This is a genomic window from Arthrobacter sp. Y3221048 (assembly GCF_059092685.1).
Genome location: NZ_JBNHHX010000002.1, coordinates 448,124 through 503,626 on the forward strand (window position 1 = coordinate 448,124; position 55,503 = coordinate 503,626).

Here is a 55,503-nt window from a genome sequence, read left to right on the forward strand (position 1 = left end):
CTTGGCGTGCATGCGGCGCTCGGGGATGACCTCGCGGTCGAAGTGGGCCATCTTCTCCAGGAACCACACGTCCTGCAGCAGCATCGGTCCGCGGGGACCCGCGGTCAGGCTGTCCTGGTTATCGGCTACGGGCGCGCCCGCAACGGTTGTCAACGGCATGGTGTTATCAGCCATCTAGTTATCGCTCCTTGTCGGATCTTCCAATTGAAGGTCTTTCGTGGCAGTGCAGGCGGGGCAGGTACCCCAAAAGGTGACCTCGGCTTCGTCGATCGCGAAACCGTGGTTGTCGGCCGCCGTCAGGCACGGTGCCTCGCCCACGGTGCAGTCGACGTCGGCAATATTGCCGCACGACCGGCACACCACGTGGTGGTGGTTGTCGCCAACCCGGGCCTCATAGCGCGCCGGGGACCCCGAGGGCTCGATCCGGCGCAGCAGCCGGGCGTCCGTCAGCGCCGCAAGCACGTCGTAGACGGCCTGCTTGGAGACGCCGCCCAGTTCGTCCCGCACCACACCGGTGATGGTGTCGGCGTCGGCATGCGGGTGCGCGCGGACTGCTTCCAGCACCGCCGCCCGCGGACGGGTTACGCGCAGCGACGCCTCGCGCAACAAGTCCTCCGGATCCCTCATCTCGGCCATGAAACGATTCTCTCACCTTTTTTGGACTGAGTCCAGAAAATGATCTGGACTCGGTCCAGACAGCACGACGGCGGTGCCCGCCGCCAGCGGGTACCCCGCCCGCCGCCCGCTGCCACCCGCCGCCCCCTGCTGCCCGCCGCCCCGCCGCCAGCGAGTACCTCGCCCGTCGCCCGCCGCCAGCGGGTACGTCGCCATACCCGCCCGGCGCCCGTCCAGCGGCTACGTCGCCCCGCGTGGCGTGCCGGGGCGCCACGCCGACTGCCGAGGCCCCACCCGCCCGAGAAAGGTGCTGCGGGCAACTAGAATCTCCGCCATGCCCAAGTTGTTCGCCGATACGGCGCCGCTCAAGGAGAGCCCGGATTTCCGCCGGTTGTGGATCGGGACGTCGCTCTCCGCGATCGGTGCACAACTGACGGCAGTGGCGGTCAGCCTGGAGGTCTACCAGCTCACCGGGTCGACCCTGGCCGTGGGCGGCGTCGGCGTCGTCGGGCTGATCCCGCTGGTGCTGGCCGGACTCTATGGCGGTTCCGTGGTGGATGCGTACGACCGCCGCAAGGTGGCGCTCTATTCCGGCCTGGTGTTGTGGGCTTGCACTGCCGTGTTCGCTCTGCAGGCGTGGTTCCGGTTGGAACAGGTGTGGCTGCTGTACCTGGTGATCGCGGTGCATTCGGCCGCGGCCGGGCTCAACCAGCCGGCCCGCAGCGCCATCGTGCCGCGGCTGGTCCGGCGCGAGATGCTGCCGGCGGCCAATGCCCTGACCATGATGACGTTCGGACTGGGCATGACCATCGGTCCGCTGGCGGCCGGGGTGCTGGTGGCCGGGGTCGGCTTCGGCTGGACCTACACCCTGGACGTCCTCACGTTCACCGCGGCCATCTGGGCGGTGGTCAAGCTGCCGCCGATCCCGCCGGAAGGCGACGTCCGGAAGGCCGGCCTGCGGTCGGTGGCCGAAGGCTTCCGGTTCCTGCGCACGCGTCCCAACATCCGCATGACGTTCCTGGTGGACATGGCCGCGATGGTCCTGGCCCAGCCGCGCGCCCTGATGCCCGCCATCGGTGCGGTCATCATCGGCGGCGGCGAGGCGACGGCAGGCATCTTGCTGGCCGCGGTCGCTGCCGGGTCGTTCATCGCGGCCGTGCTGTCGGGGCCGCTGGGAGGCGTCCGCCGTCAGGGCCTGGCGGTGCTGTGGTGCGTGGTGGCGTGGGGGATCGCCGTCGCAGGGTTCGGCGCCGTCGTCGTCATGGCAGGGCGTACAAACGCCGCGGCCGCCGGAGACGTGAGCGGATGGCTCCTGCCCGCGGCTCTCTGCCTCGCCGCTGCTGGTGCGGCCGATACAGTGAGTGGCGTCTTCCGCAACACCATCCTGCAGTCGGCGACGCCGGACGCCATGCGCGGTCGGCTGCAGGGAATCTTCATAGTGGTGGTGGCCGGCGGCCCGCGGCTCGGCGATGCCGTCGCCGGCGGTGGCGGCCAATGGCTGGGCGAAGGTTTTGCCGCGCTCGCCGGCGGTGTCGCCTGTGTGTGCGCCGTCGGGCTGCTGCACAGGTTCCAGCCGCGGTTCTCCCGCTACAACGACAGGCACCCCGAGCCCTAGGGGCTGCCGTGAGGAGGCTGGGAGCCTGCCGGGAGCCGGGGTGGGAGCCCGCCGGGAGGCGCCCCCGCCGCCGCCTCCTGCCGTTCGGGTCCGTCCAAACCGGGCCGCGGAACATGGCGCCGGACTCCGGCGTTGGAATAAGTGAGCGGTGGATACACTGACATACGGAGCTCCGCGCCTGGACCGGCACGGAGCGGATCGGCGCGGGAGAGGACTCATACGCGGTGCACAACCACTTCAATGGACTGAAAACGGCCGGCCTGCTCGGCGGACTCTTCGCCCTCCTGCTGGCAATCGGCGCGCTGTTGGCCAGCGGGACCGGCAGCGCCAACTGGATCTGGATCATGGCCCTGATCGGCGTGGGCACAACCGCCTACAGCTACTGGAACAGCGACAAGCTCGCCATCCGCAGCATGCAGGCCTACCCCGTGACCGAAGCCGACCAGCCGGGCATGTACCGGATCGTTCGTGAACTGTCCGCGCGGGCCAACCAGCCGATGCCCCGGCTCTACGTGTCCCCGACGATGGCCCCCAACGCCTTCGCCACCGGCCGCAATCCCCAGAACTCGGCCGTCTGCTGCACCGAGGGCATCCTGCGCCTGCTGGATGAGCGCGAACTGCGCGGTGTGCTGGGCCACGAACTGATGCACGTCTACAACCGCGACATCCTGACCTCCTCCGTCGCCGCCGCGGTGGCGGGCGTGATCACCTCGGTCGCGCAGTTCCTGCTGTTCTTTGGCGGCCGCGACCGCAACGCCAACCCGCTTGCGTTGATCGCCATGTCGCTGCTGGCCCCGATTGCGGCCATGTTGATCCAGATGGCAGTCAGCCGCACCCGCGAATACGACGCGGACGAGGACGGCGCCTCGCTGACCAACGATCCGCTGGCCCTGGCGTCGGCGCTTCGCAAACTGCAGTACGGCACGCAGCAGGCGCCGCTGCCGCAGGACCAGAAGCTGGTCAACACCAGCCACCTCATGATTGCCAACCCGTTCAAGGGCGGCGGCGCGAAGAAGCTGTTCAGCACCCACCCTCCGATGGACGACCGTGTGGCGCGGCTGGAACGGATGGCCGGACGCCCGCTGGGCTACTGAGGCCGGCATGCGGCTGCTGCTGATCCGGCACGGGCAGACCCACTCCAACGTCCGCGGGCTGCTGGACACGGGTGCCCCCGGGGCTGAGCTGACCGACCTGGGACACGCACAGGCACGGGCGCTGCCGAAGGCCCTCGACGGCGAGCCGATCGACGCCCTGCTCGCATCCACCCTCGTGCGCACGCAGCTCACGGCGTCCCCGCTGGCTGCCGCCCGAAAGCTTGAGACGGACGTGCGCGACGGGCTGCGCGAGATCTCGGCCGGCGAGCTGGAAATGCGCGGCGACCGGGATTCCATCATTGCCTACATGACCACGGTCTTCGCCTGGGCGGCGGGAGACCTGGAGCGCCGGATGCCCGGCGGCCCGGACGGCCACGAAACCTTCGGGCGCTTCGATGCCGTTATCGAAGAAGCCCGAACCTCCGGCATCGGCACCCTGGCGGTGGTCAGCCACGGCGCCATGATCCGCAGCTGGGCCGGCGCGCGCGCGTTCAACCTGACGGTCCCCTTCGTGGCCCGGAACCAGTTGAGCAACACCGGGGTGGTCGTGCTCGACGGCGGTCCCGACGGTTGGGAGGCGCTCACCTGGATGGGCCAGGCCGTTGGCGGACCCGAACTGGCCGACCCGCTCACCGACGGTCCCACCGCCGATCCGATCAGCCCCGGGAGCGTCCCCTCCGACTCCCGGGACTGACGAGCAAAAAACCGCGAGGACCCGCAGCGGCCGACCGCCCATGTCACACATGTGCCCGCGGCGGTGTCCTATCTCTGTAACCACACAACAGAGGGAGTTCGCGGTGACCGCACAGCATCGGATCGTCATCATTGGGGCGGGCTACGCCGGAGTCATGGCCGCAAACCGGCTGGCCGGCAGCAAGGAGCTGACGGGCAGGATCGGCGTGAGCGTCCTCAACCCTTCGGCCGGCTTCGTGGAGCGGATACGGCTGCACGAGGTCGCGGCGGGCGGCCGGGAATCGGCCTCCGTTCCCATGGAATCGCTGCTGCACCCGGATGCCACCCTGGTGGTCGGCCGGGCTTCCCGGATCGATCCTCGGATGCGCACCGTCCACTTCGACGACGGCCGGCCCGCGCTGGACTATGACTTCCTGGTCTACGCTCCCGGCAGCACCAGCCAGCCCGCACCTTCGGGATCCGGCGGCTACACGCTGCAGGACGCCCGGTCCGCCGAGCGGCTGCGGCGCGCATTGAAGCAGCTGGCTCCGGGCGCCGTCGTCACCGTTATCGGCGGTGGCCTGACCGGCATCGAGGCAGCTGCCGAAATTGCCGCGGCACTTCCGCGGTTGAAGGTGCGGCTGGTCTCGCGCGGGCAGGTCGGGGCGGACCTGTCCGACGGCGGCCGCCGGGCCTTGCTGGCACAGCTGGCGGACATCGGCGTCGAGGTCATGGACGGCACCGGCGTGGACCGGGTGGACGGGCAGCGCTTGATGCTCTCGGACGGCACAGCCTTGGTTTCGGACTGCACCGTTTGGGCTGCCGGTTTCACGGCTTCCACCCTCGCAGAAGCCAGCGGCCTGGCCACCGATGCCCACGGCAGGCTGCTCGTAGACTCGACGCTGTCCTGCCCCGGCTATCCGGAGATTGTCGGTGCCGGAGACGCCGTTCGCGCGCAGGCCACGGTTGCCTCGCACCTGCGGATGGGGTGTGCGGTAGCCCTGCCGATGGGCGCCCATGCCGCTGAGAACGTGATCGCCCAAATCCGGCAGCGGGCCCCTCAGGAGTTGTCCGTCGGGTTTTTGGTGCGTTGCATCAGTCTGGGCCGGCGGTCCGGGCTGGTCCAGCCGGTGCATGCGGACGACACCCCGCGACGTTTTGCCCTGAGCCGCAGGGGAGGGGCGTTCGTCAAGGAACAAGTGTGCCGCATGACGCTGTCGTGGATCCGGGGCGAACTGCGACGCAGCGGTTCATACAGCTGGCCCCGCGGCCCGCGCAGGGCCGCGGCACAGTAACGGCTGCACCGTCCGAACGGGGTTTCAAGGGGAGGGCGCGCTACTCGGTATTCCGGCGCTTTACCGGTGCGTGCGGGGGCAATTACCTGCTCTGCGCGGGGCAATTACCGGTTTGTCTTCAGCACACCACTCGAACTCCTCGGATCCGCCTCGATTTCGTTGCCCGCGGTTTAGTCGGCCTGTTAGTGTCACCGGATCCGCGCCGGCGCGGGGTTCGTTTGGGGGAAGAGAGTTCATCATGCGTTTTTCGTCATTGGTGGCCGCGACGGCGTTGGGGCTCGTCGTCGCATTGGCACCAGCCGGTCCGGCGCTCGCCGGTCCCGCCGAACGGCAGGCCAACTGCGCAGCGCTGGGCGGAACGCTCAGCGGCAACGGCAATAATCAGATCTGCACTGTGACAACTGTCGTCGTCGGCCCTGATGTTCCATCAGGAACCCCGACCACCACGTTCAGCGCGGACCGCCCCGTGGGCGATCCGGTCACCGTGGACACGTCGCTTCCAGCCCGCCAGCCGGATCCCACGGTGACAACCGAGGAACGCAATGTCGGCGATGCGACTGTCGTAAGGACCGAGCGCGCCGGCACCCCGGTGGTGACCGAGGAAGAGCGCAATGCCGGCGAGGCTGTCAGCGAGGATGTCGTCGTTCCCGGCACGCCAACGTCGACAACCCGGACGGAGCGGGGCACGCCGACGAGCACCGAGACGCCCACGACCACCAACTGCCGCAGGGTAAACAACGAGCGGGCAGCAAAGCCCGTGGAGCGATGCGAGCGGGCCGTCCTGACCACGACGACGACGCCCACAACGATCGTCACCACGACGACCACCCCGCAGGAACGGGTCACCACGACGACCCAGCCGCGGGAAACGCTGATCACCACGACGACGCCGTTCACCGAGGTCTTCACCAGCACCCAGCAGCGTGAAATGTGCACCACGACGACCTACCAGACGGTGATCGCCACGGCGACGACGCAGCAGACGGAGCGCACGGCGACCACCTCGCAGCCGACTACGCGGACGACCACCACGACGACCACCACGTTCAACTTCCCCCGCGGCACCGACGTTCCCACCCCTACAGGCGCACCGGTGGTGACGCAGTCAACGGCTCCGGGGACTCCGGTGGTGACCGAAGCAGTGGTTCCAGGCACGCCGATCGTGACGACCGGGACCCGGCCCGGCGATGAGGAATCGGACACCGAGTGCGCGCCGATCGCCCCGGTGGTAACGGTCACCGAAGGTGAAACGCGGCAGGAAGTCACGACGGCGACCGTGCCCGCAGAGCCGATTGTCACGGTGGCCCGTGAGGACATCGAGCCGCTTGTCGTCGAGACCGAAGCCCCGGGAGCGCCGATCGTGACGACCGACGTCCGAAGCACTGGGCAGACCTGCTACAACAACCCCTCTAACGCAGAGCAGCGGGGCAACCGCTGCTCAGCGTAGCCCCGGACCGGCTTCACTGACGCTGCCGCCTTCCCTCCGGGAGGGCGGCAGTCGTCATGCGGTGGTGCCGAAGCCGGACGGCTACTTTAGGCGGCTAGAGTCCGTGCACCAGGAGGTTCCGGTGCGGTTGCAGCCAGCCCTTGGCCAGCGCTGTTTTCGCGTCATATCCATCGGCGATCAGCTTGGCCTTGATTCCGGAGGCTTCGAGTCCAAGTAGGCCCGTATTCTCGAGTCGGCCGCACCCGGCGGCGTGAACACCGAATGCCGGGTTATCCATGATTAAGCACATTTCGCGGGGGTCGGGGGTGTCCATCAAGGCGGCGTAGAACGCGTAGCCGTCCTTTTCCGTCAGGAAACGTACGCTGTCCGGGACTACGCCCAAATGTTCCAAGCGCTCCGCCGGTATGTCGTCCTCGGTACTGGACGGGGCTGACAGTGCCGACACCCGGGGAGCCTGGTGGCTGGTGCAGCCTGCCAGCGCCAGCAGTACCGCGGCTGCAGCGCTCAGTTTGGTCAGCGTGTGCATCGTCTCCCCGTCTCTGCCGTAACAACGTTTGCCTCACGCTAGCCGGGAAACGATAAGCATAGGAGGAAATGAACATTGCGAAGCAGTAACTAAAGCTAACAACACAAACCGGATTTCACCGGTGTCGGGAGCCTCATGCCAAGGAAGGAACAATGGGCGGAATTGAGGAACTTATGGCTGAGTCCAACGACCGTTGGACTCGGGCGGCCAAGAGAGCCCAGGGGTTGGCGGACAACGGACTGGGCGCCGCCGTGAAGGTCTACTACACGCGATTCTGGCTAATGGGCTTGATCGTCCTGGTCGCGGTTGGTTCCGTGGCGGCGGCTCTGGCATTTGGGGCTTCTTATAGCGACTGGCCATCGTACCTAACGTTTGGCTTCATGCTCGCGGGGCTAGGCACCTTGATCGGAGGTCTGATCTTCAACTCAAAGAAGGTCGTACCGGCAGCCGAATATGGAAACGTCGACGTGACCCTTTCGCTGACGAGCGAGGAACGAAAGCAAGTCCGCCGGCAGGTAGCAGGAAAGGCGGCAGTCGTTCCGGAGCATCTCACGGTAACGCGCGGCGCGGCTGTGCAGATGCGAAAGGCTCTTGCGACGCAGCTGTTGATAATGCCGTTCTACCCTTTGGTTTTTATTGCTCAAGCTATCAACGATGCCGGACGGAATGATCCATTCGGCTGGCTCTTTGCAGGCATGGTATTCCTCTTGCTGATCGGGAGCCTATTTCTCATAAGAGATTTCCGCCGCTCGGGTCAATTCCTCGCACGCACTGCTGATCAGCCTTGGGGGGTGCGATAGCGGGAACCTCATACGGCTCTTGCCTAACCAATTCGAGGACGTGGGCATAGTTTTGTTCGAGGTGGACTCCGGAAGGGTCTCCAGCTTCCGCGCATCAGGAAGCCTGAGGCTGCCATGGCCATTCCGTCAACAGGGGAAGTCGCTGCGGTGCGGGTGGCGGCAGGGCCGATGATAAGACAAGGACCGCAGCCGCTGGTGTTATGGCTGCGGTCCTTGGCACTCCTACGGACCCTCTGCGGACTAACGACTAGTAATCATGCTCTGACTAAGCGTTATGTCCCGGGCTACCGGTAGTTGATGAACTGCAGGTCGACGTCCAGGTCGGAGCCCTTGAGCAGCGAAATGACTTCCTGCAGGTCGTCCCGGGACTTCGAGGTGACGCGGAGTTCGTCACCTTGGATCTGGGCCTTCACTCCCTTGGGGCCTTCGTCGCGGATGATTTTCGAGATCTTCTTGGCCTGGTCCTGGGCGATGCCCTCCTTGACGCCGGCCTCGATCCGGTACTCCTTGCCCGAAGCGAACGGCTCGCCGGCGTCCAGCGACTTCAACGAAATGCCGCGCTTGACCAGCTTCGACTGAAGCACGTCCAGAACAGCCTTGACCCGTTCCTCGGAGTTGGCCTTCATCAGGATTTTCTCGCCACTGAAATCAACCTCGGCGCCGACTCCCTTGAAGTCATAGCGCTGTGCGATTTCCTTCTGCGCCTGGTTCAACGCGTTGGCGACTTCCTGCTTGTCCACCTTGCTGACGATGTCGAACGAAGAATCGCTGGCCATGGTTCCTCCTGGGTCGGGGCGTATGTGTCTTGGCACCAGCCTACTGAATCGCACCCGAACGCGCGGCTTTCCCAGCTGGGACGCAGGTTCCGTCCATCGTTCCTTCATCCCGATCCGCGAGAATCACAAAGCCGTATCAATCACCAATCTTCAGGAGAAGCACGCATGGGAGCACGCCCGCGGTACATAGTCACGTCGATGAGGGTTGCCGCGGGTTCGGTCCTGACCGTAACGGCCGTCGCCACCGTGGTTGTGATGGGCTCCGCGCCGGCCTCGGCGGGCACTGCCTCCCTGGCGTCCGTCCAGGCGCCCGCCGCGGCGGCCGGCGCGGCTTCTTTGCTCCGTCGGGACACCCAAGAGCTGGGGCGCGAACTTCGGCAAGACGTCACGAGCGGAACCCTCTTCGAGGGCGCCGGCGGCTATGGCCCCACCGGCGGTGGCGGGTCGGCAGGCTTGGGCGGACCCTCCGGCGCCGCGGGCGAGGCGTCCGGTTCCGGGCGGGCCGCCCGGTTGGACGGCATCCGCCGCGAGATGGATCAGGCGGTACGGCTGCAGTTGGTCACCGCGGAGCAGGCAGAGCGGTTCGTCGGGCAGATGCAGGAGCGGATTTCCCGGGGTTTGTAGGCCCTGCGGGGCCCGATTCGATTCTTGGGCCGATCTTTGTGTAAAGTTGTCTTGCTTCCTCACGGGGAAGCGGTCTTCTTCTGAAGAAGGCGTTCGGCAGATTACCCGAGCGGCCAAAGGGGGCTGACTGTAAATCAGCTGGCATTGCCTACGGGGGTTCGAATCCCTCATCTGCCACCGAACGGGAAACCCCGTCTGACCAGGTGAATTACTGGTGGGACGGGGTTTTTCCATACCTGCCGGCCATGCCGGCCGCCGCTGGTTCACTCCCCGGCACAGGGTCGGGGACCGGCGTCGATAGACTTGACCGCGGATGTGACCGGCGGCGACCAGCTGCCACGACGAGGAGTTCTCTTGCGACAATTCACCGCCCGCTTCGCGACGCCGGAGGAAATCGAGGCATGGGACAGCCATATCACGGCCAATCCCAACGGCGGCAACATGCTGCAAGCCAAGGCCTACGCCCTGGTCAAGGCGGACCACGGGTGGAAGCCGCTGTACCTCGCGTATGAGACAGAGGACTACACCAGCTACAACCTGGTGCTGGAAAAGCAGGTCCCGCTGCTGGGCAAATACTGGTACATGATCAAGGGCCCGGACGTTGCCTCGCCCGAGGACCTGCCCGGCATCTTCGAGGCCAACCGTAACTTCTGCCGGGAGCATGCACGCGGCGTCTTCGCGATCCGGATCGAGCCGGACGTCGAGGCTACCGACGGCACGCGCGCGCTGCTGGCGGGCGAAGGCCTGGTCAAAATGCCAGACCTGCAGCCGAACGACCACACCGCGATCGTCGACATCTCCCCGGAGCCGGACGTCGTCCTCAAGAGCTTCTCGTCGCGCGGGCGCAACGCCGTACGCCGCGCCATCCGCGAGGGCGCCGAAGTGGTGACGGCCGAACCGACGGAAGAGAACTTCAGGGCGATGTTCAACCTGATGGGGCAGGTGCAGCAGGGCCAGAAGAACGTACAGGTCCGCTCCTTTGAGTACTTCAAGGCGTTCTGGGGCAACTTCATTGCCGCGGGGCAGGGCCGGCTGCTGTTCACCTACGAAGACGGCAAGCCGTCGGTGGGCGCTTTCGTGGTCAACTACGGACGCAAGGGCACCTACAAAGACGGCGGATCGCTGCCGCGCCGCAAGCAGTACGGGGACTCCCACCTGATTCAGTGGACGGCCATGAACCAGCTCAAGGAGCTGGGCATTACTACTTACGACCTGTGCGGAACTCCGCCGTCGTCCGAACTCAAAAACACCGAACACGAGTACTACGGGCTGGGCCTGTTCAAGACCAGCTTCACCAAGACCATCACCGATTTCGTCGGCTGCTATGACCAGGTGATCTCCCCGTTGAAGTACAAGCTGTGGTCCGCTGCCGGAGAGAAGATTGCCCGCGGCCTCTACGTGCGCCGCCGCCACCAGCCCTTCTACTGAGCGGCGCCGTCGGCCTCGGCGGATGCCCCGGGCATAGGCCCGGGCAGCCCGTGCTCAGGCCGCTTCGGCCAGCGGCAGCGGGTGGATGTCCCAGAGGAAGCAGTACGTTTTCCGGCCGGAATTGTGCATGACGTTGTAGTACAGCCACTGCCAGGCCGTTGCGTCGTTATGGTCCGCCGGAGCGGGCGGGCAGTCGGCCGGCGTGTACCACTTTCCATCGCTCCAGATGCAGTGCAGGTCGCCCACATAGGTGGCCGCCGGGCCGGCGCCGGGCCTGCCGTGCGGCAGACCGATCCTGTCCTTCAGCGAGGCGCCCTCACCCACGGCGTACAGCTCGTTCCGTGACGGGTCATGGGCAAACGGCAGATGCTCCTGAAGCTCGTCCATCACGGCGATGCTCTTGGAAATGGCGGCGTCCAGTTCCAGTCCGTCGGTGACAATCAGCACGGTGCAGCGGTTCATGGCATTTCCTCCGGTCGCAGTCTCTGGTGGGATCGACCTTAGGGATCCGGCCACCGCAGCCGGTAGCCCCGGCAGCGGATTGTGGATAACGGTCCGGGCGGAAGCTCATGCGCTGAGCGAACAGGGGCGACAGGCCGCAACCTGGCGCGTTAGCGTGGAGGTATGGCAACCATCGATCTCACCGAGGCCCAGTTTCCGCAAACCATCGAAGAAAACGACATTGTGTTCGTTGACTTCTGGGCCGACTGGTGCGGCCCGTGCAAGCAGTTTGCCCCCGTCTACGATGCCGCGTCCGAGGAACACGGCGACATCGTCTTCGCCAAGGTGGACACCGAAGCCGAGCAGGGCCTGGCCGCCGCGGCCGGCATCACCTCGATTCCGACCCTCATGGCATTCCGCGAAAAGGTGCTGGTGTTCTCCCAGCCCGGCGCCCTGAACTCCAGCCAGTTCGGGCAGTTGGTGGACGCAGTCAAGGGCCTGGACATGCAGGAAGTCCACGCCCAGGTGGCTGCCCAGCAGCAGGCGGCGCAGGACGGCCAGGCTTCCGAATAACCGCACGGCGGTCAGGACTCCTGGGGGAGCGGGGCGCATGCCCTGCTCCCTCGGTCTTTAAGCTGAAAGTCGCTTTTCGGCGTTAGTGCCGGCGGTGGTCCTGCGGCGCCAGCCGCGGTCCGAACGCGGGCTTGCGGAAACCGCTCAGCACCAGCATCCGCACCACCCGCTGGCGGTGGCCCCTCCACGGTTCCAGGAGCTCGAGCATGCCGGCGTCGTCCGTCTTGCGGCCGGTGAGGGCGTAGCCGACGAACGCAGGCAGATGGAAGTCGCCCACCGACACCGAGTCCGGGTCCCCGTGCGTGCGCTGCGCGGTCTCGGCCGCGGTCCACGGGCCAATCCCCGGAACGGTGCACAGCCGGCCGGCCAGTTCTTCGCCGGCCGGCAACGACGCCAGCCGTTCCAGGGCACCGGCCGAGGAACAGGCCCGCATGATGGTGGCCGAGCGCTTCGAGTCCACCCCCGCCCGGTGCCAGTCCCAGGACGGGATGCGCCGCCACCCCTGCGCCGTCGGCGGGACCATGAGCCCGCTCGGTGCGGGCCCCGGGGCCGGCGTCCCGTGCCGGCGGACGAGGTATTTGTAGGAGTAGCGCGCCTCGATCGTGGTGATCTTCTGCTCCAGGATCACCGGCACCAGCGCATCAATCATCCGCCCGGTTGCCGGCAGCCGCAGCCCGGGATGCCGCCGGCGCGGCTCACGCACCAGGCGGGGCAGGCCCGCGTGGAAATCCGGGGTGTCAAACCCCGACCAGTCATCGTCCGCCCCCAGCAGCGCGGGGAGCCCGGCGAGTGCTTCCTCGGCACCCGGCCCCCACGCCTGTCCCATGACGACGGCGGTGCCCCGGCTGCCGTCGTGCCCTCCCGCACCGTGGGTGAGGCGCAGGGTAGCCGCGCCGGCGGAGGTGTTCAGCGTCAGCCAGGCACCGGCGTCGTCAATCCGGGCGGTGGGATCCTGCGTGCCGCGGGACAGGATGGACAGCGTTCCGCGCAGGTCATACGGCTCCGGAAACTCCACCAGTGCAGTGAGCCCGGTGCCGGGCGCGGTGGCGGTGGACAGCATGGATTAATCGTCCCACGCGCTCCGGACAGTTCCTTCCCCCTGGACCGGTTCATGCAAGGCGCGCGTCGCTCAGGCGCGGGCCACGGCAGCCGCACGCGGGCCCGGGCATGAACCCGTCTTACGCCGGATGTGCCCCCGGATACGCTGGCGGGTAGATTTGGGCCCATGAAATATGCCAATTCTGTTCTGGACCTGATCGGCAACACCCCGTTGGTCAAGCTGAACAAAGTGACCGAAGGTCTTGCCGCCACCGTTCTGGCGAAGGTGGAGTATTTCAACCCGGGCGGTTCGATCAAGGACCGCATCGCGGTGAAGATGATCGAAGAAGCCGAGAAGGACGGGCGGCTGAAGCCCGGCGGCACGGTCATCGAACCCACCAGCGGCAACACCGGGGTGGGTTTGGCCCTGGTGGCCCAGCAGAAGGGCTACAAGTCCATCTTCGTGACCCCGGACAAGGTGGGCCTGGAAAAGCGCGACGTGCTCAAGGCCTACGGCGCGGACGTCGTCGTCACCCCGACCTCCGTGGCCCCGGACAGCCCGGAGTCCTACTACGGCGTCTCCGACCGGCTGGTGACCGAGGTGGACGGCGGCTTCAAGCCGGACCAGTTCAACAACCCGGCGGCGCCGGCCAGCCATTACGAGTCGACCGGCCCGGAGATCTGGCGCGACACGGACGGCCGGGTCACCCATGTGGTGATCGGCGCCGGCACCGGCGGAACCATCACGGGAACCGGCCGCTACCTGAAGGAAATTTCCGCCGACCGCCCCGGCGGTCCCGTGAAAATCATCGGCGCCGACCCTGAGGGCTCGGTCTATTCCGGTGGCAGCGGACGGCCGTACTTCGTCGAGGGCGTCGGCGAGGACATGTGGCCGGACAACTACGACAAGTCGGTTCCGGACGAGGTGCTGGCCGTCAACGACGCCGAGGCATTCGCGATGACCCGGCGGCTGGCCCAGGAGGAGGGACTGCTGGTCGGCGGTTCCTCCGGCATGGCCGTGGTGGCCGCGCTGAAGGTGGCCGAAGGGCTGGGGCCGGACGACATCGTGGTCGTGATCCTGCCCGACTCCGGCCGCGGCTACCTGGGCAAGATCTTCAACGACGACTGGATGAAGTCCTACGGCTTTATCGCCGGCGCGGACGAAGCGACCGTGGGCGAGGTACTGCGGGGCAAGAGCGGCGTGCTGCCGGACCTGGTCCACACCCATCCCTACGAGACGGTGCGCGACGTCATCGGGATCATGAACGAGTTCGGCGTCTCGACCCTGCCCGTGCTCTCCCAGGAGCCGCCGGTGGTCATGGGCGAGGTGGTCGGAGCCGTGAACGAACGCGAACTGACGGCCAAGCTGTTCAAGAACGAGGCGAAGCTGACAGACAAGGTCGGCGACCACCTGGGTGCGGCGATGCCGCTGGTCGGTGCGCTGGAGCCGGTTTCTGCCGCCCGCGAGAAGCTGCAGGCGGTCGACGGCGTGCTGGTGACGCTGGCCGGTGCCCCGGTGGGCGTGCTGACCCGCCACGACCTGCTGTCCTACCTGACGAGCTGAAGGAGAGAAGAATGAGCGCAGAGAACAACCAGGGGTTTAACACCCGCGCCGTGCATGCCGGCCAGATGCCGGACCAGGCCACCGGCGCGGTGGTGCCCGCGATCTACCAGTCTTCGACCTACGCCCAGGACGGCATCGGCGGGCTGCGGAACGGCTACGAGTACGGCCGCGGCACCAACCCGACCCGGGACTCGCTGCAGGTGCAGTTGGCGGCGGTGGAAGGCGGCAAGCACGCCTTCTCCTTCGCCTCCGGGCTGGCCGCCGAGGATGCGCTGATTCGTGCCCTGCTCTCCCCGGGCGACCACATCGTGCTGGGCAACGACGCCTATGGCGGGACCTACCGGCTGATCAGCCGCGTGCTCGGTGCCTGGGGGATCGGCCACACCGTGGTGGACATGTCCGACGAGTCGGCCGTGGCCGCCGCGGTCAGCGAGCACAAGGCCCGGTTCCTCTGGGTGGAAACCCCCTCCAACCCGATGATGAAGGTCACCGACATTGCCGCGCTGGCCGAGCTGGCCCACGCCGCCGGCGCGCTGCTGGTCGTGGACAACACCTTCGCCTCTCCGTACCTGCAGAACCCGCTGGCCTTCGGCGCCGACGTCGTGGTGCATTCGACCACCAAGTACATCGGCGGACATTCGGACGTGATCGGGGGCGCCGTGGTGCTCAACGACGACGCGCTCGCCGAGAAGGTCGGTTTCGTGCAGTTCGCGGTGGGTGCGGTCTCCGCCCCGCTGGACGCTTTCCTGACCACCCGCGGCCTGAAGACGCTGGGCGTGCGGATGGACCGGCACTCGGCCAATGCCCAGGCCGTGGCCGAATGGCTGCAGGGCAGGGCCGAAGTCGAGGCCGTCTACTACCCGGGCCTGCCCGAGCACCCCGGCCACGAGCTGGCCAAGAAACAGATGCGCGGCTTCGGCGGCATGGTCTCCGTTTCGTTCACAGGCGGCGAGGCGGCGGCCCGCAAGGTGGCCGAGTCCACCGAGGTGTTCACGCTGGCGGAATCGCTCGGCGGCATCGAGTCGCTGGTCAACTACCCGTCGGAGATGACCCATGCCTCGGTGAAAGGCACCGAATTGGCGGTGCCGGAGAACCTGATCCGGCTGTCGGTGGGCATCGAGGACATCGACGACTTGATCGCGGACCTGGAAAAGGCGTTCGGCCAGCTCTAGGCGCGCAAGAGGCGGCGGTACCGGCAGGCCGGGCCGCCGCCTCTGGCGCGTCCGGGGCCGGAAGAGAATACTGTGTCCATGGATGCGAACAAGCAGTACCCTCCGGCCAGCGTTGTCGCCGGTCTGCAGTCGCGCAGGGCGCACGAACTGATCGAGTTCCTGACCGAAACCATGGGATTCACCGAGCACGCACGGTTCGAGGAACACGGCCTGGTGGTGCACGCCGAGCTGCTCTGGCCCGAAGGCGGCATGGTGATGGTTTCCAGCCACGCGGAGGGGACCCTGTGGGCCAGGGAACCCGGCTCGGCCCAGCTTAACGTCTACACCCGGGACCCGGACGGCGCGTACGCGCGCATGAAGGCAGCCGGGGCGTCGATCATCCGGGACCTGCAGGACACCGACTACGGCGACCGCGGCTTCGGCATCAACGACCCGGACGGAAATCTCTGGGCCATCGGAAAATACCGCGGCCAACCGCTGCCGGCCGACGGGGCCAAGGAACAGGACATCAGCTACGAGGGGCACGCCTGAGCAAGTATCCGGCCGAACATATGATTGCCCCATGAATTCCGGATCCCTGCTGGCCCTCTGTCGGCTGCACGCCCTGAAGCCCGATGCCAGCAAGGTGGGAATCACCGGGATCGATAAGCGCCCGGTGGACGAACGGGTGCCGGTCCACCCGACGGGGCTGCGCGCCGATGTCCAGGCGGACCGCAAAAACCACGGCGGAGAGCTCAAGGCCCTCTACGCCTATGCCCAGGAAGATGCCGACGCGTGGTCGGCCGAGCTCGGGCGCGACATCCCGCCGGGGCTGTTCGGCGAAAACCTGCGGACCACGGGCCTGGAAGTCAGCGGCGCGCTGGTGGGGGAGCGGTGGCAGGTCGGCCCCGACGTCGTCGTCGAAGTGACGATGCCGCGGATACCCTGCGCCACCTTCGCCCGCCACATGGGCGAGCCCCAGTGGGTCAAGCGCTTCCGGCGCAAGGGGCTGCCCGGTGCCTATCTCAAGGTCGTCACCCCCGGCTCCCTCGCCGCCGGTGACAGCATCCGCGTCCTTTTCCGCCCCGCGCACGGCGTCAGCGTGGCGGCATCATCGCTGGGGCTCAGCCCTGAGCAGGCGCAGGCGCTGCGGGCTTCCGAGGCAACCGGCGAGATTTCGCTGCACGGCAACGTCGGCAAAGCAGTCCGGAGGGTGCTGGACCGGGGCCGCGTCCACGCCTGAGGACAGCGACTGTACCCCTCGCGGCCGGGGTTGTCCGCCGAACCATCGCACCGTAGGCTTTATGCAACTTGTTGTGCAAAGGAGTGCATCGTGGCCGTGGCCTACCCGAAGTTGTTTGAACCGCTGGACCTCGGCTTCACGGTCCTGCCCAACCGGGTGCTGATGGGGTCCATGCACGTTGGGCTCGAGGAACTGCCCGGCGGCTTCGAGCGCATGGCGGCCTTCTACGCCGAACGCGCGCGCGGCGGCGTCGGGCTGATCGTGACCGGCGGCTTCGCCCCCAACGCCGACGGCAGGCTGCAGCCCGGCGGTGCCATGATGACGACGGCGGAGGACGCCGCCCGCCACACGATCATCACCGGCGCGGTCCATGCCGCGGGAGGGCGGATTGCGCTTCAATTGCTGCACGCCGGACGTTACGCCGCGCATCCCGCACCGGTAGCGCCCAGCCCGCTGCAGGCTCCGATCAGCCCGTTTACGCCCCGCGGGCTCAGCGAGCCGGAGATCGGGCAAACCATCGAGGACTTCGCGAACGCGGCCGCGCTGGCCCGCGAAGCAGGCTACGACGGCGTGGAGATCATGGGGTCCGAGGGATACCTGATCAACGAGTTCATCGCCGCCCGCACCAACCAGCGGACCGACGGCTGGGGCGGCAGCTACCGCAACCGGATCCGCTTCCCGCTGGAGGTTGTCCGCCGGACCCGCGAGCGGGTGGGGGAGGATTTCATCATCATCTACCGCCTGTCCATGCTGGACCTGGTGGAAGGCGGGTCCAGCTTCGAGGAAGTCGCCGAACTGGCCCGCGGAGTCGAAGCCGCAGGGGCCACCATCATCAATACCGGCATCGGTTGGCACGAATCCCGGGTGCCCACCATCGCCACCTCGGTCCCACGTGCCGGTTTCTCCTGGGTCACCCGCCGGCTGATGGGCGCCGTCGGAATTCCGTTGGTAACCACCAACCGGATCAACAACCCGGATACCGCCGAACAGCTGCTGGCCGGCGGATACGCCGACATGGTGTCCATGGCCCGCCCGTTGCTCGCCGATCCGGCATTCGTGCTCAAGGCCTCGCGCGGACGGGCTGACGAGATCAATACCTGCATCGCCTGCAACCAGGCCTGCCTGGACCACACTTTCGTCGGCAAAACCACCTCCTGCCTGGTCAATCCGCAGGCCTGCCACGAGACAGAACTGCTGATCGCTCCCGCCCCCGAGCCCAAATCGCTGGCCGTGGTCGGGGCGGGGCCGGCGGGGCTGGCCTGTGCCGTCACCGCGGCCAGGCGCGGCCACCGGGTCACGCTCTTTGAAGCGGCGGACGGCATCGGCGGCCAGTTCAACCTGGCCAAGCAGATCCCGGGCAAGGAAGAGTTCCACGAGACCATCCGCTACTTCAGCCGCCAACTGGAGCTGCTCGGGGTCGAGGTGCGGCTGAACACCCGGGCCACGGCGGCCGCCCTGGCCGAGGGCGGGTTTGACGAGGTCGTCCTCGCCACCGGCGTGGTGCCCCGGCTTCCGGACCTGGACGGCGTGGACCACCCGAGCGTGCTCGGCTACCTGGACGTGCTGCGCGACCACCGGCAGCTGGGTGAAACTGTCGCAGTGCTGGGAGCCGGCGGCATCGGCTTCGACGTGAGCACGTACATCACCCAGGCCGGCCCCAGCGCCACCCTGGATCCGGACCGGTTCCGCGAGCACTGGGGAGTCGACGACGACCCGGAAGTGCGCGGCGGCCTGGCGGCGCCCCGGCCCGAACGCCCCGCCCGGAGCGTCTATCTGCTGCAGCGCAAGGAATTCAAGCTCGGAGCGGGACTGGGCAAGACGACCGGATGGATCCACCGGGCCGAGCTCAAGAGCCGCGGCGTGCAGATGATCCCTGCCGTTACCTACCGCAAGATCGACGACGACGGACTGCACCTGACCGTCGACGGCACCGACACGGTGCTCGCCGTCGACAACGTGGTGCTCTGCACCGGCCAGGAACCCCAGCGGGAGTTGCAGCAGGCGCTGGAAGCCGCGGGGCTGCCGGTCCACCTGGTCGGAGGCGCCGACGTGGCGGCCGAACTCGACGCCAAACGCGCCATCAACCAGGCGACCCGGCTGGCTGCGGCACTGTAACGGAACGAGCTGCCATGTCCTTGCCGCACGCCATCCTCACTGCCTTGCTGGAACGCCCCGGATCCGGGGCAGAACTGGCCCGCCGGTTCGACAAGTCGTTCGGTTTCTTCTGGCCGGCGACACACCAGCAGATTTACCGCGAGCTCGCCAAGCTGGAACAGCACGGCCTGGTCGAGTCGACCGGCCGCGACTCCAGCCGCGGGCGTGCCAAGGAGTACCAGGTCCTTGCCGTGGGCCGGGAGGAATTGCGGCGCTGGACCGACGAACAGCAGAACCCCCGCCCGGTCCGGGAGGAACTGATGATCCGCCTCCGCGCCTCCTCGGTGCTCGGAGACGTCCCGATCGCCGGCGAGATCGAGCGGCATCTGGGCCTGCACCGCACGCAGCTCGAGGCCTATCGCCAACTCGACCAGCGGGGCACCTGGACCGACGCCAACCGGCTGCAGCGGGCCGTGCTGCGGGCGGGCATCATGTTCGAGGAGGCCTGGATCGAGTGGGCCGAGCAGACCCTGCAAGGGGAGTAGGAACACGAACCGTCACACGGCGCCGGGCGCCGCTGTGCCAAAGGTCACCGCCCGTCGTCGTGCTCTCTGTCCTTGGCCAGCCGGAGCGTGCCGTACACTGGATACATCCCCCACTGTCGGTATTCCCTTAGTTCTGCGCGATAATGCCGTTTACGGTCTTGTCGAAGCGTCTGATTGTGTGTGGGCCCGCCTCTAAGCGGCGGGCAGTTTCATGTTTGGGAGCGCCGGCTAAAGAAAACGCCGCCAGGTCTCTCCGCAGCTTGCGGGTGGCCAGCGAAGCGGCGGAAAGCCCTGCCACGGGATTGGAATAGCGCCGGGCTTTGAGTCAGAGGACCGCGGACATTAATGTGCCGCGGCCACCGGTCCCCAGCTGAATACGAGGAACTGCCCCGTGTCCGAAAACACTGTTAATACCCTGCCCGAAAACACCGACGCCGCCCCGGCCGTCGAAGACGAGAACACCGTACTCTTTACCGACTTCGGCCTTGACGGCCGTGTCCTGGCAGCACTGACCGACGTCGGCTACGAGAAGCCGTCGCCCATCCAGGCCGCCACCATCCCCGTGCTGCTCGAAGGGCGCGACGTCGTCGGCCTGGCCCAGACCGGCACGGGCAAGACCGCGGCGTTTGCGGTTCCCGCCCTCTCCCGGATGGCCGAACTGCCGCCGACCAAGAACACCCAGATCCTGGTGCTGGCCCCCACCCGTGAACTGGCCCTGCAGGTGGCCGAGGCCTTCTCCTCCTATGCCGCACACATGGACGACTTCACCGTGCTGCCCGTCTACGGCGGCTCCGCGTACGGCCCCCAGCTGGCCGGCCTGCGCCGCGGCGCCCAAGTGGTTGTCGGTACCCCCGGCCGCGTGATCGACCACATCGAGAAGGGCTCGCTGGACCTGTCCGAACTCCAGTACCTGGTGCTGGACGAGGCCGACGAGATGCTGCGCATGGGCTTCGCCGAAGAGGTCGACCAGATCCTCTCCAAGACCCCGGAAAGCAAGCAGGTTGCCCTGTTCTCGGCGACCATGCCGACCGCCATCCGCCGGATCGCGAAGAAGTACCTGAAGGACCCGGCCGAGATCACGGTCAAGGCCAAGACCACCACGGGCACCAACACCCGCCAGCGCTACCTGCAGGTCATGGGCCCGCACAAGCTGGATGCCATGACCCGGATCCTGGAAGCCGAAGATTTCGACGGCGTCATCGCCTTCGTGCGCACCAAGATGGCTACCGAGGACCTCGCCGACAAGCTCAAGGCCCGCGGCTACCGGGCCGCCGCCATCAACGGCGACATCCCGCAGCAGCAGCGTGAGCGCACCGTCGAGGCCCTGCGCGACGGCAAGATCGACATCCTGGTCGCCACGGACGTTGCCGCCCGCGGGCTGGACGTCGAACGCATCACCCTCGTGGTCAACTACGACATCCCGCACGACACCGAGTCCTACGTGCACCGCATCGGCCGCACCGGCCGTGCGGGCCGCTCGGGCGACGCCATCCTGTTCATGACCCCGCGCGAGAAGTACCTGCTGCGGGCGATTGAGAAGGCCACCCGCCAGCCCGTCGAGCAGATGAACCTGCCCTCGGCCGAGACCATCAACAACCTGCGCATGAGCAAGTTCGCGGAACAGATCACCGAGACCCTGGCTTCCGAGGACGTCTCGATGTTCCGCGACCTGATCGCGAACTACGAGACCGAGCACGACGTGCCGGCCGCCGAAATTGCGGCCGCGCTGGCCGTCATGGCCCAGGGCGGACGTCCGCTGCTGGTCCAGGACCTGCCCGAAGCACCGAAGGGCCAGCGCGAGCGTGCCGGCGGCGGGCGCGACAGCATGAATTCGCGCGGCCCGTCCCGCACCCTGACCGAGGGCAACGCGACCTACCGGATCGCCGTGGGGCGCCGGAACCGCGTGATGCCCGGATCCATCGTCGGCGCCATCGCGAACGAGGGCGGCCTGTCCGCCGCGCAGATCGGCGGCATCGACATCCGCTCGGACCACTCGCTGGTTGAGCTGCCCGCGGACCTGAGCAAGGACCAGTTGCGCGCGCTGTCCAAGACCCGCATCGGCGGCGAGCTGATCCACCTGGAGCTGGATGGCGGCCGCAAGCCGCGCCGGGACCGCGACGACGTCGCCAGCGGACACCGCGGCGGCTTCCGCAGCGACCGGAGCGACCGGCCGTTCAAGAAGAAGTTCGACGGCGAGCGCCCCTACAAGAAGAAGTTTGAAGGGGACCGTCCGTACAAGAGCGACGGCGAACGCAGCTTCAGCGGCGACCGCAGCGACCGTGGATTCGGCGGGGAGCGCAGCGACCGTGGGTTTGGCGCCGCGCGCAAGCCGCGCCACACGCGCGACTGACCTGGGACCGGCTTCCAGCTAGTCATCCCCCTTCCGGGGCATCTGTCATGGACAGGTGCCCCGGAGGCATTTAACGGCCCCGCCCCTTCAAGCAGCGGGCCCGGACCCTTTCAACCAGTGGGCCGGGTGCCGGAGACCACCGTGGAGGCGTACTCCTCGGAACGGGCGATGGCCGGCACCAGTCCGCGTGCTTCGAAAACCCCGGCCGCTGCCTCCGCCTGCCGCTCGCTCGTTTCCACCAGGACGGATCCGCCCGGCGCGAGCCAGTCCGGTGCCCCCTCCGCGACCCGCCGCATGACCGCCAGGCCGTCGGAACCGCCGTCGAGCGCCCGCCATGCCTCATGGAGGCGGGCTTCGGGCGGCAGCAACGTGATCTCCTCCGTGGGCACGTAGGGGACGTTCGCGGTCAGCACGTCGACGCGGCCCCGCAAGGCCACGGGCAGCGCCGCGTACAGGTCGCCCGTGTGCACCTGTGCCGCCGGCAGGTTTGTCCGCGCGCACGCCACCGCCGCCGGATCCACATCTGCGGCGTGTAGTTCGGCGGGCCCGAGCAATCCACCCAGCGCCGCCCCCACGGCGCCCGAGCCACAGCACAAATCGACGACGACGCCGGTGGGCGCCGCGGCTAAAGCCGCAGCCTGCCGGACCAGGAACTCCGTCCTCCGCCGGGGGACGAAAACCCCGGGGGCCACGTAGATACGCAAGCCACAGAACCCGGCCCAACCCAGGACATGTTCCAGGGGCGCCCCGGCTTCCCGCTGTTCCACCCTGGCGGTAATGGCTTCCCGGGGACCGCCCTCGGCCAGCAGCAGGTCGGCCTCTTCCTCGGCAAAGACGCAGCCTGCGGCACGCAGCCGGGAGGCGATGTCGTCCCGGGCCAATGGCGGGGAAACCTGCACTGGGGGAAGTCCTTTCGAATGACGCCAGAGTACCCTCTCGTCCGCGTTCTCGTGGCCGCCTCGGTGTGATCTTGGCTGCAGTTTGTGCACCCGAAACGCCGCCGGAGACAAGCTGCCCGGCACGGTCCGCGGAGGAGACCGGCGTCGGGTGTGTGGCCTTCACCACGAGGCACGATTCCGATTTCATCCAGGGGCAAATTGCTGGTAATGTATTTCTCCGTTGCCCCCCTAGCTCAGTGGTAGAGCGCGTTCTTGGTAAGAACGAGGTCACCGGATCGATTCCGGTGGGGGGCTCTGAATGGCAAAGCCCGCGTCTGCGTCGCGAGACGCAGCGCGGGCGCTCCCATTCGTGGCGGTGTAGCTCAGCTGGTTAGAGCGCACGACTCATAATCGTGAGGTCCCCGGATCGAGTCCGGGCACCGCTACCAAGACCCTGAGGGGCCCGATCGGAACACCAGTTCCGGCCGGGCCCCTCGGCTGTTAAGACGCCCGCCGCTTACCCGAAACGCCGCCGGCGGCCGCAGCGGGTCAGGGGAGCTCTCACTTCCTTCACTAGAGTGGACGCCATGCCTGCCCTGTATCTCGCACACGGCATCGCCTGGACCTCCGCGGGCCCCCGGCTGCGCCTGGCAGCTCCGGACGGCACACCGGAAGACCTGCCCGTGACGCAGGGGTCGAGGCTGGGCTTCCGGGTGATGGACCCCCGGCGCTACTGCCTGGGCAGCCATCGGGTACTTTCTGCCGATGAGCGCACGCACGTGCCGTGCCGCCTGCAGGCTCCGGCGGAGCGGGGTCACCAATGTGTGAATTGCTTCCTCAACGACGACCTGCGCTTCATGCATGACAGCCACCGCAGCGGCCGGGCACCCGAGGGGCTGCTGGCCTACCTCGCCCAACCCCATTGGCTGTATGTGGCGACGTTCGCGAACGGCGCCAGCAAGGTGGGAACGGCGGCCCAGGTGCGGAAATCGTTACGGCTTGCTGAACAAGGCGCAGTGGTGGCCCGGTACGTCGCCCGGGCGCGCGACGGACGGGTGGTCCGGGTACTCGAGGACGCGGTCTCGGGAAATACCGCCCTGACGCAAGCCGTCCGCGGCGCCGCCAAGTTCGCCGGGCTGCTGACCCCGCTGCCGGTGGCCGAGGTGGACCGGCTCAACTCCGGCCACGCAGCGACGGTGCGCGAACTGCTGCCTGCCGTTCAGCTGGAGGGCTTCGACGTCGTCGACGAGCAATGGCAGGTTCCGGCGCTGGCGGCGCCGGTCTTGGCGCATGGCGTCAAAAGGGGCTACCCCGGCGGTTTTGCCTCGGGTGACCACGGGTTCATCGTGGAGGGCCTCCTGGGCAGTGTCGCGGCCGCGCGGCTTCAAGACGACGGGCCGCTCTTCCTGGTGGACCTGGGCGGGGTGAAGGGCCGCCGGATCGCAGTCGGCGACTATGTCTCCGAGCAGCCCCTCCTGCAGGAACAGTTGTTCTAGGCGAACGGGGCCAGGCGTTGCCCGCGCTTGGGCCCTGGGCCAGGGGCCCGGGCCTGGGCGCGCGCGGCTCCGCGGTTCGGCCGGTAGGGGGCGTGGCCGGTAACCTTGAGGTATGAATCCTTGGGACCTCGGCTCGCCGCTTTACCGCAAGCTGGTCATCTCTGCCATGGTGCTGATCGGCGTCGGGATCCTCCTGTCCGTCGTCGCCGCCTCGGCAAGCATCCAATGGCTGATCTGGACTGCACTGGCCGCCATCATCACGGGCCTGCTGACCCATCTGGCCGGGCTGCTGGTCCGGTTCCGTGACGCCCGGGCCCGGCAGGCAGCCGCCGGCCCACGGGGCACACCTCCAGCGAAGCGTCGATAGTCCCATCCACTCCATCTGAAGGAGATCCATGTCCGAGCATGCCGGGGTCAACCCCGACCTCGCCGGCCGCACCTACCCGGCCGGCCCCGCCTATACCGTAGGCCGCGAGAAGATCCGGGAGTTCGCTTCGGCGGTCAAGGCCACGCATCCAGCGCACTTCAACGTCGAAGCCGCACAGGAACTGGGCTACGGCGACCTGGTGGCTCCTCCCACCTTCGCGATCATCGTGGCCCAGCGCGCGGATGCCCGGCTGATCGAGGACCCTGACTCCGGCATCGATTTCTCCCGGGTGGTCCATGCGGACCAGCGGTTCGTGCACCACCGGCCGATCGTCGCCGGCGACGAACTGGTGGCCGAGCTGCACGTCGACCAGGTGCGCGCCATGGGCGGCGGGGCCATGATTACCACCCGTGCGGAAATCAGCACCCTCGCCGGCGAGAAAACGGCCACCACCACATCGTCGATCCTGGTGAGAGGGGAAGGCCAGTGAGCGTTGAACTGAACGAACTGACTGTTGGCCAGGACATCGGCTCGCGGAGCATTCAGGTTTCCCGCGCGGACCTCGTCAGGTACGCCGGAGCGTCCGGCGACTTCAATCCAATTCACTGGAACGGACGCTTCGCCGAGCAGGTGGGCCTCCCCGGCGTCATCGCCCACGGCATGTTCACCATGGGCGCCGCGGTGCAGCTGGTGACGGACTGGATCGGCAACCCGGCCGCCGTCGTCGACTACCAGACACGCTTCACCAAGCCGGTCCTCGTGGAGGACCTTGACGGACCCGGCGCCACGATCGAGGTCAGCGGTGCCATCGGGGCCGTCGACCAGGACAACGGCACGGCGCGCGTCGACCTGACCGTGACCGCTGCAGGCGTGAAAGTACTGGTCAAAGCCCAGGCGGTCGTCAGGATTTGGTAATCCACACCGCGCATACGGCGCATACCACCGCGCACACGGCGCTGGAGAGGCCCACACCGTGACCGAAACGATTCTTGCGCCGCTGACTACGGTCGGTGTGGGCGGACCCGCCCGGCGATTCATCGAGGCCGGCACAGAGTCCGAGATCATCGAGGCTATTCGCACCGCCGACGAGTCCGGAGACGACCTGCTCGTTATTGGCGGCGGATCCAATCTCGTGATTTCCGACGACGGTTACCCCGGCACCGTGGTGGGCATCGCCAACCGCGGCTACAGCGTCCGGGAGCATGATGGCGCCGTCGGACTGACGGTACAGGCGGGCCAGCCCTGGGACGAACTGGTAGCGCTGACGGTCGACAACGGATGGGCCGGGCTGGAAGCCCTCTCCGGCATCCCCGGGCTAACCGGGGCAACGCCGGTTCAGAACGTCGGCGCTTACGGGTCCGAGGTCTCGCAGACCATCGTTCGGGTCCGCACCTGGGATCGGAAGACTGGGTCTGTCCAGGAATTCGCGAACCGTGACCTCAAATTCGGCTACCGGGATTCGATCCTGAAACAGAGCACGTCCAATGGATCTCCGCGCTTCGTCGTGCTGGAAGTCGAGTTCCGCTTAGCCCTCAGCCGCCAGAGCCATCCCGTCCGTTACGCCGAGTTGGCACGCGTGCTTGGCGTTGATGTCGGAGGCGTGGCCAAAGCCGCCGACGTTCGCCGTGAGGTGCTTCGGCTCCGCGCTTCCAAGGGCATGGTCCACGATTTAGCCGACCGGGATACGTTCAGCACCGGCTCGTTCTTCACGAACCCCATAGTCGACATGGATATAGCGGAGAAACTGCCGGCGAACGCGCCACGCTGGCCCGCCGAGGACAAGGCCAAGCTGAGTGCTGCCTGGCTGATTGACCAAGCAGGCTTCTCGAAGGGCTTTGGACTTTCCGGAACGTCGAACGGTTCCCTCAGCGGCTACGACGTGGCGGGCGGCCGCGCCTCCCTATCGACCAAACACACGCTGGCGATTACCAATCGCGGGGGCGCCAGCGCCGAGGATATTCTGGCGATTGCACGGGCTGTCCGTGATGGAGTTGAACGGTCCTTCGGGATCCGGCTTCAGCCGGAGCCGCTTCTGATTGGCTGCAGTCTGTAGCTGCAGGCCTCCTGTTTGCCTGGCCTCCTGTTGGCCTGGTTTATGGTCCACGGCGGGTTGTGAGCGCTCGGGGGGCCGGACCGCGTGCCCGGTGCCGGCAGGAGGCGCGCGTCCTATGACTGCCCGAGCATCTCGGACATGAGGTTGTGGTTGGCTGCCGCAGGTTCCTGCCGCGTGAGGTGGGTAAAGTAGGCCGCTTTGCCTGCCAAGGCCATCAGGCCTCCGCGTTCGAAGGCTTCGCGCTGCAGCTGGGAGCCCGTGCCCCGGGTCAGGACCTGCTGGGACAGGAGCTTGATGCTGGTCTCGTCCCCCGCGTCGGCGAGGGCCTCCCGGGTGTGCTCGACGAGCATCGCGATCACAGTGCCGGCCGGGCAAGGAACGCCGGTGAGGGGATGCAGGAGATTACCGGCGACGCCCCAGCGGCTGGCTTGCCAAGCGGCCAGCCGGAGTATGGACGCCGGAACCGGTGCAGGGGGCAGCCCGGACCTCCACTCTCTCGCTGCCGTCTCCACCAGGGCCCTCGACAAACCGGCGATCAACACGGTATCGCCGGCCTGAAGGCAGACATCGGCGACCCGGATCTCGACCGTCGGGTGCTTGTGGGACAGCCGTGCGTCGAGATAAAGCATCGCGTGATCGAGTACGACGCCGCTGTCCAGGGCCTGCCTGAGCGAGCGGTGATAGGCGGCCGCCGAGCCGAATATTTCCGTTGGCCCGGTGCCCGGCCAGCGCAGCCAGGCCTGGGTCCTGTAACCGGCGTACCCCGTGTCGCGGCCGTGCCAGAACGGGGAGTTGCTGCTGAGGGCGGCGAGGACGGGAAGCCAAATCCGGATGCGGTCCAGCACAGCCACCCCTTCCTCCTCAGAATCCACACTGACGTGGACGTGGCAGCTGGAAGTCAAGGATTCTTCGGCGGTCAGCCCGAACTGTGCCCTCAGCGCCTGGACGCGGGCATCAGGCGCTGGATGCGGTGTGGCCGGGGACGGCGATGTGGCAAGCGCGACGGCCCTGGCTCCGGAGGCGCGGGCACAGGCGTCGGCCAAAGCTCTTCCGGCCAAAATTTCGGCTGCCAGATCGGACAAGGTGGAGCGCGGCGGGCCGATAACCTCGATCTGCTCCTGTTGGAGTTCGGTCGCGAGCGTCGGGCCGGTGGAGGGTGCGGCAGCGGCCGAGCCCGTCTGCCCGGGTTCCCGGCCTTCTGCCGCTGTGCGGCGGTACCGGTCCATCACGGCGGCCGCGCGCGGCACGGACAGTCCGGTGCCGGGGTCGACCAGCAGTAATTCCTCTTCGACACCGAATGTGCGCATGCAACCACCTTTCGCAGGGTCTTTGCCGATGACAACGGCCGGGATGTCTCTGCAAAGCCCGGCCCACCAAAAGAGTACGGGCGGGAACCATGGTGGTCCACAGCGGCAACTGTCACCGCCCCACAGTCCTATCGACCATCAACAGCGACAACCCCGCGCCGGGCGTCCAGGCCACGCCGTGGGGGAGGGCCTCGAACATTCGGAGTTGCGGTCCGGCGCGGCTGCCCCTATGGCAGGTCTTCCCGGGTGATCGCCGCACCAGTCTGCCGGGCGTCGACTTCCGGTGCTCCTGCTGGCCTTGGAGTGCGCTGTTGTTCAACGCGGCCCTTGGAACGTGCGGCGAGTTCGTCATGCCGGATCATGAACCGGATGATGCTCGGGCGAAGCGCACGGAGATTGACCAGACCGCTGCCGCAAAGCCAGCAGACCAGGCGGTAGCTGTGGTTCACCTGAACCAAACGGTCCGTACCGTGGTCCATCAGCCAATCGGGCGACAAGAACTCATGCATCGGTGGCAGCAGATATTCGGCGGGCAGTAGCCGTGCGAAGGCACCTTGCGGCTCAAAGCACTGTTCCAACTGGAGCATCATCCACCATTCTTCGGAGAGGTAGGCAGGACCGCAGGTTTCCAGAAAGCGCCGCAAGTGAGCCTCCAACCTGAGTGAACGGTCGGCTCGAATTGGTCTTATCTGACGTTGTTGGGCGAAGAAATCCTGGAGCGCATCGTCGATTCTTGCCTTGGGCCTCGCGTACCTTGTCACTATCGAATCCTTTTGATGTGGGTTTCGCTTCCGATCGCTTGGATCGATAGCGGGGTTTCTAGAACGGCGGTGCGCCGTCGTCCCACGGACCGTCCGTGACTCCGTCGCCGCCCGTGTCGCTTCCGGGACTGTTGGCTCCGTCGCTCGGGCTTTCTGTGGCATCTCCCTCGCCGCGGGTGTCGCCTCGGGGACTGTTGGCTCCGTCGTCCGGGCTTTCCGTGGCATTTCCTTCGCTGGGGGTCGAGGGGAGCGTGATTGTCCAGCCGTCGTCGGGGGTGGTGGCGTGGGTGTGGCCGGAGCGGGTGGTGAAGTGGAGGGTGCCGTCGGGGTCCTGGGTGACGGTGGTGCCGGGGTGGTGTTTGGTTTTGTGGTCGGGTTTGCATCTGGCGCTGAGGTTTTCGGGGACGGTTTTGCCGCCGTCTTCCCAGGCGATGGTGTGGTCGAGGTCGCAGTGCTCGGCGGGGACGGTGCAGCCGTAGTCGCGGCAGTGGCGGTCGCGCAGCCGGACGAGGCGTTTGAGCCATTCGGGCGGGTGGCGCAGGTCTTTGGCGGCGGCGATGGCTTGGCCGTGGTCGTCGGTGAGCACGGTCAGCCAGGATTTGGCCAGCGCGGCGAGGTCGCGGGTCATGTCGGGTGGGATCGGCCCGTATCCGGTGAGGTCGCCGGGTGCTTCGGCGAGCCGGAGCAACGTTTGCAGGGGCGCGGTGACGGCGACGGAGGCGGTCACGTTCCCGCCCCCGCAGGTACAGGGCCCTTGCCTTGCCATCCCGGTGGCTGCTGCTGCGGCTCCCGTCCCGGACCCGGCTCCCGTCCCGGACCCGGCCACCGTTCCGGAGTCGGTCGCCAATCCCGGGCCGGTTGTCGCTTGGTTGGCGGCCGTTTCGCCAGCGGCGGTTCCGGTGGTTGCGGCCGTGTCTGTGCCGGGCTGGTAGGCGCGGTCGGGGTAGCGGAGAAGCATGTCGGTGAACACGTCGGCGCGGAGTTGGCCCAGGGTGCGGGTTTCGTCGGCGGTCTGCAGTTTGCGGGCGTAGGCCTGCATGAGGTTGTAGGCGAGCAGGGCTTTGTCTGCGCTGGTGCGGATGTAGAGCTCGGCCATCCCGTCGTCCTGGGGCTGGTACTGGACGGTGCGGCGTTCCATCGCTGCTTTGTGCCGGGTTTCGAGGGGTTCGGGGTGCAGCCGGTCGCGGGCGGTGCGGGCCCGGGCCTGGACGGATTCCAGGGTGATGGTCCGGCGCCGGGAACAACCTTGGCCTCGTACCCTGCCAAGATCTCGGACGGCAGGCCGGCGCCTTTGCGGGCGATGGCGGTGGCGCGGTCCAGGTCGAGGTCGCCGTGGTCGAGGGCGGCGAGGGTGGCGGGCAGGCAGGTGGCGATCTGGTGGGCGTCGGCCAGTTCCGCTGCCGCGCGCTGGCGGGGCACGGCCAGGATGGGCGCGAGCTCGTGGGCGGCGTGCCGGCAGATCCCGTCCGGTGCCCCGGCGTCGGCTCCGGTGGCCGGGCGGAGCACCGCCATACGGTGCACGGCCCGCACCCTACGGGACTGGGTCCAGGCCTCGTGTTTGCGCACCGCCTGGAGGTAGTCGAGGGTCGACCAGTCGTCCAAGGTAGCCGGGTCGGTGCCCGCGAGCAGGCCGGCCAGTTCCGCCGGCCCCAGTTCCTGCCAGTCCGCTGCCCACCCCTGCCGCGCCGGTACCGAAACCGCGGAGGCGTCCGGAGAGTTTGTAAGCGCTGCGTCGCCCGTTGCTGGCCGCCCGGTGTCCGCGCAGCCGGGTTCCTCAACGTCGTTGGCGGCCTCGTGCGGGGCAGCACCGGGCCCCGGGCCGCGGGGTGCAGGGGCACCGACGGGAGGGTTGGAGATTGCGTTCTCTGGCGGCCCCTGGGGCTTGTCGAAGTCATCGGCGGCACCGTCGTCGGGCAGGGCAGGGGCGCCGGAGTGTTCCTCCGGCTCCTGTGCCTCTTCCAACGGTTCCGCTGCCATACTTCAACGCTACGCAGCCCACGCCGGGGGTAGAACGGACATTCGACGAAAGTGCATAACCTGCCGCCGTCCCTTGCCTGTGGAGGAAAAGTCGGCAGGCGAACGGTTGCTCGCGGCCCCACCAGTGCCTGTCGAGGACAAATCGGCAGGCGAAGAGTTCGACGCGGAGCCGTCGAGTGCTGTGGAGGATAAGTCGACTGCGGTGTAGGTAATGCGGTGGATCAGGGACATTGCGGCGTAGCAGGACTTCCATGGACAGCCTGTGCCGAAGGAGGAGAGCGTCCGGTCCGACGGCAGGAGCCCGCCCCCAAAAAGGGACGGGCTCCACGTGGCGTTGGGCTTCCCAGCACCGGGCTTCTTCGGGCTCACGACGTCACGCGGCTCAGGCGCTCAAAGCGTCCGCCGGGACTCTCAGCCGGCTGCAGGTCCTAGAGGTTGCCGGTGGCGATGCGCAGCATGCGGCGCAGCGGTTCCGCCGCACCCCACAAGAGTTGGTCGCCCACGGTGAAGGCGCTGATGTACTCGGGCCCCATTTCCAGCTTGCGGATACGGCCTACCGGGATCTCGAGCGTGCCGCTGGCCGCCACGGGCGTCAGGTGCTCCATGGTGGCTTCCTTGGTATTGGGAACCACGCGGGACCACTCGTTGTCGGCGTCGATGATCCGCTCGATTTCGGCCACCGGCAGGTCCTCGGTGAGCTTCAACGTCAGGGCCTGCGAGTGCGACCGCATGGCGCCGATGCGGACACACAGGCCGTCGAACGGTATGCGCTTGTCGTCGCTCAGCCCCAGGATCTTGTTGGTCTCGGCCGGGGCTTTCCATTCTTCCTTGGACTGCCCGTTGCCCAGGTCCTTGTCGATCCACGGGATAACGGAACCGGCCAGCGGCACGCCGAACTGGGAGGAATCCAGTTCGGGGCTGCGCTGCTGCGCCAGGATCTTGCGGTCGATTTCCAAGATGGCGGAGGAGGGCTGTGCCAGTTCATCGGCCACCGCGGCGTTCAGCGTCCCGAACTGGTTTAGCAGCTCGCGCATGTGCCGGGCGCCGCCGCCGGAGGCCGCCTGGTAGGTCATGGACGTGCCCCACTCGACGAGGCCGTTCTTGAACAGGCCGCCCAGGCCCATGAGCATGCAGGAGACGGTGCAGTTGCCACCGATGAATTCCTTCACGCCCCGCGCCAGACCAGCGTCGATCACATCGCGGTTCACCGGATCCAGCACAATGATGGAGCTGTCCTGCATCCGCAGGGTGGACGCCGCGTCGATCCACAGGCCGTCCCAGCCGGCGTCGCGCAGTTTCGGGTAGACCTCTGCGGTGTAGTCGCCGCCCTGGGCCGTCAGGATGATCGGCAGCTTAGCCAGCGTCTCGATGTCGTACGCGTCCTGCAGTTTGCCGGCACCCGCGGCGAAGGCCGGGGCGTCGCCGCCGGCGTTCGACGTGGAGAAAAACACGGGGTTGATGAGGTCGAAGTCGCCTTCATCCTGCATGCGCTGCATGAGGACGGAGCCGACCATGCCGCGCCAACCGATCAGGCCGACGGACTGGGCAGATGAAGTGGCTGCAGGGGAAGTCATGCATTCCATTTTACGGACGGGGTCAATTTAAGCGCTCTGAGTTACACGAGTTAGGCGCTGCGGTTGCACAAAGTGGGCAGAGTTACACAGCGTGGGCGGATCGCATGCGTCAGACGTACGACGGCGGTGCCCGCCGTCGGTGTTTCGCGCAGCGTGGGTGTCGCACGCCGCCGCGCCTACTCCTGGCCGCGGACCCAGAGCGAGATGCGGTAGCGGGTGCCGTTGGCCGCGGTGTGCCAGTCCTCGGTGGGGGTGACGCCGTCGAACTTCCATTCCGGGCCGAGCTGCGGGGCGTACGTGTCGCCGTCCGTCTCCATGTCGATGACCGTCACCGAGGCCGCGTTGGCATGCTGCTTGGCGAGGTTGAAGATCTCGCCGCCGCCCAGGAACCAGATTTCGTCGCTGCCCGGGCTGGCCGCCGCCTCCGCCAGGGCGTCTTCGATGGTTTCGACGACGACGGCGCCTTCCGCGGCCAGCTGCCCGCGCAATTCGGGCCGCCGGCTGACCACAATGTTGGTGCGTCCGGGCAGCGGCCGGTACTTGTCCGGGAAGGACTCCCAGGTCTTGCGTCCCATGATCACGGGATGGTTCAGGGTGGTCCGCTTGAAGTGCGCCAGGTCCTCGGGCAGGTGCCACGGCATGCCGCCGCCGCGTCCGATGACGCCGTTGCTGGTCTGTGCCCAGATCATGCCGACCACCGGCGCGGAGAACTGCCCGGACCATCCGGCTCCGAGCACGGCTTCGGCGACGCTGTCCGGGTACGGACGCGCGGCAAGGTGGTCGGCGCTCATACGGCCACCGGCGCCTTGATGGCCGGGTGGTGCCGGTAGTCGGCCACCTCGAAGTCCTCCAGCGAGTAGTCGAAAATGCTCTCCGGCTTCCGCAGGATGTTGAGCGTGGGGTAAGGATACGGGGCGCGCGAGAGCTGCTCGCGGACCTGGTCCACGTGGTCGTCGTAGACGTGCACGTCGCCGCCGGTCCACACGAATTCGCCCGGCTCCAGGCCCACCTGCTGGGCCAGCATTAGGGTGAGCAGCGCGTAGGAAGCGATGTTGAAGGGCACGCCCAGGAACATGTCCGCGCTGCGCTGGTATAGCTGGCAGGAGAGCTTGCCGTCCGCCACGTAGAACTGGAAGAACGCGTGGCACGGAGGCAGGGCCATGTTCTTGATGTCCGCCACGTTCCACGCGGACACGATGTGCCGGCGCGAATCCGGATTGTTCCTCAGGTCCTCGACCAGTTGGGCGATCTGGTCGATGTGCCCGCCGTCGGGCGTGGGCCAGGACCGCCACTGCACCCCGTAGACGGGACCGAGCTCGCCGTCGGCGTCCGCCCATTCGTTCCAGATCTTGACGCCGCGTTCCTGCAGCCATTTCACGTTCGAGTCGCCGCGCAGGAACCACAGCAGCTCCAGCGCCACGGACTTGAAGTGCACGCGCTTGGTGGTGATCAGCGGGAAACCCTGGGCCAGGTCGTAGCGGAGCTGGCGGCCGAAGACGCTGCGGGTGCCGGTGCCGGTGCGGTCGGATTTGGCCGTGCCGTTGGCCATGACGTCGCGCAGCAGGTCCTCGTACGGGGTGGGAATCGCGTTCACAGCGTCCAGTGTAGTTGAGGTGCCTGGCTCAGCCGGGCGGCGGCAGGGCGCGGCGACTCACGGCCGGTAAGGGTCCTGCGGGCTGGAGGGGCCGTTGCCGCGAAGGCCGTGCCCCTTCCGACCGCTGCCGGACCGGCCGTGGGGCTGCGGCACCGGGTGGCCGATGTGGGCGGCGACGGACCGGTGCGGGCGCGACGGCCCTGGCAGCAGCGCCAGCACGATCGCGGCCAGGTACAGCACGGCGGCGGTGATCCGCAGCGCGGTATGCGCGCCGGGGGAGAGCTGGTGCAGGTGCAGTGCGACACCGCCGTCGAGGAACCAGCCCCACGCCGCCGGATGCGAGGTGAGCAGCTGGGCGGTCAGGGCAATCAGCCCGGCTGCGGTCATCCGGGCCAGCCGAAAGGCCGAGACCCGGCGCAGCAGGTTGTCCGCCCCCGGAGTCGCCTCGAGCAGCGGCGGGCGGCGGTGCACCAGCAGGAGAGTGGCGGCACCGAGCAGGAGCAGCGCCAGCCCGACGACGGCGCAGGCGGCCAGCAGGTCCGGCAGGCGGCCGGGGGCCGCCAGGTTGAACCCGATAACCGCCGCCAGCAGCACCGCCCCGGCGGCCACGGCGGTGAGCATCGGCCGCGCAACCAGGCGGAGGGCGGGCCACGGCTTGGCGGCCGGAACGGACCGGACCGCAAGGCCGTGCCCGGCGATGGACGGGGCGGCGGGCCTGGTGTGGCCGCGCCACAGCCGGATCTCTCCGGCGGCAATGGCGCCGAGGAACAGGGCGGCCGGCACGGCTATCGCCAGTGGCAGCAAGGGCAGCAAAGGCAGCGGTGAAGCGGGGGCACCGGCGGGCGCGCCGTCGACCACGGTCACGGGCGCGGCGAAGCTGGCCCAGCTCCCGAACAGCACCAGCGCCAGCACCGTCACGATGGTCCCGGCGGTGCGCGCCGTCGTCGTGATGTCCAGGCCCGCTGCGAAGCTGCCACGGCACAGGACAGGCGCGTGGGAAGCATCATCCCCCGGTGGGTCGGCCCTGGACAGGAGCGGCGGCCGCCAGAGGGCCATGGCGATCATCAGCGCGACGGTCGTTCCGCCGGCAAGCTGCTGGACGGGTTCCCATCCCGTCGCGGGCGCGGGCCCGTCGGGCAAGAGGTGGGGCCCCTGCACGTTGGCGAAGCTGACCGCCATGGTGCCGAGCGAGGCGAAAAGCAAGGTAGCGGTGCGGAACAAGCGGTTGATCAGGATTCGTCGCAGGATGGCGTTGTCCTCGCGGCTGAGCGAGTCCAGGGAGCGCCGGCGCACGATGACCGCCGTCGCTGTGGCGACGCCGGCTGCGAGGGTGAGGATGCCGATCAGCAGGATCGGAGCGAAGTAGCCGCCGGATTGCCGGCCGGTGAAGTCCCCGGAAATTTCGACGGCGTCGAAGGCCCGGGTGCCGCTGACGCCTTCGATGCCCGGCAGCTCCAGGATGGCTGCCGCCGCAGCCACGGCCAGCGCTGCCGTCGCGGCCATCACCGCGAGCAGCCCCCGCGGGAGGTAGTCGCGGATGCGCCGGGCGGTGATGTCGGCACGGCGGACGCTGCCTCGGGGCCTCGGCCAGCTGTACTGGCCGATGATGTAGATCCCGGCCAGGCTGACCAGCGGCACCAGGAGGATCAGCAGCCCGGCCAGCCAGGACGGTTGCGGGGCGTGGCCCGGGGCGTAGTAGTACGCGGGGATGCGCCCGACCTCCGACGCCGCGGACAGGCCACTGGCGAAGAACGCGACGAGCGCGGTCCAGAACGCGTGCATCCGGGCCGCCTCGCGCGCGGAAGCATCGGAAGCGCCCGAAGCCGCGGACGGGGCGGCGGATGGAGCGCGCCCGGCGTCGCTGTGGCCCGCTATGAACCGCAACACCGCGTAGATGATGACGGCGCCGATCAGCAGGCCGGTCATGGTGCTGGTGAGCGAGCCCACGTTCCCCCTCGTGCTGCATCAATGGATCAACTATTGATACAAACAAACAGGCGGTCAAGAGGCTGTCGCTGCGCCCGCAGGCGGCGGTTTCAGTCGTCGTAGGCCTCGAGGATTTCGAGCGCGACGATGCGCCCGCGCCGCTGCTTGGCGATGTGGCAGACCAGCACGGCTCCCGGCCGCAGGTAGGGGTCGTCCGTGGGCAGCTGCGCGGCAAGTTTCGGATCCATTCGGTCGGCCAGCACGTTGAACAGGTTCGGCAACACCGGCCGGTGGCTGCAGACGGCGGTGGGCTTGCCCTTGTCGAGCATCTGGACGAGGGCGGCCCGGGCCTTCTTCGGGTTGCGCTCGTTGTTGTGCTCGGTGATGGCCTCGACGGTCCGCAGCTTGGTCTGGGTGTGCAGCACGTACGGGGTGACGGTCTGCACGCAGCGCAGCCAGGGGCTCGAGACGATCCGCTTGGGTTTCCACGCGGACAGCATCCGGCACACCGCCAGCGCCTGCCGCCGCCCGGTGGCCACCAGCGGGCGCTCGCCCTCGGCCTGCGACCAGGCGGACCGCGGTTTGGCCTTGGCATGGCGGACGACGACGAACGGATAGGTATCGAGTTCGTCCCGCCGGTGCGCGGCCTCCAACGCGTCCAGCGGTTCCACGTCGGAACGGTTGGAAAGGAGTCCGCGGGCCTCGTCGGGCGGACACCACAGCACGCGGTCCACCTCGTCGCCGTCGGGCACGGGGTCCTGTTTCTCCAGCTTGGCGGCCCAATACACCACCTGCTTGAGACCGGCCCTGACGCGGTACCGGATGGTGGGCAGCGGGATGCCCAGCCGCACCTGGACGCCGATCTCCTCGTGGACCTCGCGGACGGCGCACTCGGGCGTGGTTTCGCCCCTGTCCAGCTTGCCCTTGGGCCAGGACCAGTCGTCATAGCGCGGCCGATGGATCAGCAGCACTTCCAGCCGGCCCTGGCGGACACGCCAGCACAAAGCCCCGGCGGCGGTGATCTTGACGCCCGGGGGAGCGCCGGCGTCGCTGGTCTTGCTCTGCGTCATCAGCGGCGGGTGGCGGTGCGCTGGCGGGAGCGGGAGGCGAGCAGCCAGGACTGGATATCGGACAGCGGGTTGCCGTCGTCGTCCTTGTGGTGCCTGGTCCACGTGCCGTCGCTGTCCAGGTGCCAGCTGGCGGTGGCGGGGTCCATGTAGCGGTCCATCAGGGCCAGCAGGTCGTTGATGTCCTCGCGGGAGTTCAGTTGCACCAGCGCCTCCACGCGGCGGTCGAGGTTGCGGTGCATCATGTCGGCGGAACCGATGTAGACCACCGGTTCGCCGCCGTTGGCAAAACCGAACACGCGCGAATGTTCCAGGAACCGGCCGAGGACGGAACGGACCCGGATGTTCTCGCTCAACCCCGGAACGCCCGGGCGCACGGCGCAGATCCCGCGGACAATCACGTCCACCCTCACGCCGGCCTGCGAGGCGCGGTAGAGCGAGTCAATGACGGCCTCGTCCACCATCGAGTTCACCTTGATCACCACGCGGGCGGCACGGCCGGCCTTGCTGTTGGCAATCTCCTTCTCGATCCGGTCGATCAGGCCGGAGCGCACCGACCGCGGGGCCACCAGCAGGCGCTTGAACGTGGACTTCGGGGCGTAGCCGGAGAGCTGGTTGAACAGCTTGGACAGGTCCTCGCCCACCTGGTAGTTCGACGTCAGCAGGCCAAGGTCCTCGTAATAGCGTGCGGTGCGCGGGTGGTAGTTGCCGGTGCCGATGTGGCAGTAGCGGCGCAGCCCGTCGCCTTCCTGGCGGACCACCAGCGAGAGCTTGCAGTGGGTCTTCAGGCCCACGATGCCGTAGACCACGTGGACGCCGGCCTGTTCCAGCTTCCGCGCCCAGTCGATGTTTGCCTGCTCATCGAACCGGGCCTTGATCTCCACCAGCGCCAGCACCTGCTTGCCCGCTTCGGCGGCGTCGATCAACGCGTCCACGATCGGTGAATCACCCGAGGTCCGGTACAGGGTCTGCTTGATTGCCTGCACCTTCGGGTCGGTGGCGGCCTGTTCCAGGAAGGCCTGCACGGAGGTGGAGAACGAGTCGTACGGATGGTGCAGCAGAATGTCGCGCCGGCGCATGGCCGCGAAGACGTTCGCCGCCTTGGACGTTTCGCTTTCGTTCAGGTGGCGGCTGGTGTGCGCCAGCTGCTTGGGGTACTTCATGTCCGGCCGGTCGATCTGGTAGATCGCCTCCACGCCGCGGAGGTCCAGCGGCGCCGGCAGCGCGTACACCTCGGATTCATCGACGCCGAGCTCGCGCACCAGCAGCTCGCGCACGCTGGGGTTGATGTCCGTGGCCACTTCCAGCCGCACGGGCGGTCCGAACCGGCGGCGCAGCAGTTCCTTTTCCAGCGCCTGAAGCAGGTTTTCGGCGTCGTCCTCTTCGACTTCCAGGTCCTCGTTGCGGGTGACCCGGAAGGTGTGGTGTTCCAGCACCTCCATGCCCTGGAAGAGCAGGTCCAGGTGCTGGGCGATGACGTCTTCCAGCGTGATGAAGCGGGCCGTGCGGCCGGGGACCGAGCCGGCGCGGGGGCCGTCCACGGGGATCAGCCGCGAGAGCTGGTCCGGGACCTTGAGGCGGGCAAAGAGCTCCTTCTCGCTCACCGGGTTGCGCACGACCACGGCCAGGTTCAGGGAGAGCCCGGAGATGTACGGGAAGGGGTGGGCCGGGTCCACCGCCAGCGGCGTCAGGATCGGGAACACCCGCTCCCGGAACATCACGGAGAGTTCGGTGCGCGCCGCCTCATCCAACTCATCCCAGCGCACGATGTGGATGTGCTCGTAGGCCAGCGCCGGGCGGATCTGCTCGGCGAAAATCCGGGCATGGCGCTGCTGCAGCTTGTGCGCGGCAATCTTGATCTGCTCCAGCTGCTCGCTCGGGGAGAGCCCTGCGGCGGACGGCACCGCCAGCCCGGTGGCGATCCGGCGCTTCAAGCCTGCCACCCGGACCATGAAGAACTCGTCCAGGTTGGAGGCGAAGATTGACAGGAAGTTCAGCCGCTCCAGCAGGTAGAGGTCTTCGTCCTCGGCCAGTTCCAAGACCCGTGCGTTGAAGTCCAGCCAGCTGATTTCCCGGTCCAGGAAGCGTTCCAGGGTGAAGTCCCCGTCGGGCGCGAGCGAGGGGGCGAATTCCGGAATGTCGATGCGGTCCTGGGTGGCGCGGGCAGGAACCATCTCGGAGGACCCTAGGCGGGGAATGGCTGCGGCTTCGGGTTCGATGACCATGCTCTCTCCTGCGGCGTTGGGGCGGGCCGGACATACCTCATCGTAGAGGCGCCAGATAGCTATAAGGTTACCGACTATTGCGCGCCGGCCTGCCCCTGCGGTGCGTACATCACATCCGTATCCCAGCGGGTGAAACCAAGCTTGCGGTAAAGCGCCACGGCGGGCTCGTTGTCCGCGTCGACGTAGAGCATGATGGCGTGCTCGCCGGCGTCCTGCAGGTGCTTGATGCCGGCGATGGTCAGCGCCTTGCCCAGCCCTGTGCCCTGCGCCTGCGGCGTCACGCCCACGACGTAGACTTCGCCGATGGACGGGTGGCTGCCCGAGCGCGGGTGCACCTTGGTCCAGTGGAACCCCAGCAAACCGCCGCCGTCCTCGCGCTCGGCCAACAGGAAGCCGGCCGGATCGAACCAGTCCTCGGCCATCCGGGCCTGCAGGTCGGCGAGCGTCATGGCGCCCTGTTCGGGGTGGTCGGCGAAGGCTGCGGCGTTGGCGGCAAGCCATGCCTCCTCGTCCCGGCCGGGCACGAAGGAACGGATGGCGACGCCGGGCGGCAGCTCGGCGGCCGGCAGGCCCGTCGGGTGGGTCAGGCGCATCCGCCACAACTCGCGGACCGGGGCGAAACCGAAGCGCGCGGCCAGCCGACCCGCGGCCTCGTGGCCGCCGTGCGACCAGGCCTTCAGGTTGGGCAGCCCGGTGTGGCGCTGAACCGCCTCTGCCAGCCGGGTCCCGACGCCTTCGCCGCGGTAGGAAGGGTGCACCACCAGTTCCAGGACGCTTTCGGCGCCGGGGGCGGTGGCCAGGCTGACGACGGCGACGCCGGCCAGCGCGGTCGCCGTGGCGGGATCCGAGCGCTCCTCGCCGGCATACGTCGCCAGCACCATCACGTCGGCCGACTCGGGGGAGCGCAAATTCACCCAAGTCTGTTCGGAGAGCGGGGGGTTGCCGTCGGACTCTTCGGCGGCGGCGGCCAGCGCCTTGATGTCCGCGAGGGTCTCGGCGTCGGGGGCGCCCTTGATGGTCAGCACGGGCCAGAGGTCCGAATCCGATGCAGTCATGAGCACAGACTATCCGAGCAGCCTCTTGGCGCGGGAGGGCGCGGCGGTTTGCGGGGAACCGCCGTCGGGTGCTGGTTCCCCCGCCTAACCCGATGCGTCAGCCGCTCACGCCGCTGGGTTCTTCTTCCGCCTCGCGGACCAGGGTGAAGCGGTAGCCGACATTGCGGACCGTGCCGATCAGTTGCTCGTGGTCCGGGCCCAGCTTGGCGCGCAACCGCCGCACATGCACGTCGACCGTGCGCGTGCCGCCATAGTAGTCGTAGCCCCAGACCTCGTGCAGCAGCTGGTCGCGGGTGAACACCCGGCCCGGGTGCTGGGCCAGGTACTTGAGCAGTTCGAATTCCTTGTAGGTCAGGTTCAGCGGCTGCCCGCCGACGCGCGCGCTGTAGCTGGCCTCGTCGATCACCACGCCGGAAGCGTGGATTTCCGTCCCGGTGTCCTCTTCGCCGGCATGGGCGCGGGCGATCACCAGCCGCAGCCGCGCCTCGACTTCGGCAGGTCCGGCGGTCACCAGCACCACGTCGTCGGCAAGCCAGTTGGCGCTGACGGCGGCCATGCCGCCTTCGGTGAGCACCAACATCAGCGGTGCCCCCAGCCCGGTGGCCTTCAGCAGTTGGGTGAGCGAGCGCGCCGCGGCCAGGTCCTTGCGGGCGTCCACCATGACCACGTCGGCCGGGTCGGCTTCCAGCAGGGCGGTCGGTTCGGCCGGCAGGATGTGGACCTTGTGGTTCAACAGCTCGAGGGCGGGCAGGACGTCGATGGACGAGCCGGAACTGTTGGTCAACAGCAGAATGTGCGGCATGGTTCCTCCAGGGGTTTTCGCGGCGCACATCATCGGGCTGGGCCCGGTAGGTCCTCACACACGCAGCGCACCCTGCCGGACGGTGGCATAAGTATAGCGCCGCGCCCTGCGGCGCCGCGGTTTCTCGCCGCGCCCCTGCGTCATAGGGCAGTATGACTAGCGTGAAAACGTGGATCGTCGCCGCAGCCGCTGCCGCCGTACTGTGCGCCGTCATCGGTGCCTCCTACCTGTCCCTCCCGGTGCTGACGGCAGTGGTGTGCGTCGCCGCGGTGGTGATCGGGATCGGCTGGCCGGTGCTGCTGGGCGTGCCGGCCAAAAAGACCCTCGCCGCCGTCATCTCCTTGGCAGGGATTGCGACGGCGGTGCTTGCCGGCCTCGCGCCCGCAGGCATGCCGCTGCTGTGGATGGCGGTGGTGATCGCGCTGGGCGTGATGGCCGTCTTCCTGATCCAGCTGCTCCGCGGCACCGGCCAGCCCCGGCGGCTCGAATCGACCTTCGGCGCCAGCGCCGGCCTGGTGCTCACCTCGCTGGGCGCCGGCTGGGTCGCTGCCGACCGGCTCTCGGCCAATTCGAACAATGGCGGCATGATGCTGGTGACCGGGATCAGCATGCTGGTGGCCATCGGCGTCTGCCTGCTGCCCTGGCCGGACCGGATCGTCGCGCCGCTGGGCGTGGTTTTGGCCCCGCTGGCGGGGGCGTTGGCAGCACCCTTGTTCTCCACCGTCCCGATGCTGCCCGCCGCGGCAGTGGGAGCCGTCGCCGGCATCATCCTGGTCAGTTTCCGCCGGCTCGTCCTGGCCGACGGCGGTCCCACCCGCCTGCCGGCGATGCTCGCCGTCGGCGCAGCCCCGGTCATGGCCGCCGGATCGTTGGTCTACTTCCTGGAGCGGATGCTGCTGCGCTGAATGAGCGAGGTCACAGCGCGGGCCGCGTCTCGAACAGGCATCCTCCGGTCCGGGCCGTTACTATGGAGCCATGTCTTATCTCGGTCTTGAAATCTTCTTCCTGTCCCTGCTGGTACTGGCAGGCCTGGCGATGGCCGGGTTCGCCTCGCTCGTGGTTGTCCGCCTGTTCAAGGGCCAGAAGTAAACAGCCCGGCACTGAACCATGCCGATTGAACTCCCGACGGAGCTGACCCCGGAGCTGGTGCCGCTGTCTTGGCTGCTGGGCACCTGGGAAGGTGCCGGCCGCTTGGGCGCGGGCGAGGAGGGGGACGAACATTTCGTCCAGAAGGCCACGTTCACGCAGAACGGCCTGCCCTACCTGCAGTACACCGCTGAAAGCTGGCTGACCGACGAGGATGGCAACCGGTTGCGCCCGCTGTCGGTGGAAACCGGCTTCTGGGCGCTGGACCGCAAGCTCAACGATGCCGACGTCGGCCCGGGCCTGGTCCCCGCCGAAATCGTGCCGGCCTTGCGGTCCGCGGACGAGGTCGAAGAGCTGCGCAACGCCGACGGCGGCTTCGACATCACCGCGACCATCGTGCATCCGGGCGGCATCTCCGAGCTCTACTACGGGCAGATCAAGGGTCCGCGCGTGCAGCTGAGCACCGACATGGTGATGCGCGGATCGCAGTCCAAGGACTACAGCGCCGCCACCCGCATCTTCGGCCTGGTCAACAACGATCTCTACTGGCGCTGGGACGTGGCCGAGGCGAAGGGCAAGGACCTGGCCCCGCACGCTTCGGCGATCCTCGCCAAGCGCGCCTAGCCGGCCGGGAATTTGGCGCGGCCGCCGGGAGTTGACGCCGATATGACCTACCGCAGCCCTTTGCTCCTGCAGCCCGGCGCCGTCGAAGCCTCCGGGGTCGACGCCGGCGTCGCCGCCCACTACTCCGACCCGCTGCGCGAACAGCGCGCGCTGGCCCGCGGCGAGGCCGTGACGGACCTTTCCCACCGCGGGGTAGTGACGGTGGCCGGCGAAGACCGGTTGAGCTGGCTGAACACGCTCTCCTCGCAACTGCTGTTGAACCTGAAGCCGGGCCAGTCCAGCGAAGCGCTGCTGCTCACGGTGCAGGGCCGGATCGAATACGACGCCCGCATCGTCGACGACGGCGAACGCATCTGGCTGATCGTCGAAGCCTTCGAGGCGGCGCCGCTGGCCGCATGGCTGGACTCGATGAAGTTCATGCTGCGGGTAGACGTTGCCGATGTCTCCGCCGACTGGGCGGTAGTGGGTTCGGTCAAGCCCGTCCCGGCCTTCGAGGGCCGCACCGTGTGGCAGGATCCGTGGCCGCAGATCGGTGCCGGCGGCTATGCCTACACCGGGATCGAGGAACCAAAGCACCCCGGCCTGGAACGGTCCTGGTACGAATACCTGCTGCCGGCGGCCGAACTGGAAACGGCCGCCTCCGGGCTGCAGTTGGCCGGGGTCTGGGCGGCCGAGGCGCTGCGGATCGCCGCCTGGCGGCCGCGCGTCGGGGCGGAGACCGACGAGAAGACCATTCCGCACGAACTGGACCTGATCCGTACTGCCGTGCACCTGGAGAAGGGCTGCTACAAGGGCCAGGAAACCATCGCCCGCGTGCACAACCTGGGCCGGCCGCCGCGCCGGTTGGTGTTCCTGCAGTTGGACGGCTCGCAGCACACGCTGCCGGTCCCGGGCAGCGACGTGATGCTCGGCGACAAACTCGTCGGCACGGTCACCTCCGCGGCGCAACACTACGAGATGGGACCGATTGCGCTGGCCGTGGTCAAGCGCTCGGTCGATCCGCAGGCGCAGTTGACGGTGCTGGACGCCGGCGAGAGCTACGACGCCGCCCAGGAAGTGATTGTCACTCCCGACGCAGGCCAGGTGGTCGGCCGGCAGACCGGGTTCCTGCGCCCGCCGCGCTGAGCCAGGTTGCGGCCGCGCCGCGCTGAGCCGGGTTCCTGCGTCCGCCGGCTGAGCCACGGCCGGGCCCGCGCCGCCGGGGTCAGGTCCGCTTTTGCAGGATCACCGATGTCTGGGTGCCGGCATCCCAGAATCCCAGGCTCGCGGCCAGCGCGCGGGAGGCCCTGTTCTCTTCGTGCGAGCGCCACTGCGGAATGAGTCCGGAGGAGAGCGCCTCGTGGCCCGCGATCGCGGCGATCAACGCGCCGGCTCCGCGGCGCCGGTAGGCGGGGGCGGTCAGGACGCCCACGTGGCCGAGGATCTGCTGCCACTCCTGGTAGCCCGCACCCGCCATCGGGGTGCTCCCGTCCAGCAGCACGAACGACTTGTCCATGCCGGCCAGCGCCGCTTCGTGCTTGTCATCGGGCGGGCACATGTCTTCCAGGCGGGCGACGTCGCTGCCGGCGGTGGAAACCAATGCCTCCCGTTCGGGCTGCACCACCGGAAGGTCTTCGGCGTAGGACAGCACGGCCTTGCCCAGGCCGTGCCCGCCGTGCTCCCGGCTCAACTGCATCAGCGTCTGGTGTTCGGCCAGGTCGTCGTCCGAGTACCGGGCTGCCGCCGCAACGGCCCATTCAGGGCCGACCAGCGCCGACCGGCCGAACAAGCGCACGAAGGTGAGCGTCCCGGCGTCCTCGTTAATCCGGGTCAGCCGATCGCCGGCAGAGGCGAAGGCGCTGTCAGAAAATCCGAGCAACCGCGCCCACGCCAGCAGCACAATGTCAGCCGTCCCTGCGTCCAATCGCATACCAGCCACACTACTGAACGCTCAGCCGAAGAGAACCCTTGCCTCGTCGTAACGATGCTGCGGGACGGTTTTTAAGTTGTTCAGCGCCGACTCGAAGCCCACGTGCACAACGTCGGTGCCTTTCAGGGCCACCATGCTTCCCCATCGTTTCTCCACCACCGAATCCACCGCCGCCATGCCCAGCCGTGTGGCCAGCACGCGGTCGTAGCCGGAGGGGACGCCGCCGCGCTGGATGTGCCCCAGCGTGGTGGCGCGGGTTTCGATCCCGGTGCGCATTTCCAGTTCGGGGGCCAGCCGTTCCCCGATGCCGCCCAGCCTCGGCCGCCCGTAGCTGTCCACCCCGCGCTCGGCGTGCGGGCCCAGTTCGCCGTCGGGCACCCAGCCTTCGGCCACCACCACCAGCGGTGCGCGGCCGCGCTTCTGCGCGTGCAGCACCCACTCGGACACCTGGTCCATGGTCACGCGCTGCTCGGGGATCAGGATGGCGTGTGCGCCGGTGGCCATGCCCGCGTGCAGGGCGATCCAGCCCACGTTGCGGCCCATCACCTCGGCAATCATGCAGCGGTGGTGCGATTCGCCGGTGGTGCGCAGCCGGTCGATCGCCTCGGTGGCGATCTGCACAGCGGTGTCGAAACCGAAGGTGTAGTCGGTGGCTTCCAGGTCGTTGTCGATGGTCTTGGGCACGCCGACGATCTTCAGCCCGGCCTGGGTGAGCCGGTAGGCGCCGGCCAAGGTGCCCTCGCCGCCGATCACGATCACCGCGTCCACGCCCAGCCGGTCCAGCGTCTGCTGGATCTTCTCCGGCCCGCCGTTCGGTCCGTCGAACGGGTTGGTGCGCGAGGTGCCCAGGATCGTGCCGCCCTGCTTGGAAATGCCCCGCACCTGGTTCCGCGGCAGGTCCATGATGTCGCCCTCCACCACGCCGCGCCAGCCGTCGCGGAAGCCGACAAACTCGTGCCCGTGCACCGTGATGCCCTTGAGCACGATGCCGCGGATCACCGCATTCAGGCCGGGGCAATCCCCGCCGCTGGTCATGATGCCAATCCTCATGGGTACTCCTTCTCGGTTGCTGGCCGGTCGGCGCGAGCACCCCATTGAGCCCGCATCGATTCTATGCAGGAACCCCGGCCGGAGTCATTCGGGCGGGGAGCGGCGACCCTGGCCGGCGGCGGAGGCCCGGCCGGCCGGACGGCAGCTCAGCCGGACAGCAGGCCGTGTTGCATGGCGACCACGACGGCGCGCGTGCGGTCGTCGACGTCGAGCTTGGCGAAGATCCGCAGCAGGTGCGTCTTCACCGTGGTCTCGGCGATGAACAGCCGGGCGGCGATTTCCGGGTTGCTCAGCCCGTCGGCCACCGCCCGCAGCACCTCGGTCTCCCGGGCCGAGAGCGCCGGCGGCGCGGGGGCGCGCATCCGCGAGACCAGCTTGGCCGCGATCGGCGGCGCCAGGACCGTTTCGCCCCGGGCGGCGGCGTAGACGGCGGCGATCAGCGCCTCGCCGGGGGTGTCCTTGAGCAGGTAGCCCACCGCGCCGGCCTCCACCGCACGCACGATGTCGGTGTCGCCGTCGTACGTGGTCAGGATCAATACCTTGGTGTCCGGCCGGGCGGCAACTATCTGCGCGGTGGCGTCCGCCCCGTCCAGCCGCGGCATCCGCAGGTCCATGAGGACGACGTCGGCGTCCAGCACCAGCGCGGCACTCACCGCCGTGGCGCCGTCGGGAGCCTGGGCCACCACCTGCAGCCCGTCCTCGGTGCACAGCAGGCCGGCCAGCCCGGCGCGGACCACGGGGTGGTCGTCGGCGATGACCACCCGGACCCGGCCGGCGGCGCTGGCGTTGCCCGGGCCGACCGGATGGGGTTCAGCGGACAAGGCCGGCTCCTTCGTGCAGCTGCAGCGGGATGGTCATGGTCAGCCGGGTGCCGTCGCCGGGCGCCGAGTCCACGTCGAGGCTGCCGCCGATCCCGGACAGCCGGTCGGCCATGGCGCGCAGCCCGTAGCTGTCGCCAGAGGTCCCCGCGCCGGGGACGAAGCCGGCGCCGTCGTCGTCCACGGAGAGCACCAGGAACGCGCCGTCGAGGTGCAGCCGCAGCCGCGCCGAGCCCGCGCCGGCATGCCGGCGGACGTTGGCCAAGGCCTCCTGGGCGGCCCGCAGCACCACCACCTGCTGTGCCGGCGTGAGTTCCGGCAGCGCCGGCGGCAGTTCCACGCTCAGCCGGGCGCCGTTCAGGCCGGTGGCCTCGAGCCGCCGCAGCGCGCCGAGCAGGTCGCCGCCGGCCAGCTGGGTGGGGCCGGAGGCCGCAATCAGGGCCCGCGCTTCCTGCAGGTTGTCCCGTGCGGTGTCCCGGATTCCGGCCAGGGAGGACGCGAGCCCGGTCGGCAGCGGGGTGCCGGCCTTGCGCAGCCGGGCCTCGGCCGCCTCCGACAGCATCACGATCGAGGTGAAGCCCTGCGCCAGCGTGTCGTGGATTTCGCGGGCCATCCGCTCCCGTTCGGCCATCGCGCCCTGGCGCTCGTGTGCGGCAGCCAGTTCCGCCCGGGCGGCGTTGAGCTCCGCGATCAGGTCCGCCCGCTGCTCGCTCTGTTCGATGATCTTGTAGATCCACAGGCCCAGCAGCGTGCTGGCCAGGAAGGAGATCACCGCCTGCAGCCCGGCGGCCAGCAGCCCGGTGGCGCCGGTGCCGAACAGGTGCAGCTGGCCGGCCGCCACCAGCACGCAGATCAGCGCCGAGGCCACCACGCCGTTGCGCTCCGACCCGGCGAACATCCACACCTGCGGGAACGCGATGAAGAGGATGATCGATCCGGCGCCGGAGAGGAACGCCAGGTAGGTGACCACGGCGATCAGCAGCACCACGTACAGCTTGGGCTTCCAGGTGTCCAAGTCGTTCGCCCTGGTCAGGAACGGGTAGGCGGCCCCGAGGAGGACGAGGGCCGCCACCGCCGATGTCCTGGCGGGGTTCCCTGCGTCAGCGCCGACCCAGACGAGGACGGCGACCGTCGCCAGTGAGACGTAGAACCCGAGGTGCCACCACTTCAAACCGCGGAACCAGATCGAGTCCCCGGCGGACGGCGGCGCCGTCGCAGGCGTGACCGCGGATTCACTCATGGCATCACCTTACGACGGGCCCCGCTGCGCGGTGCTCTTCCGCGTGGGGTTACTTCTGTGGGGGCCAACGGAACATCAGCCGGGTCAGCACCAGGCCGGCGGCCAGCCAGATGAGGATGACGACGGCGGACATCCCCAGGTTCCAGGACCCGCCGGGCTCCGACGCCTCCCAACCCTCCGGCAGGAACACCGAGCGCATGCCGCTGGCCGTCCAGCGCAGCGGCGTCAGGTCCGCGATGCCGCGCAGCCAGTCCGGGATCTGCGGGAACGGGAAATACACGCCGGAGATGAAGGACAGCAGCAGCGGCGGCACGGCCGCCATGGTGGATGCGGAGGGGCCGGACCTGGCGAGGCAGGCGAAGGCGATCCCCACCGCCGACCAGGCCGCCGTGGACCCCAGCAGCAGCCACGCGAACGTCAGCCAGGCGCCCGCCGTCGTCGGCAAAGGCACGTTGAACAGGAACCGGGCACCCAGCAGCAGCAGTGCCGTTTGCGTCAGGATCAGGATGAGCGTCATTCCGGTTTTGCCCAGAAAGTAGGAAAGGCTGGGCAGCGGCGTTCCGGCCAGGCGCTTGATGCTGCCGTTGAACCGTTCGGTGGCCACGTAGGCGCTGAGGTTCTGGAAGCCGCTCAGAACGGTGCCCAGGGCCAGCATCGCGGGTAGGAAGTACGCGGCCGGGCGCAGCAGCGACTCCGGCCGCGCCGGATCACCCATCGACGCGTCGTCGCCGAACACGGTGCTGAACAGGCCCATCATGATCAGCGGGAACAACAGGGTGAACACCACCGCGGCCGGGTCGCGCGAGAACATCCGCACCTCCAGCAGTGTCCGCTTCCAGCCCAGCAGCACGGCGTTCGGCCGCCAGGCCAGGACTGCTCCTGCGGGGCCGGTCTTCGAAGGGGCCGTGGCGTTCATGATGCGTCGGTCCTGCCCGTGCCGTGCCGCTGCAGCAGCTGAAGGTAGATGTCCTCGAGGTGCGGCACGCGCACCTGCAGGTTGGCCGGCTCCCGCCGTCCGCCGTCGCTGATCCGGTGCACCACCGCGGCCGGCTCGTCCGTGGTCTCGTCGTGGTCGCCGGCTTCGTCCGTCCAGCTGACCCTGAACCGGCGCAGTGCCGCGCCGCCGATGGTTGCGGGCGTGCCCTCCGCCACCAGCCGGCCGGCAGCGATGACACCCAGCCGGTCCGCCAGCTGCTCGGCTTCATCCAGGTAGTGGGTGGTCAGCACGATGGTGGTGCCGTCGGAACCCAGGCGCCGGATCAGCTCCCAGAAGGACCGCCTGGCCTCCGGATCGAAGCCGGTCGTCGGTTCGTCCAGGAACAGCAGTTCGGGATTGCCGACCAGGCCCATGGCCACGTCCAGCCGCCGGCGCTGGCCACCGGAGAGGCTGCCGATCCGTGCGCCGGCCTTTTCTTCCAGCCCGACGGCGGCGATCACCTCGTCGACCGGGCGCGGGGCGGGGTAATAGGCGGCGAGGGCACGCAGCGATTCGGCGACCTTCAGCTCACCGGCATCGGTGGCCTCCTGCAGCACGACCCCGATGCGGGCACGGAACCCCGCCGCCGCCCGGTACGGGTCGACGCCGAGCACGGTGGCGCGGCCAGAGGTTGGCTTCCGGTGGCCCTCCATCATCTCGATGGTCGTGGACTTACCGGCGCCGTTGGGCCCGAGCAGCGCGTACGTTTCGCCCGTGCGGATCCGCAGCGTGATGCCGTCCACGGCGCGGAAGGTACCGCCCCCGGGACGGCGGTACTCCTTCACCAACCGGTCGAGGACGACGGCGCTGCCCGGCCCGGCAGGATCGGCGCCGATGGAATCGGGTTCGGCACCTTCCGGCACGGAAGGAAAGGATTCGGCAAGCTCGGCGTGGCCGGAGGCCGGCGCGCCCATGGCGTCCCGTGCGGCGCGGGCGGTGGCGGGTGTTCTCATGCTTCCAGCATGCCCGGGCCGGGTGCGTCGCCGGCACGTCCGCCCTGCCGAACCCGTTGTCCTCCGTCCGGTGGACAGCGGATCAGGACTTGCTGGCGAGCAGCTTCTCCAGCGCGATGCTGCCGTCGTACTTCGGCAGCAGCAGCCACAACACCAGGTAGGTGCCGACGCCGACGCCGGGGAACAGGAAGACCAGCAGGGTGGCGATCCGCACCCACGTCACGTCCCAGCCGAATTTGGCGGCGATGCCGCCGCAAATGCCGGCTACCCAGCGGTCGGGGCCGCGGCGGACGGGACTGGAGCGGAGCACTCGGTAAAAGGTATCCATGGAACCATGCTTTCGTGTTCGGGAGCTGTTGTCACTGGAGGATCGCCGTCGGCGGCCCGCGCGGGTGGCGCGGGCCGCCGGGTGGTCGATCCTCGGCCGGCGGTGCTCGGCCGGCGGTCTTGGGCTAGCGGTCCCGGTTGCGGGTGGCGCTCAGGACGCCGGCGACCACCAGGGCGATGCCGGAGCCGATCAACAGGGCGATCATGACGTAGGCCCAGTTGAAGCTGATGTCCCACCAGGTTCCGGCGAGCACCAGCAGGCCGACGGCCACGGCGATCAGCCCCCAGATGATGGTGCCTACGCGGGGACGGCGATCCTGGTCGTGGTTCAGTTGGCTGCTCATCGGATTTCCTCCAGTTCGCTGACGGTCATGATGTCGACGTTGCTGGCCACGCCCCGGACGGCCAGGATGATCTCCGGCTCCCCGCCGTCGTCATTGATGATGTAGCTCCCCGGCTGCCAGACCCCGGACTGCCGTCCGCTGTCCGCGCCGGTGACGTATTCGACGTTGCCCAGCGCCATCTGCGTTTCCACCTTCACCGGGACGTCGTCGGGGATGATGACGGTGACGGAGGAGGCGACGGCGTTGACCGGGACGACGGCGGGGCCGCCAAAACGGGAACCGGAGACGGCCCGCAGGTCCACGGTGCCGTCGCCGGCCACTACGCTGTAGCCGTCACCCTGGGCCGGCGCCGCGGCGGAGGTCCAGGTGCGGCTGGAGGCGATGGCGAAGTTGGAGGCGGTCCACTGCGTTCCCGCGGAGAAGGCCAGCGCCAGGACCAGGCCCACGGCAGCCAGGAAACCGAGGACGCCGGAGGTGCGGCCGACGGCGCCCATCACGACGACGCCGATGCCGATCACGATCAGCGCCGCGGCGATAGCGACCGGTACGACGTTCCGGCCCAGGTCAACGAACTCCAGCGCGTTGAGTCCCAGGACCACGCCGGCGGCCAGCATGGCCGCGCCCAGAGTCAGGGCGATGGCCGCGCCCGAGGGACCGCGGGGGGCGGGCTTGTACAGCCGCGGAGCGGGCTGGGGATACGGGCGCGGCTGCGGGTAGGCCTGCCGCGGCGGGCTTGGGGGGCCGCCGTGGCCCGCGTTGCCGTATCCGGCCGCGGACGCCGGCATCGAACCGTAGGCGGCGCCGGCGGTGTGGGCCGGGCCGGCATGGCTGCCCGGAGCCGGTGCCGCGGGGGCGGCGGAGCCGGGGGAGCCGGGGGCGGTCTTGTTGCGCGTGGCGAGCCAGTAGATGAAGAACCCCACCGCGCCGAGCCAGAGGACGGCCCAGAGGAAGCCGCCGAAGCCCCAGCCGCCGTCGTTGTCGAACCCGAATATCCAGCTGAACGGGCGGCTGAACACGCCCAGGGCCGTGAAGATTACCGCGCCGGTCATGCCTGCCGTCCAGTTGCTGCGGCCGGCTTCTTCCGCATGGATCCGGCCGTCCGGCTCGGGCAGCAGTGCCCACGCCACGCCGTAGAGCAGCACGCCGATGCCGCCGAAGACGGCCAGCAGGATGAACAGGCCGCGGACCAGGATCGGGTCCAGTCCGATCCGGTGCGCGACGCCGGAGGCTACGCCGCCGATCCAGCGGTCCTGCCCACGGGCAACGCCCAGGTTGCGGAACCAGCTGAAGAACGCGTTGCTCTGCGCCGGAAATCCGCCGCCGGGCGGCGGCGGGTAAGCGCCGGCGCTGTCCGGAGGCGGCGGGAAGCCCCCGCCGCCCCCGTCGCGGCCGGCGTAACCGGGCCCGTCGCCCCCGGCCGCGTTGGCATGCGCCGCATCGGTGTAGCCCGCGCCCAGCGGCATGGTGGGGTTGGTGCCCGGAAGGATGGGTTCGGTCGGATTGGCGGGCCGGTCGTCGTAGCGTGCCGCGTCGTCGGGCAGCGGGGCGTCCGGGGGCTGTGCCGCGGCGCCATACCGCGAAGCGTCGTCGGGCAGCGGGGCAGCGCCGTCGTCGGCGCGGTCGCCGGTCCCGGCATCCCCTGCCTCGCCGGTCTCCGGCTGGACGGTCTCGCGCTCGCCGGGAGCCGGTGCCTGGTTCGTTGCCGGGGCGGATTCCTGCCGGGAGTCCTGTGCTGCCGGTAGCTGGTCCGGTTCGTCTGTTCGGTCGGTGCCGTCGTTATCCGACGGGGTCGGTGCGTGTGAGGTCATGGTTTGATCATTCCAACCGGCAGCCGTCTCCTCTATCGGGTGCCACCCTGACCCTTCCCTGACCGGCGGGCCGGGGTCCCCTGAATCAGCGCCCCACGGTAGGCCGGGTGCTCCCGCGCGTGCTTGGATTGACCCATGAGAGAACCGCTCGTCCGCTCCACCGAGGACCGCATCATTGCGGGCGTGTGTACGGGCCTGGCCCGGCACCTGAACACCTCGGTCGGGATCGTCCGGGTCGGCATGGTGGTCCTGGCGCTCGCCGGGGGAGCGGGTGTTCTGCTCTACGTCTGGCTCTGGCTGCTGGTGCCGACCGCGGCGGATAAGGCCCTGGCCGCCGAGCGCGCCTTCAATCCCCGCGACATCGCGGAGAACTTCGCGCGGGGATTCGGCGCGCCGCCTCCCGGCCAGGAGCCCGGCGGCCGCCCCGGCGGGCAGCCCGGAGCGCTTCCGCAGGGCCCCGGAGCGACGGGTGCCCCGCGGCTGATGCAGCGCGGCGGCAAGGAAATCCTGATCGGCGCGGCCCTGGTCCTCGCAGGCGGCGCCGTCGTCGCCCAACTCGCGGGCATCAATTTGCCGTGGGGCACCTGGCTGCCCGTCCTCGCCATCGCGGCCGGCGCGGTGATCGCGTGGATGCAGCTGGACGATTCCCGGCGCAGCGGACTGATGGACCGCGCCGGTGCAACCGGGGCGCAGGGCGCCGTGCGGTTGCTGGCCGGGCTGGTCCTGGTGGTGGCCGGCATCGTCACCATGGTGTCCGGATCGATTACCTGGGAGGCCATGTGGCCCACGCTGTTCGCCTCGCTGGCCGTGCTGGCCGGGGTCCTGCTGGTTTTGGCACCGTGGGTGCTGAAGTACTGGCGGGACCTGGAGACCGAACGCTCCGGCCGCATCCGGGAAACCGAGCGCGCGGAAATCGCCGCGCACCTGCACGATTCGGTGCTACAGACCTTGGCCCTGATCCAAAACCGCGCCGGTTCGGAACACGACGTCACCCGGTTGGCCCGCGCCCAGGAACGGGAACTGCGCGAATGGCTTTACCGGGACAAGCGGCAGGAAGAGGGCAACCTGGTGGACCGCGTGAAGGCGGTGGCCGCGGAAATCGAAGACGCCTACGGGCACCCCGTGGACGTCGTCGCCGTGGGCGACAGCGCGATGACCGACCGGCACGAGGTCCTGGTGCATGCCACCCGGGAAGCGGTGCAGAACGCGGCCAAACATGCGGGCGGCGGCATCTCCGTATACGTTGAATGCACACCGGGCAGCAGCGAAATTTTCGTCCGCGACCGCGGTCCTAGGTTCGAGCTCGCCGCCGTGCCGCCGGACCGGATGGGCGTGCGCGAATCGCTCATCGGCCGGATGGAGCGCCACGGCGGCCAGGCAAAAATCCGCAACACCGGCAGCGGCACCGAAGTCCACCTCAGCCTGCAGCACCCCCAGGAAGGAACCGCATCGTGACCGAACCCATCCGCGTGGTCGTTGTGGACGACCACGCCATCTTCCGTTCCGGCTTGAAAGCAGACCTGGACGGGCGGATCGAGGTGGTCGCCGAGGCCGCGACCGTGGAGCAGGCGATCGCGGCCATCCACGAGCAGCGGCCCGCGGTAGTGCTCCTGGACGTGCACCTGCCCGGAGGCAGGGGCGGCGGCGGGGCCGAGGTGGTGGCGGGCTGCGCGGACCTGCTGGGCGAGACCAGGTTCCTGGCGCTGAGCGTGTCCGACGCCGCCGAAGACGTAGTCACCGTCATCCGGGCCGGCGCCCGCGGGTACGTCACCAAGACAATCTCCGGCGCCGAGATCTCCGACGCAGTGGAGCGGGTGGCCGGCGGCGACGCGGCCTTCTCGCCGCGGCTGGCCGGGTTCGTCCTGGACGCCTTCGGCACGGCAGCCGTTGCCAATGTTGACGACGAACTGGACAAGCTCTCCGCGCGTGAACTGGAGGTCATGCGGCTGATCGCACGCGGCTACCAGTACAAGGAAGTGGCCAAGGAACTGTTCATCTCCATCAAGACCGTCGAAACGCACGTCTCGTCCGTGCTGCGCAAGCTCCAGCTGTCCTCCCGGCACGAGCTGACCCGCTGGGCCGTTGACCGCCGGATCCTGTAGCGGGGGCGCGGACCCTGTTGCAGGGGCCGCGGGGGGCCGGACCCTGTTGTGCCCCAGGCGCCGGTGGTAGCTTGGTGGCACTGTCAGGACGGACCGCGCAGGAGGATCCATGACCGACTCCCCGCAGCACGACGAACTGCCGCTGCCGGACTACGACCACATACCGCTGGGCACTCTTCCGTCCCGGATCACGGGGCTGGACGAGCAGGGAATGACGGAGCTTCTGGCCTACGAACGTGAGCACGGGAACCGGCTCCCGGTCGTCCAGGTCCTCGAGCGTCGGCTCGAGGAACTGCGCGCCGGGGCAGAGCCGAGCGGCACCGCCACGCCGGACATGCCCGAAGTCGGCCGGAGCCAGGGCGGCTCCGCGGCGCGGCCGGAAACCTCCGGCCCGCAGGTGGTGCCGCCGTTCCACGGAAATCCGGCCCATCAATCGCAGCCCGAAAAGTAGCAGGCACGCCGCGGCCGGGCCGCCCGTTGGCTGCCCGGCCGCCACTCTTTCCGGCGGCTACTTGGCCTTCGCCAGGAAGTCCTGCAGCCGGCCGACGCCGGTGGCGAGGTCTTCGTCGCCGAGGGCGTAGGACAGCCGCACGAAGCCGGACGGCCCGAAGGCCTCGCCGGGAACGACGGCGACCTCGACCTCGTCGAGGATCAGCGAGGCAAGCTCGGCGGAGGTCGCCGGACGGATGGTGCCGTCCGCCGTCGCGAATTCCTTGCCCAGCAGCCCGCGGACGTCGGCGTAGGCGTAGAACGCGCCCTCCGGCGTCGGGCATTCGACGCCGGCGATGGCGTTCAGGCCCTCGACCATGGCCTTGCGGCGGCGGTCGAAGGCCACCTTCATCTCGTCCACCGCGGTCAGCGGTCCGGACACGGCGGCCAGCGCTGCCATCTGGGACACGTTGGCCACGTTGGAGGTGGCGTGCGACTGCATATTGGTGGCGGCCTTGACCACGTCCTTGGGGCCGATCATCCAGCCCACCCGCCAGCCGGTCATGGCGTAGGTCTTGGCGACGCCGTTGAGGATGACGACCTTGTCGCCCAGTTCCGGCGCGGCCGTCGCGATGGAGGTGAAGGGCACGCCGTCGTACGTGAGGTGCTCGTAGATCTCGTCGGTGATGACCCACAAGCCCTTGGAGGCGGCCCACCGGCCGATTTCGGCGACCTGTTCCGGCTGGTAGACGGCGCCGGTCGGGTTGGACGGGGAGACGAAGAGCAGCACCTTGGTGTTTTCGGTCAGCGCGCCTTCGAGCTGGTCGACGGTGACCAGGTAGCCCTGCTCCGGCCCGGCGAAGA

The 55,503-nt window shown here is 68.5% G+C and carries 55 protein-coding genes and 3 tRNA genes (2 of these 58 only partly in view); 30 read left to right on the forward strand and 28 right to left on the reverse strand.

All coding sequences use genetic code 11. The features are described from left to right. Window positions 1-174, reverse strand: partial view of a catalase gene (locus AC5RVS_RS06715; RefSeq protein WP_493989437.1) — the 5' end (the start) only. It extends 1,326 nt beyond the left edge of the window; the window shows 174 of its 1,500 coding nt (coding positions 1-174); the start codon lies at window positions 172-174; its stop codon lies off the left edge, out of view. Continuing rightward, window positions 175-636: a Fur family transcriptional regulator gene (locus tag AC5RVS_RS06720; protein WP_494107595.1), complete on the reverse strand. Its 462-nt coding sequence runs from the start codon at window positions 634-636 to the stop codon at window positions 175-177. A gap of 313 nt (window positions 637-949) precedes the next feature. Between AC5RVS_RS06720 and AC5RVS_RS06725 the strand changes: the two genes are divergently transcribed. From AC5RVS_RS06725 to AC5RVS_RS06745, 5 genes are all read left to right on the forward strand, one after another. Next, window positions 950-2,230: an MFS transporter gene (locus tag AC5RVS_RS06725; RefSeq protein ID WP_494107596.1), complete on the forward strand. Its 1,281-nt coding sequence runs from the start codon at window positions 950-952 to the stop codon at window positions 2,228-2,230. Window positions 2,231-2,454: 224 nt separating this feature from the next. Beyond that, window positions 2,455-3,324 carry a zinc metalloprotease HtpX gene (htpX, locus tag AC5RVS_RS06730; RefSeq protein ID WP_493989434.1) on the forward strand — a complete coding sequence of 290 codons (870 nt, stop codon included), beginning with the start codon at window positions 2,455-2,457 and terminating at the stop codon, window positions 3,322-3,324. A gap of 7 nt (window positions 3,325-3,331) precedes the next feature. Further along, the gene (locus AC5RVS_RS06735; RefSeq protein WP_494107597.1) at window positions 3,332-4,018 is read left to right on the forward strand and encodes a histidine phosphatase family protein; all 687 of its coding nucleotides are present in this window, start codon (window positions 3,332-3,334) and stop codon (window positions 4,016-4,018) included. A 103-nt stretch (window positions 4,019-4,121) separates the two neighbouring features. Continuing rightward, on the forward strand, window positions 4,122-5,291 hold the full coding sequence (locus AC5RVS_RS06740) for an NAD(P)/FAD-dependent oxidoreductase (protein WP_494107598.1): 1,170 nt from the start codon (window positions 4,122-4,124) through the stop codon (window positions 5,289-5,291). Between the two features lie 238 nt (window positions 5,292-5,529). Then, window positions 5,530-6,738: a hypothetical protein gene (locus AC5RVS_RS06745; protein WP_494107599.1), complete on the forward strand. Its 1,209-nt coding sequence runs from the start codon at window positions 5,530-5,532 to the stop codon at window positions 6,736-6,738. 94 nt (window positions 6,739-6,832) lie between these two features. Here the strand turns inward: AC5RVS_RS06745 and AC5RVS_RS06750 are convergent, their stop codons facing one another. Then, window positions 6,833-7,264, reverse strand: a complete 432-nt coding sequence (locus AC5RVS_RS06750) for a hypothetical protein (protein WP_494107600.1) — start codon at window positions 7,262-7,264, stop codon at window positions 6,833-6,835. Window positions 7,265-7,416: 152 nt separating this feature from the next. Between AC5RVS_RS06750 and AC5RVS_RS06755 the strand changes: the two genes are divergently transcribed. After that, entirely contained in the window at window positions 7,417-8,064 is a 648-nt protein-coding gene (locus AC5RVS_RS06755; RefSeq protein WP_494107601.1) for a hypothetical protein, read from the forward strand. Window positions 8,065-8,348: 284 nt separating this feature from the next. On the opposite strand, the gene AC5RVS_RS06760 is transcribed toward AC5RVS_RS06755, so the two are convergent. Further along, window positions 8,349-8,840, reverse strand: a complete 492-nt coding sequence (locus AC5RVS_RS06760) for a YajQ family cyclic di-GMP-binding protein (protein WP_494000553.1) — start codon at window positions 8,838-8,840, stop codon at window positions 8,349-8,351. Window positions 8,841-9,005: 165 nt separating this feature from the next. Here AC5RVS_RS06760 and AC5RVS_RS06765 point away from each other — a divergent pair, with 165 nt between their 5' ends. From AC5RVS_RS06765 to AC5RVS_RS06775, 3 genes are all read left to right on the forward strand, one after another. After that, window positions 9,006-9,464, forward strand: a complete 459-nt coding sequence (locus tag AC5RVS_RS06765) for a hypothetical protein (RefSeq protein WP_494107602.1) — start codon at window positions 9,006-9,008, stop codon at window positions 9,462-9,464. A 95-nt stretch (window positions 9,465-9,559) separates the two neighbouring features. Further along, window positions 9,560-9,641: transfer RNA gene (locus AC5RVS_RS06770), tRNA-Tyr, on the forward strand. Between the two features lie 177 nt (window positions 9,642-9,818). Further along, window positions 9,819-10,892: a lipid II:glycine glycyltransferase FemX gene (locus tag AC5RVS_RS06775; RefSeq protein ID WP_494107603.1), complete on the forward strand. Its 1,074-nt coding sequence runs from the start codon at window positions 9,819-9,821 to the stop codon at window positions 10,890-10,892. A 54-nt stretch (window positions 10,893-10,946) separates the two neighbouring features. On the opposite strand, the gene AC5RVS_RS06780 is transcribed toward AC5RVS_RS06775, so the two are convergent. Then, window positions 10,947-11,354: a hypothetical protein gene (locus tag AC5RVS_RS06780; protein ID WP_494107604.1), complete on the reverse strand. Its 408-nt coding sequence runs from the start codon at window positions 11,352-11,354 to the stop codon at window positions 10,947-10,949. A 162-nt stretch (window positions 11,355-11,516) separates the two neighbouring features. Between AC5RVS_RS06780 and AC5RVS_RS06785 the strand changes: the two genes are divergently transcribed. Then, window positions 11,517-11,906 carry a thioredoxin family protein gene (locus tag AC5RVS_RS06785; protein ID WP_493989424.1) on the forward strand — a complete coding sequence of 130 codons (390 nt, stop codon included), beginning with the start codon at window positions 11,517-11,519 and terminating at the stop codon, window positions 11,904-11,906. A gap of 82 nt (window positions 11,907-11,988) precedes the next feature. Here the strand turns inward: AC5RVS_RS06785 and AC5RVS_RS06790 are convergent, their stop codons facing one another. Beyond that, window positions 11,989-12,966 carry a DNA-3-methyladenine glycosylase family protein gene (locus tag AC5RVS_RS06790; protein ID WP_494107605.1) on the reverse strand — a complete coding sequence of 326 codons (978 nt, stop codon included), beginning with the start codon at window positions 12,964-12,966 and terminating at the stop codon, window positions 11,989-11,991. 165 nt (window positions 12,967-13,131) lie between these two features. Here AC5RVS_RS06790 and AC5RVS_RS06795 point away from each other — a divergent pair, with 165 nt between their 5' ends. The 7 genes from AC5RVS_RS06795 to AC5RVS_RS06825 all read left to right on the forward strand — a co-directional run bounded on the left by AC5RVS_RS06795 (window position 13,132) and on the right by AC5RVS_RS06825 (window position 21,891). After that, window positions 13,132-14,508, forward strand: coding sequence for a cystathionine beta-synthase (locus AC5RVS_RS06795; protein WP_494107606.1), 1,377 nt, complete (start codon window positions 13,132-13,134; stop codon window positions 14,506-14,508). An 11-nt stretch (window positions 14,509-14,519) separates the two neighbouring features. After that, the gene (locus AC5RVS_RS06800; RefSeq protein ID WP_494107607.1) at window positions 14,520-15,680 is read left to right on the forward strand and encodes a cystathionine gamma-synthase; all 1,161 of its coding nucleotides are present in this window, start codon (window positions 14,520-14,522) and stop codon (window positions 15,678-15,680) included. 78 nt (window positions 15,681-15,758) lie between these two features. Then, entirely contained in the window at window positions 15,759-16,211 is a 453-nt protein-coding gene (locus AC5RVS_RS06805; RefSeq protein WP_493989420.1) for a VOC family protein, read from the forward strand. Between the two features lie 31 nt (window positions 16,212-16,242). Continuing rightward, window positions 16,243-16,902, forward strand: a complete 660-nt coding sequence (locus AC5RVS_RS06810; RefSeq protein WP_493989419.1) for an MOSC domain-containing protein — start codon at window positions 16,243-16,245, stop codon at window positions 16,900-16,902. A 90-nt stretch (window positions 16,903-16,992) separates the two neighbouring features. Next, complete coding sequence (locus AC5RVS_RS06815) at window positions 16,993-19,017, forward strand: FAD-dependent oxidoreductase (protein ID WP_494107608.1); 2,025 nt, start codon at window positions 16,993-16,995, stop codon at window positions 19,015-19,017. A 14-nt stretch (window positions 19,018-19,031) separates the two neighbouring features. After that, entirely contained in the window at window positions 19,032-19,541 is a 510-nt protein-coding gene (locus AC5RVS_RS06820; RefSeq protein WP_493989417.1) for a PadR family transcriptional regulator, read from the forward strand. Window positions 19,542-19,932: 391 nt separating this feature from the next. Continuing rightward, window positions 19,933-21,891 (forward strand): DEAD/DEAH box helicase, encoded by a 1,959-nt coding sequence (locus tag AC5RVS_RS06825; RefSeq protein ID WP_494107609.1) that lies wholly within the window; start codon window positions 19,933-19,935, stop codon window positions 21,889-21,891. 110 nt (window positions 21,892-22,001) lie between these two features. On the opposite strand, the gene AC5RVS_RS06830 is transcribed toward AC5RVS_RS06825, so the two are convergent. Next, window positions 22,002-22,790, reverse strand: a complete 789-nt coding sequence (locus AC5RVS_RS06830; protein WP_494107610.1) for a putative protein N(5)-glutamine methyltransferase — start codon at window positions 22,788-22,790, stop codon at window positions 22,002-22,004. 222 nt (window positions 22,791-23,012) lie between these two features. Here AC5RVS_RS06830 and AC5RVS_RS06835 point away from each other — a divergent pair. From AC5RVS_RS06835 to AC5RVS_RS06865, 7 genes are all read left to right on the forward strand, one after another. Next, window positions 23,013-23,084 (forward strand) — tRNA-Thr (locus AC5RVS_RS06835). Between the two features lie 57 nt (window positions 23,085-23,141). Next, window positions 23,142-23,218, forward strand: a tRNA-Met gene (locus AC5RVS_RS06840). 138 nt (window positions 23,219-23,356) lie between these two features. Further along, window positions 23,357-24,265 carry a DUF2797 domain-containing protein gene (locus AC5RVS_RS06845; RefSeq protein ID WP_494107611.1) on the forward strand — a complete coding sequence of 303 codons (909 nt, stop codon included), beginning with the start codon at window positions 23,357-23,359 and terminating at the stop codon, window positions 24,263-24,265. Window positions 24,266-24,377: 112 nt separating this feature from the next. Then, complete coding sequence (locus AC5RVS_RS06850; protein ID WP_494107612.1) at window positions 24,378-24,632, forward strand: hypothetical protein; 255 nt, start codon at window positions 24,378-24,380, stop codon at window positions 24,630-24,632. A 28-nt stretch (window positions 24,633-24,660) separates the two neighbouring features. Further along, window positions 24,661-25,122, forward strand: coding sequence for an FAS1-like dehydratase domain-containing protein (locus AC5RVS_RS06855; RefSeq protein ID WP_493989412.1), 462 nt, complete (start codon window positions 24,661-24,663; stop codon window positions 25,120-25,122). After that, a complete protein-coding gene (locus AC5RVS_RS06860; protein ID WP_493989411.1) occupies window positions 25,119-25,547 on the forward strand; it encodes a MaoC family dehydratase in 429 nt (142 codons plus the stop codon). The genes AC5RVS_RS06855 and AC5RVS_RS06860 overlap by 4 nt, the downstream gene beginning before the upstream one ends. A gap of 58 nt (window positions 25,548-25,605) precedes the next feature. Further along, complete coding sequence (locus AC5RVS_RS06865; protein ID WP_494107613.1) at window positions 25,606-26,685, forward strand: UDP-N-acetylmuramate dehydrogenase; 1,080 nt, start codon at window positions 25,606-25,608, stop codon at window positions 26,683-26,685. A gap of 113 nt (window positions 26,686-26,798) precedes the next feature. On the opposite strand, the gene AC5RVS_RS06870 is transcribed toward AC5RVS_RS06865, so the two are convergent. The 11 genes from AC5RVS_RS06870 to AC5RVS_RS06920 form a co-directional block, all read right to left on the reverse strand. After that, window positions 26,799-27,992, reverse strand: a complete 1,194-nt coding sequence (locus AC5RVS_RS06870) for a carboxylate-amine ligase (RefSeq protein ID WP_494107614.1) — start codon at window positions 27,990-27,992, stop codon at window positions 26,799-26,801. A gap of 227 nt (window positions 27,993-28,219) precedes the next feature. After that, complete coding sequence (locus AC5RVS_RS06875; protein ID WP_494107615.1) at window positions 28,220-28,753, reverse strand: hypothetical protein; 534 nt, start codon at window positions 28,751-28,753, stop codon at window positions 28,220-28,222. A gap of 58 nt (window positions 28,754-28,811) precedes the next feature. Then, window positions 28,812-29,891: an HNH endonuclease signature motif containing protein gene (locus AC5RVS_RS06880; protein ID WP_494107616.1), complete on the reverse strand. Its 1,080-nt coding sequence runs from the start codon at window positions 29,889-29,891 to the stop codon at window positions 28,812-28,814. 1,267 nt (window positions 29,892-31,158) lie between these two features. Further along, on the reverse strand, window positions 31,159-32,304 hold the full coding sequence (gene asd, locus AC5RVS_RS06885; protein ID WP_494107617.1) for an aspartate-semialdehyde dehydrogenase: 1,146 nt from the start codon (window positions 32,302-32,304) through the stop codon (window positions 31,159-31,161). A gap of 176 nt (window positions 32,305-32,480) precedes the next feature. Beyond that, entirely contained in the window at window positions 32,481-33,095 is a 615-nt protein-coding gene (locus AC5RVS_RS06890) for a dihydrofolate reductase (protein ID WP_493989405.1), read from the reverse strand. Then, window positions 33,092-33,853 (reverse strand): thymidylate synthase, encoded by a 762-nt coding sequence (locus tag AC5RVS_RS06895; protein ID WP_493989641.1) that lies wholly within the window; start codon window positions 33,851-33,853, stop codon window positions 33,092-33,094. Before AC5RVS_RS06895 ends, AC5RVS_RS06890 begins: the two co-directional genes overlap by 4 nt. 102 nt (window positions 33,854-33,955) lie before the next feature. After that, the gene (locus AC5RVS_RS06900) at window positions 33,956-35,845 is read right to left on the reverse strand and encodes a hypothetical protein (protein WP_494107618.1); all 1,890 of its coding nucleotides are present in this window, start codon (window positions 35,843-35,845) and stop codon (window positions 33,956-33,958) included. Window positions 35,846-35,934: 89 nt separating this feature from the next. Beyond that, window positions 35,935-36,894 (reverse strand): NUDIX hydrolase, encoded by a 960-nt coding sequence (locus tag AC5RVS_RS06905; protein ID WP_494107619.1) that lies wholly within the window; start codon window positions 36,892-36,894, stop codon window positions 35,935-35,937. Beyond that, window positions 36,894-39,116, reverse strand: coding sequence for an RNA degradosome polyphosphate kinase (locus AC5RVS_RS06910; protein ID WP_493989402.1), 2,223 nt, complete (start codon window positions 39,114-39,116; stop codon window positions 36,894-36,896). The genes AC5RVS_RS06905 and AC5RVS_RS06910 overlap by 1 nt, the downstream gene beginning before the upstream one ends. Before the next feature lie 74 nt (window positions 39,117-39,190). Beyond that, entirely contained in the window at window positions 39,191-40,171 is a 981-nt protein-coding gene (gene mshD, locus AC5RVS_RS06915; RefSeq protein ID WP_494107620.1) for a mycothiol synthase, read from the reverse strand. Between the two features lie 97 nt (window positions 40,172-40,268). Beyond that, on the reverse strand, window positions 40,269-40,973 hold the full coding sequence (locus AC5RVS_RS06920; RefSeq protein WP_493989400.1) for a winged helix-turn-helix transcriptional regulator: 705 nt from the start codon (window positions 40,971-40,973) through the stop codon (window positions 40,269-40,271). Between the two features lie 152 nt (window positions 40,974-41,125). Between AC5RVS_RS06920 and AC5RVS_RS06925 the strand changes: the two genes are divergently transcribed. The 3 genes from AC5RVS_RS06925 to ygfZ all read left to right on the forward strand — a co-directional run bounded on the left by AC5RVS_RS06925 (window position 41,126) and on the right by ygfZ (window position 43,808). Next, a complete protein-coding gene (locus tag AC5RVS_RS06925; RefSeq protein ID WP_493989399.1) occupies window positions 41,126-41,878 on the forward strand; it encodes a hypothetical protein in 753 nt (250 codons plus the stop codon). 202 nt (window positions 41,879-42,080) lie between these two features. Beyond that, entirely contained in the window at window positions 42,081-42,683 is a 603-nt protein-coding gene (locus AC5RVS_RS06930; protein ID WP_493980177.1) for a nitrobindin family protein, read from the forward strand. 42 nt (window positions 42,684-42,725) lie between these two features. Further along, a complete protein-coding gene (gene ygfZ, locus AC5RVS_RS06935; protein ID WP_494107621.1) occupies window positions 42,726-43,808 on the forward strand; it encodes a CAF17-like 4Fe-4S cluster assembly/insertion protein YgfZ in 1,083 nt (360 codons plus the stop codon). Window positions 43,809-43,887: 79 nt separating this feature from the next. Here ygfZ and AC5RVS_RS06940 read toward each other — a convergent pair whose 3' ends face one another. The 9 genes from AC5RVS_RS06940 to AC5RVS_RS06980 form a co-directional block, all read right to left on the reverse strand. Then, complete coding sequence (locus tag AC5RVS_RS06940) at window positions 43,888-44,592, reverse strand: GNAT family N-acetyltransferase (protein WP_494107622.1); 705 nt, start codon at window positions 44,590-44,592, stop codon at window positions 43,888-43,890. 21 nt (window positions 44,593-44,613) lie between these two features. Then, the gene (locus AC5RVS_RS06945; protein WP_493989396.1) at window positions 44,614-45,642 is read right to left on the reverse strand and encodes a 6-phosphofructokinase; all 1,029 of its coding nucleotides are present in this window, start codon (window positions 45,640-45,642) and stop codon (window positions 44,614-44,616) included. 146 nt (window positions 45,643-45,788) lie between these two features. Then, window positions 45,789-46,463 (reverse strand): response regulator, encoded by a 675-nt coding sequence (locus AC5RVS_RS06950; protein WP_494107623.1) that lies wholly within the window; start codon window positions 46,461-46,463, stop codon window positions 45,789-45,791. After that, complete coding sequence (locus AC5RVS_RS06955) at window positions 46,453-47,700, reverse strand: sensor histidine kinase (RefSeq protein WP_494107624.1); 1,248 nt, start codon at window positions 47,698-47,700, stop codon at window positions 46,453-46,455. Before AC5RVS_RS06955 ends, AC5RVS_RS06950 begins: the two co-directional genes overlap by 11 nt. Window positions 47,701-47,749: 49 nt before the next feature. Beyond that, window positions 47,750-48,616, reverse strand: coding sequence for an ABC transporter permease (locus AC5RVS_RS06960; RefSeq protein WP_493989393.1), 867 nt, complete (start codon window positions 48,614-48,616; stop codon window positions 47,750-47,752). Next, window positions 48,613-49,629 (reverse strand): ABC transporter ATP-binding protein, encoded by a 1,017-nt coding sequence (locus AC5RVS_RS06965; RefSeq protein WP_494107625.1) that lies wholly within the window; start codon window positions 49,627-49,629, stop codon window positions 48,613-48,615. The genes AC5RVS_RS06960 and AC5RVS_RS06965 overlap by 4 nt, the downstream gene beginning before the upstream one ends. Window positions 49,630-49,711: 82 nt before the next feature. Then, window positions 49,712-49,957, reverse strand: a complete 246-nt coding sequence (locus AC5RVS_RS06970) for a PspC domain-containing protein (protein WP_493989391.1) — start codon at window positions 49,955-49,957, stop codon at window positions 49,712-49,714. Window positions 49,958-50,081: 124 nt separating this feature from the next. Continuing rightward, window positions 50,082-50,300: a hypothetical protein gene (locus tag AC5RVS_RS06975; protein WP_493989390.1), complete on the reverse strand. Its 219-nt coding sequence runs from the start codon at window positions 50,298-50,300 to the stop codon at window positions 50,082-50,084. Further along, window positions 50,297-52,108 (reverse strand): PspC domain-containing protein, encoded by a 1,812-nt coding sequence (locus AC5RVS_RS06980; protein ID WP_494107626.1) that lies wholly within the window; start codon window positions 52,106-52,108, stop codon window positions 50,297-50,299. Before AC5RVS_RS06980 ends, AC5RVS_RS06975 begins: the two co-directional genes overlap by 4 nt. A 135-nt stretch (window positions 52,109-52,243) precedes the next feature. On the opposite strand from AC5RVS_RS06980, the gene AC5RVS_RS06985 reads away from it, so the two are divergent. The 3 genes from AC5RVS_RS06985 (at window position 52,244) to AC5RVS_RS06995 (ending at window position 54,661) form a co-directional block, all read left to right on the forward strand. Continuing rightward, the gene (locus AC5RVS_RS06985; RefSeq protein ID WP_494107627.1) at window positions 52,244-53,563 is read left to right on the forward strand and encodes an ATP-binding protein; all 1,320 of its coding nucleotides are present in this window, start codon (window positions 52,244-52,246) and stop codon (window positions 53,561-53,563) included. Beyond that, the gene (locus AC5RVS_RS06990) at window positions 53,560-54,210 is read left to right on the forward strand and encodes a LuxR C-terminal-related transcriptional regulator (protein WP_493989387.1); all 651 of its coding nucleotides are present in this window, start codon (window positions 53,560-53,562) and stop codon (window positions 54,208-54,210) included. The genes AC5RVS_RS06985 and AC5RVS_RS06990 overlap by 4 nt, the downstream gene beginning before the upstream one ends. A gap of 109 nt (window positions 54,211-54,319) precedes the next feature. After that, window positions 54,320-54,661 (forward strand): DUF8129 domain-containing protein, encoded by a 342-nt coding sequence (locus AC5RVS_RS06995; protein ID WP_493989386.1) that lies wholly within the window; start codon window positions 54,320-54,322, stop codon window positions 54,659-54,661. Window positions 54,662-54,718: 57 nt separating this feature from the next. Here AC5RVS_RS06995 and AC5RVS_RS07000 read toward each other — a convergent pair whose 3' ends face one another. Further along, window positions 54,719-55,503: the 3' portion of a pyridoxal phosphate-dependent aminotransferase gene (locus AC5RVS_RS07000; protein WP_494107628.1), read on the reverse strand. Its footprint extends 436 nt past the window's final position; 785 of the gene's 1,221 nt are visible here — the last part of the coding sequence; its start codon lies off the right edge, out of view; its stop codon occupies window positions 54,719-54,721.

Excerpts from the sequence above, each read along its gene's own strand:
- ygfZ (WP_494107621.1), top strand. The coding sequence starts at position 42,726 with ATGACCTACCGCAGCCCTTTGCTCCTGCAGCCCGGCGCCGTCGAAGCC.
- AC5RVS_RS06750 (WP_494107600.1), bottom strand. The coding sequence starts at position 7,264 with ATGCACACGCTGACCAAACTGAGCGCTGCAGCCGCGGTACTGCTGGCG.
- AC5RVS_RS06755 (WP_494107601.1), top strand. The coding sequence starts at position 7,417 with ATGGGCGGAATTGAGGAACTTATGGCTGAGTCCAACGACCGTTGGACT.
- AC5RVS_RS06920 (WP_493989400.1), bottom strand. The coding sequence starts at position 40,973 with ATGCCGCACATTCTGCTGTTGACCAACAGTTCCGGCTCGTCCATCGAC.
- AC5RVS_RS06745 (WP_494107599.1), top strand. The coding sequence starts at position 5,530 with ATGCGTTTTTCGTCATTGGTGGCCGCGACGGCGTTGGGGCTCGTCGTC.
- AC5RVS_RS06820 (WP_493989417.1), top strand. The coding sequence starts at position 19,032 with ATGTCCTTGCCGCACGCCATCCTCACTGCCTTGCTGGAACGCCCCGGA.
- AC5RVS_RS06780 (WP_494107604.1), bottom strand. The coding sequence starts at position 11,354 with ATGAACCGCTGCACCGTGCTGATTGTCACCGACGGACTGGAACTGGAC.
- AC5RVS_RS06845 (WP_494107611.1), top strand. The coding sequence starts at position 23,357 with ATGCCTGCCCTGTATCTCGCACACGGCATCGCCTGGACCTCCGCGGGC.
- AC5RVS_RS06965 (WP_494107625.1), bottom strand. The coding sequence starts at position 49,629 with ATGAGAACACCCGCCACCGCCCGCGCCGCACGGGACGCCATGGGCGCG.
- AC5RVS_RS06940 (WP_494107622.1), bottom strand. The coding sequence starts at position 44,592 with ATGCGATTGGACGCAGGGACGGCTGACATTGTGCTGCTGGCGTGGGCG.
- AC5RVS_RS06725 (WP_494107596.1), top strand. The coding sequence starts at position 950 with ATGCCCAAGTTGTTCGCCGATACGGCGCCGCTCAAGGAGAGCCCGGAT.
- AC5RVS_RS06980 (WP_494107626.1), bottom strand. The coding sequence starts at position 52,108 with ATGACCTCACACGCACCGACCCCGTCGGATAACGACGGCACCGACCGA.
- AC5RVS_RS06870 (WP_494107614.1), bottom strand. The coding sequence starts at position 27,992 with ATGCGCACATTCGGTGTCGAAGAGGAATTACTGCTGGTCGACCCCGGC.
- asd (WP_494107617.1), bottom strand. The coding sequence starts at position 32,304 with ATGACTTCCCCTGCAGCCACTTCATCTGCCCAGTCCGTCGGCCTGATC.
- AC5RVS_RS06955 (WP_494107624.1), bottom strand. The coding sequence starts at position 47,700 with ATGAGTGAATCCGCGGTCACGCCTGCGACGGCGCCGCCGTCCGCCGGG.
- AC5RVS_RS06895 (WP_493989641.1), bottom strand. The coding sequence starts at position 33,853 with ATGGCCAACGGCACGGCCAAATCCGACCGCACCGGCACCGGCACCCGC.
- AC5RVS_RS06785 (WP_493989424.1), top strand. The coding sequence starts at position 11,517 with ATGGCAACCATCGATCTCACCGAGGCCCAGTTTCCGCAAACCATCGAA.
- AC5RVS_RS06765 (WP_494107602.1), top strand. The coding sequence starts at position 9,006 with ATGGGAGCACGCCCGCGGTACATAGTCACGTCGATGAGGGTTGCCGCG.
- AC5RVS_RS06810 (WP_493989419.1), top strand. The coding sequence starts at position 16,243 with ATGAATTCCGGATCCCTGCTGGCCCTCTGTCGGCTGCACGCCCTGAAG.
- AC5RVS_RS06795 (WP_494107606.1), top strand. The coding sequence starts at position 13,132 with ATGAAATATGCCAATTCTGTTCTGGACCTGATCGGCAACACCCCGTTG.
- mshD (WP_494107620.1), bottom strand. The coding sequence starts at position 40,171 with ATGACTGCATCGGATTCGGACCTCTGGCCCGTGCTGACCATCAAGGGC.
- AC5RVS_RS06890 (WP_493989405.1), bottom strand. The coding sequence starts at position 33,095 with ATGAGCGCCGACCACCTTGCCGCGCGTCCGTACCCGGACAGCGTCGCC.
- AC5RVS_RS06760 (WP_494000553.1), bottom strand. The coding sequence starts at position 8,840 with ATGGCCAGCGATTCTTCGTTCGACATCGTCAGCAAGGTGGACAAGCAG.
- AC5RVS_RS06995 (WP_493989386.1), top strand. The coding sequence starts at position 54,320 with ATGACCGACTCCCCGCAGCACGACGAACTGCCGCTGCCGGACTACGAC.
- AC5RVS_RS06945 (WP_493989396.1), bottom strand. The coding sequence starts at position 45,642 with ATGAGGATTGGCATCATGACCAGCGGCGGGGATTGCCCCGGCCTGAAT.
- AC5RVS_RS06975 (WP_493989390.1), bottom strand. The coding sequence starts at position 50,300 with ATGAGCAGCCAACTGAACCACGACCAGGATCGCCGTCCCCGCGTAGGC.
- AC5RVS_RS06805 (WP_493989420.1), top strand. The coding sequence starts at position 15,759 with ATGGATGCGAACAAGCAGTACCCTCCGGCCAGCGTTGTCGCCGGTCTG.
- AC5RVS_RS06735 (WP_494107597.1), top strand. The coding sequence starts at position 3,332 with ATGCGGCTGCTGCTGATCCGGCACGGGCAGACCCACTCCAACGTCCGC.
- AC5RVS_RS06720 (WP_494107595.1), bottom strand. The coding sequence starts at position 636 with ATGGCCGAGATGAGGGATCCGGAGGACTTGTTGCGCGAGGCGTCGCTG.
- AC5RVS_RS06905 (WP_494107619.1), bottom strand. The coding sequence starts at position 36,894 with ATGACGCAGAGCAAGACCAGCGACGCCGGCGCTCCCCCGGGCGTCAAG.
- AC5RVS_RS06850 (WP_494107612.1), top strand. The coding sequence starts at position 24,378 with ATGAATCCTTGGGACCTCGGCTCGCCGCTTTACCGCAAGCTGGTCATC.
- AC5RVS_RS06855 (WP_493989412.1), top strand. The coding sequence starts at position 24,661 with ATGTCCGAGCATGCCGGGGTCAACCCCGACCTCGCCGGCCGCACCTAC.
- AC5RVS_RS06925 (WP_493989399.1), top strand. The coding sequence starts at position 41,126 with ATGACTAGCGTGAAAACGTGGATCGTCGCCGCAGCCGCTGCCGCCGTA.
- AC5RVS_RS06985 (WP_494107627.1), top strand. The coding sequence starts at position 52,244 with ATGAGAGAACCGCTCGTCCGCTCCACCGAGGACCGCATCATTGCGGGC.
- AC5RVS_RS06930 (WP_493980177.1), top strand. The coding sequence starts at position 42,081 with ATGCCGATTGAACTCCCGACGGAGCTGACCCCGGAGCTGGTGCCGCTG.
- AC5RVS_RS06910 (WP_493989402.1), bottom strand. The coding sequence starts at position 39,116 with ATGGTCATCGAACCCGAAGCCGCAGCCATTCCCCGCCTAGGGTCCTCC.
- AC5RVS_RS06800 (WP_494107607.1), top strand. The coding sequence starts at position 14,520 with ATGAGCGCAGAGAACAACCAGGGGTTTAACACCCGCGCCGTGCATGCC.
- AC5RVS_RS06880 (WP_494107616.1), bottom strand. The coding sequence starts at position 29,891 with ATGGAACGCCGCACCGTCCAGTACCAGCCCCAGGACGACGGGATGGCC.
- AC5RVS_RS06970 (WP_493989391.1), bottom strand. The coding sequence starts at position 49,957 with ATGGATACCTTTTACCGAGTGCTCCGCTCCAGTCCCGTCCGCCGCGGC.
- AC5RVS_RS06790 (WP_494107605.1), bottom strand. The coding sequence starts at position 12,966 with ATGCTGTCCACCGCCACCGCGCCCGGCACCGGGCTCACTGCACTGGTG.
- AC5RVS_RS06960 (WP_493989393.1), bottom strand. The coding sequence starts at position 48,616 with ATGAACGCCACGGCCCCTTCGAAGACCGGCCCCGCAGGAGCAGTCCTG.